This window comes from Streptomyces sp. NPDC042002, assembly GCF_055588305.1.
Genome location: NZ_JBVJCT010000005.1, coordinates 230933 through 286083, shown reverse-complemented (window position 1 = coordinate 286083; position 55151 = coordinate 230933). Strand labels below are relative to the sequence as shown.

Below are 55151 nucleotides of genomic sequence, written 5' to 3'. Positions count from 1 at the left end.
TGCCGCACGGGCTCGGCGTCTCGCTGCCGGCCGCCGAGGACCGCGCCAAGACGGAGGGCACGTTCCCCTACGCCGCCGACCTGTGGGCCGAGGGCCTGCTGTGGGCCGCCGTGCTCCGCTCGCCCCACCCGCACGCGCGCATCCTGTCAATCGACACCAGCCACGCGCGCGAGATGCCCGGCGTACGCGCCGTCATCACCCACGAGGACGTGCCCGGCACCCCGCTGCACGGCCGCGGAAGAGCCGACCGCCCGGTGTTCGCCTCCGAGGTCGTACGGCATCACGGGGAGCCCATCGCGGCCGTCGCCGCCGACCACCCGGACACCGCGCGGATGGCCGCCGCCGCCGTCATCGTCGAGTACGAGGTCCTCGAACCGGTCACCGACCCGGAGCAGGCCTTCGAGGCCGAACCCCTGCACCCCGACGGCAACCTGATCCGTCACATCCCGCTGCGCCACGGCGACCCGGACGCGGTCGGCGAGATCGTCGTCGAGGGCCTGTACCGCATCGGCCGCCAGGACCCCGCCCCCATCGGCGCCGAGGCCGGACTCGCCGTGCCCCGCCCCGACGGCGGCGTCGAGCTCTACATCGCCTCCACCGACCCGCACAGCGACCGCGACGCCGCCGCCGCCTGCTACGGCCTCGAACCCGCGCGCGTGAAGGTCGTCGTCACCGGCGTCCCCGGAGCGTCCGCCGACCGAGAGGACCAGGGCTTCCAGCTCGCGCTCGGCCTGCTCGCCCTGGCGACCGGCTGCCCGGTGAAACTCACCGCCACGCGCGAGGAGTCCTTCCTCGGCCACGCCCACCGGCACCCGACCCTGCTGCGCTACCGGCACCACGCCGACGCCGACGGCATGCTGGTCAAGGTCGAGGCACAGATCCTGCTCGACGCGGGCGCCTACGCCGACACCTCCGGCGAGTCCCTGGCCGCCGCTGTCTCCTTCGCCTGCGGCCCGTACGTCGTCCCGAACGCCTTCATCGAGGGCTGGGCCGTACGCACCAACAACCCGCCTTCCGGGCATGTACGTGGCGAAGGCGCCCTCCAGGTCTGCGCCGCCTACGAGGCCCAGATGGACAAGCTGGCCAAGAAACTCGGGACGGACCCCGCGGAACTGCGCCTGCGCAACGCCATGGCCACCGGGGACGTCCTGCCGACCGGCCAGACGGTGACCTGCCCGGCGCCCGTCGCCGAACTGCTCCAGGCCGTACGCGACTACCCGTTGCCCGCCCTCCCCAAGGACACGCCCGAGGACGAGTGGCTGCTGCCCGGCGGCCCCGAGGGCGCGGGCGAACCCGGCGCCGTACGCCGCGGTGTCGGCTACGCGCTCGGCATGGTCCACATGCTCGGCGCCGAGGGCGCCGACGAGGTCTCGACGGCCACCGTGAAGGTCCACGACGGCGTCGCCACGGTGCTCTGCGCGGCCGTGGAGACCGGCCAGGGCTTCACCACGCTGGCCCGGCAGATCGTCCAGGAGACGCTCGGCATCGACGAGGTCCACGTGGCCCCGGTCGACACCGACCAGCCCCCGGCCGGTCCGAGCTGCCGCGGCCGGCACACCTGGGTGTCCGGCGGAGCGGTGGAGCGCGCGGCCAAGATGGTCCGCACGCAACTGCTGCAACCGCTGGCGCACAAGTTCGGCATGTCCACCGAGCTGCTCCAGATCACCGACGGCAAGATCACGTCGTACGACGGTGTGCTCTCGACCACGGTCACCGAGGCGATGGACGGCAAGGAGCTGTGGGCGACCGCGCAGTGCCGCCCGCACCCGACCGAACCGCTCGACGAGACCGGCCAGGGCGACGCCTTCGTGGGCCTCGCCTTCTGCGCCATCCGCGCGGTGGTGGACGTCGACATCGAACTCGGCTCCGTACGGGTCGTGGAGCTGGCGCTCGCCCAGGACGTCGGCCGGATCCTCAACCCGGCACAGCTGACGGCCCGCATCGAGGCGGGCGTCACCCAGGGCGTCGGTGCCGCGCTGACCGAGAACCTCCGGACGGCCCGCGGCCTGGTCCGGCACCCCGACCTCACCGGCTACGCCCTGCCGACCGCCCTGGACGCGCCCGACATCCGCATCGTCAAGCTCGTCGAGGAGCGCGACGTCGTCGCCCCCTTCGGCGCCAAGGCGGTCAGCGCGGTGCCGGTCGTGACCTCGCCCGCGGCCATCGCGTCCGCCGTACGGGCGGCCACCGGCCGCCCGGTCAACCGTCTGCCGATCCGCCCGCAGGCGGCCGTGGTGACGGCCTCGTGAGCGCGCAGGAGCCGACGACCGGCGAACCCTCGCCGAACGGCGCCGAACCGTCGGCGCACGGAGCCGAGCCGTCGCTGCACGGGGTCGATCCGTCGGTCCCCGGCGCCGAGGCCGGGCAGCCGCGCTACGAACCCCCGCCCAGCGTGGGGAAGCTGCTGATCTGGGTGCTGCTGTTCGTGCTGGCGGCCGTCGTCGTCGTCCTGGGCGGCGTCTACTTCACCTGACGCGCGCCGCGTCACCACACGGGCCCGCCACACCGTCTCCGGACCGTGGAGGGCCCGTTTCCGCGCGTTTCCGGCGTTGTCAGTGGGGCGGCGTATGGTTCTGGCTCAATGGGGAACTGCCGTGGGACGACCGGCCGTTCCCCCAGGGGGAGCACGATGCGTTCACATGCGCGGGGGAGCCATGAGCACGACTGACACCGATGTCGGCGGCGCGATCACACTGACCGACGACGAGCTGTATCCGTACGTCACACACGCCGGCACCCGGAACCGGCTCACCGGCCCCGGACTGCCCGGCGACGGCACGCTGCTCGGGTTCGGCGCGCTGCGGGAGCACGGCCTGCGCACCGTCGCCGACCTGGCGGGCGACGCCGACAAGCTCGCCGCGGAACTGCGCGACCAGCTCGTCATCGGGGCACTGCGCAGCCTGGACCGGGACCTGGAGTCGATCGTGCTGGACGGGACGACCGGCGAGGTCTCCTCGACGTACGTCCAGCGGAACCCCGCCCACCTGGACCTCTCGCCCCTGGCGCCCTCCCTGGAGGCCCTGCTGCGCTTCGCGGCGGCCACCGAGGAACTGACCCTGTCCCGGGGCCGGCCGGGCCCGTTCGGCCCGAAGGCGGTCGCGGAGGTGTCCGGCCGGCTGAGCGCCGTCTTCGAGGACGCCGCGGGCGCGGACGTACCGGCGTACTGGCGGATGGCCGCGTTGATCCGCCCGCTCGCCCGGATCGCCGGACCCGGTGAAGGACTTGTCCTCGGCCTGCCGAAGCGGCTGCTGGACGAGGAGTTCGGCGCGGGCGAGATCATGCGCTTCGAGGACGTCGACTTCCCGCCCGCGCTGACGCACGAGCCGACCCGCCGCTTCCTGCGGGAGTCCGGCCTGCCCGAGGACGGCTTCCTCTTCCAGCTGGACACGGAGGTGCCGCTGCCGGCCCTCACCGAGTACTACGCGGACGAGCGTCCCGACGAGTTCTCCGCCGGTCTGCTCCCCGCCGCGGCCGACCGACTCATACGCCTCGGCTACCTCCTGGACGACACGAGCCTGGTCGTGGACGGCACCACGGGCGCGGTACTCGCGTGGAGCGAGCCCGACCTCACCCTCCGCCCGCTCAACGCGGACATCTCCACGCTGGCGTTCACCCTCTGGCTCCTCCACCGGGAGAAGACCGTCGACGCGGCCCACGGCCTCAGCGACTCCTACGAGCAACTCGCCGCCACCCTGACCGAAACCCTCGCCACCGTCGACCCCACCGCCTGCGACCCGACCCCCACCCTCCCGGGCGACGACGGCCGCCGCTACTGGCCGGAGATCTTCGAAGACCGGTCAGGCGGCACGCTGTACGCCTGACGTCCGGCCAGACCTCCGCTTCTCCGGGTGGGACGGACAGCCAGAAGGGCGGCACCTCATCAGAGGTACCGCCCTTCTGTTCTGCCTGGTCAGGCAGGCAGAGGCCGTGGCGGGAATTGAACCCGCGTAACTCGCTTTGCAGGCGAGTCCCTGAACCACTCGGGCACACGGCCGACCTCAGGTACGGCACGGCTCACTCGTTCCGAACCTGATGGGTCGACCGTAGGCGGGGTGCGGGAGCGGGCTCAAGGGTTCCGGAGCGGCCGCAACGCGACTGCCATACGCCGTTCACGAACCGTGGGCCGGCCGGATCGGGACGGGGCGTCCGGGGCCTTCAGGCGGGATCGTGCGGGGCCCGGGGGAGTGGTCCTAGGACCGAAGGACCGGTTGATCACCGTCTTCGGACAGGAGTCACAGCGGGGTGCGCACCTTACGCTGACGGGCATGACAGCAGTGGAAGCGCGCGAGGTCGCGACGACGGTTCCGTCCGGGGGGAACGGTGGCGTGCTGAGCAGGCCGTACCGGGCGCTCAGTATCGGGATCGTGTCCGTGGTGCTGGTGATCGCGTTCGAGGCGACGGCCGTCGGGACGGCGATGCCCGTCGCGGCACGGGAGCTCGGCGGGGTCGCCCTGTACGCGTTCGCGTTCTCCGGGTACTTCACGACGAGCCTGTTCGGGATGGTGCTCGCCGGTCAGTGGTCCGACCGCGACGGGCCGCTGGGCTCGCTGGCCTCGGGCATCGGCGCGTTCGCCGCGGGGCTGCTGCTGTCCGGGACGGCCGGCGGCATGTGGGTGTTCATCCTCGGGCGGGCCGTCCAGGGGCTCGGCGGCGGACTCGTCATCGTCGCGCTGTACGTCGTCGTCGGGCGGGCCTATCCGGAGCGGCTGCGGCCCTCGATCATGGCGGCGTTCGCGGCGGCCTGGGTGGTGCCGTCCGTGGTCGGACCCCTCGCCGCTGGCGCGGTCACCGAGCACCTCGGCTGGCGCTGGGTGTTCATCGGGATTCCGGCACTGGTCGGCGCCCCGCTCGCGCTCGCGCTGCCGCAGATACGGCGGCGGGCGTCCGGACAGGCGGGGGCGGGCGCCCGCGCGCCGCTGGACCGGCGGCGCATCCGGCTGGCGTTCGCGATCGCGCTGGGCGCGGGGCTGCTCCAGTACGCCGCCCAGGATCTGCGCCCGCTCTCCCTCGTCCCCGCCGCGGCCGGTGCCGCGCTGCTCGTCCCGGCCGTGCGCGGACTGCTGCCCCGGGGCACCTGCCGGGCGGCGCGCGGGCTGCCCTCCGTGGTGCTGCTGCGCGGGGTCTCCGCCGGCGCCTTCATCGCCGCCGAGTCCTTCGTGCCGCTGATGCTGGTCACCCAGCGGGGGCTGTCGCCGACGCTCGCCGGGCTCTCGCTCGCGGCCGGCGGCGGGACCTGGGCGCTGGGGTCCTGGGTGCAGGCGCGCCCGCGCGTGGAGCCGTACCGGGACCGCCTGATGTTCCTCGGCATGCTGCTGGTCGCGGCGGCCGTCGCCGCCGCGCCGAGCGTGCTGATCCCGGCCGTGCCGGTGTGGACCGTCGCCGTCGCCTGGGCGTTCGGCTGCTTCGGGATGGGCCTGGTGATCGCCTCGACCAGCGTGCTCCTGCTCCACCTCTCGGCCCCCGAGGAGGCCGGCACCAACTCGGCCGCCCTGCAGATCTCCGACGCCCTGTCGAACGTCCTGCTGCTCGCCGTCGGCGGAGCCGCCTTCGCGGCCCTGGGCGGCGGCGCGGTGGCCCACACGGCCACCACGACATCCGCCGCCCACAGCTCCCACCCGGCCGCCTTCGCCGTGGTGTTCCTGCCGATGGCGGGGGTGGCGCTGCTGGGAGCGTGGGTGACGACCCGGCTCCGGGAACGGTGAGCGGGGTGAGGACGGAGGGCGGGCGGGCCGGCCGCGCTGTTCCGGGTGTGGCGCGCCCGACACCGCTGTTCCGGGTGGCTGTGATCAGGACCGCGCGTACGGGCTGGTCACCGGTGGGGTGACGGGGACGAAGGGTGAGCCGGAGTGGTCGAGGGGCCACCGCGCGGTCTGTGACGTCAGTCCCATCCACGGGTGCCCCGGCCTTGTCCGCACGTCGTCGTGAGCCGGGCGCCGGTAGGGTGGCCCGGTTGTCATACGTAGCCGAGCCGCCCGCCCGCCTCCCGTCACGCCTCGGCTGACGCGCCGCCCGCGGACCCGGACGCTCCCAATCGACACCCAGACCGGAGACCGTGACTACCACCGCCGCCAGCGCCTCCACGCACACGCATCACCTCTCGCCCGCCTTCCCCGGCCGCGCCCCCTGGGGCACCGCCAACAAGCTGCGCGCCTGGCAGCAGGGGGCGATGGAGAGGTACCTCCAGGAGCAGCCGCGCGACTTCCTCGCCGTAGCCACCCCCGGCGCCGGCAAGACGACGTTCGCGCTGACTCTCGCGTCCTGGCTGCTGCACCACCATGTCGTGCAGCAGGTGACCGTCGTCGCGCCGACCGAGCACCTGAAGAAGCAGTGGGCCGAGGCGGCCGCGCGGATAGGGATCAAGCTCGATCCCGAGTACAGCGCCGGGCCGCTCAGCAAGGAGTACCACGGCGTCGCCGTCACCTACGCCGGTGTCGGCGTCCGGCCGATGCTCCACCGCAACCGCTCCGAGCAGCGCAAGACCCTCGTCATCCTCGACGAGATCCACCACGCCGGTGACAGCAAGTCGTGGGGAGAGGCCTGTCTGGAGGCGTTCGAGCCCGCCACCCGCCGGCTCGCGCTCACCGGTACACCGTTCCGCTCCGACACCAACCCCATCCCCTTCGTCACCTACGAGGAGGGGAGGGACGGCATCCGGCGGTCCTCCGCCGACTACACGTACGGGTACGGGAACGCGCTGGCCGACCACGTCGTGCGGCCCGTCATCTTCCTCTCCTACAGCGGCAACATGCGCTGGCGCACCAAGGCGGGCGACGAGATCGCCGCCCGGCTCGGCGAGCCGATGACCAAGGACGCCATCAGCCAGGCCTGGCGCACCGCGCTCGACCCGCGCGGCGACTGGATGCCGAGCGTGCTGCGCGCCGCCGACCAGCGGCTCACCGAGGTCCGCAAGGGCATCCCGGACGCCGGGGCGCTCGTCATCGCCTCCGACCAGGAATCGGCCCGCGCCTACGCCAAGCTGATCCGCGAGATCACCGGCACCAAGGCGACCCTCGTGCTGTCCGACGACACCGGCGCCTCGAACCGCATCGACGACTTCGCCGCGAGCGAGGACCGGTGGATGGTCGCCGTCCGCATGGTGTCCGAGGGCGTCGACGTGCCGCGCCTGGCCGTCGGCGTGTACGCGACCACCATCTCGACCCCCCTCTTCTTCGCCCAGGCCGTGGGCCGTTTCGTACGGTCCCGCAGGCGCGGCGAGACCGCGTCCGTGTTCCTGCCGACCGTCCCCGACCTCCTCACCTTCGCCAACGAGATGGAGGTCGAGCGCGACCACGCCCTCGACAAGCCCAAGAAGGAGGGCGAGGAGGACCCGTACGCCGACTCCGAGAAGGAGATGGAGGAGGCGAACAAGGAGCAGGACGAGGACACCGGCGAGCAGGAGCAGTTCTCCTTCGAGGCGCTGGAGTCCGAGGCCGTCTTCGACCGGGTCCTCTACGACGGTGCCGAGTTCGGCATGCAGGCCCACCCGGGAAGCGCGGAGGAGCAGGACTACCTCGGCATCCCCGGGCTCCTCGAACCCGACCAGGTCCAGTTGCTGCTCCAGAAGCGGCAGGCCCGGCAGATCGCGCACAGCCGCAGGAAGCCGGACGAGGAGGCGGATCTCCTCGAACTGCCCGCCGAGCGCCGCCCGGTGGTCTCCCACAAGGAGATGCTGGAACTGCGCAAGCAGCTCAACACCATGGTCGGCGCGTACGTCCACCAGAGCGGCAAGCCGCACGGCGTGATCCACACCGAGCTGCGCCGCGTCTGCGGCGGGCCGCCGAGCGCGGAGGCGACGGCCGGGCAACTCCGGCAGCGGATCGCCAAGGTCCAGGAGTGGGCCACCCGGATGCGATGACGTCCGCAAGGGGTGGCTTCCGGATGGGGTGATGTCCGGACGGAGTGGCTTCCGGGCGCGGTGGTGTCCGGACGGAGCGACATCCGGATGCGGTGGTTTCGGGAAGCCCGTGGTTTCGGGAAGCCGCTGGTCTCGGGAAGCCGGGCGTTTCTGGAAGCCGGTGAATTCTGGAACCGGAGCGTGCGCCCAGGCGTCCATCGGTCGGGGTGACATGGCGAACCGGTTACCTCCGGAACCGGGGGAATCCGGAACCACTGGCACGGGGTGCCGAGCCCGTACCTCGGGGGCGCGTTCCGTCCGGGGAGGCGTGCGCCGCGGCCCGTGCGCTGCGTACACGGGCGGTGTACGCCGAGTGGCGCGCGCCCCACGTTCCGGGACAAACGGAATCAGTCCGTACCAGCCGATGCCCGGATTCTGGACGGAGACTTCCGCTGAGCGGACCGGCTCGCTACTGTCCCGCTACGCACACGCCCCGTGGCAGCGCCGCCGCGGAGCGCAGCCGTGAAGCGACTGCACCCGGGAAGAGCCCGGGTTGCCTGCCGACCGGCGGCCTCTGAGCGCGTCGCCGACGGGACTCGGTGCCGCATCCGCCGAGCGGGGGCCGTCGACCTCACCACTAAGGAGTGGGCGTCGTGACCGCGGAGACCTCTCAGACGCTCGACCGGGGACTGCGTGTCCTCAAGTTGCTCGCCGACACGGATCACGGGCTGACCGTCACCGAGCTCTCGAACAAACTGGGCGTCAACCGGACCGTGGTGTACCGGTTGCTCGCCACGCTGGAGCAGCACGCTCTCGTACGACGTGATCTGGGCGGCCGTGCCCGGGTCGGGCTCGGTGTGCTGCGCCTGGGCAGCCAGGTGCATCCGCTGGTACGGGAGGCCGCGCTGCCCGCACTGCGCTCGCTGGCCGAGGACATAGGGGCGACCGCCCACCTGACGCTGGTCGACGGGACGGAGGCGCTCGCCGTCGCCGTCGTCGAGCCGACATGGACGGACTACCACGTGGCCTACCGCGCCGGTTTCCGGCACGCCCTGGACCGGGGGGCCGCGGGCCGCGCGATCCTCGCCGCCCGGCAGGCGCCGGTGGGGGAGCCCGGATACACGCTCACCCACGGGGAGTTGGAGGCGGGCGCGAGCGGGGCCGCGGCGCCGCTGATCGGGGTGACGGGGGTCGAGGGCAGCGTGGGTGTGGTCATGCTGGCGGACGCCGTGCCGGAGCGGGTGGGGCCGCGGGTGGTCGACGCGGCCCGCGAGGTCGCGGACGCCTTGCGCTGACCCCGCCCGTCGCCGCCGGTCCGGATCCCCTGGTCCCCGGCCGCGAAGCCCCTGTACCGGCCTCGGGACCGAGGCCCCAGCCTCGAGCCCGCACCCCGGGCCCGCACCCCGGGCCCGCACCCCGGGCCCGCACCCCGGGCCCGGACCTCCGTCCCGCAGTCCCGGTCCCCGGACCGGCGAAGTCCCTGTGCGAGCTTCGGGCCACGGGTCCGCACCCCGGACCTCCCGCCCGCCCTCCGGGGACCCGCAGCTCCCGCCCGTACCCCGGGCCCGCGCCTCCCGCCCGTACCCCGGACCCGCACCTCCCGCCCGCGGTCCCGGTCCCCCTGACCGTCCCGCGGGACCTGTACGGAGGTCTCGCCGGGCGGTGACGTTAGATTGAACCCGTGCTCTCTCGCCTCACGCGCCCCAAGGCCGTCGCCGTCTGCGCCCTCCCCGTCGTGGCCCTGCTCGCCACGGCGGCGTTCGCGCCGCTGCCGTTCTCCCTGGCGCAGCCCGGCCTCACGGCGAACGTCCTCGGCGAGAACAAGGGCGACCCGGTGATCACGATCAGCGGTGCGCCCACCCGGGACACCAGCGGTCAGCTCCGGATGACGACGATCGAGGCCACGGGCCCGGACGCCAGCGTCTCCCTCGGCGATGTGCTCAGCGGCTGGTTCGCCACGGACAAGGCCGTGATGCCCCGTGACTCGGTCTACCCGGGCGGCGGCAGCGTCAAGGAGATCGAGCAGCACAACGCGAACGAGATGAAGCAGTCCCAGGACACCGCCACCGAGGCGGCCCTCGGCTACCTGCACGAGAAGGGCGACGTGAAGGTCACGCTCAAGCTCGCCGACGTCGGCGGACCGAGCGCCGGACTGCTCTTCTCGCTCGGCATCATCGACAAACTGGACGGCGACGGGAGCGGCGGCGACCTCACGGGCGGCCGTGTCGTCGCGGGTACGGGGACGATCGACGCCGACGGCAAGGTCGGTGCGGTCGGCGGCGTCAGCCTCAAGACCCAGGCGGCCCGCCGCGACGGCGCGACCGTGTTCCTGGTTCCGAAGGCGGAGTGCTCGGACGCGAAGGCGGAGCTGCCGAAGGGGCTCCGCCTGATCCCGGTGACCACCCTTCAGGGCGCGGTGAACGCCCTGGTGGACCTGGAGAAGGACAAGGGCTCGGTTCCGAGCTGCTAGCAGGCGACGGCCGGCCGCGGCGTGGAGGCCAGCCGGAGGCCGACCTCCACGAGGGTCCAGCCGACGCGGGCGCGCAGCCGGCGGGGGCTCCTGGCCTCGGCCGTGAGCCGGTACGCCTCCGCCTCCGCACGCAGGTCGGCGGCGCGCACGTGCCGCAACTGGAGACAGGTGTCCGGATGCATCAGAGTGACCTCTCTTCGGTGTGAACGAGTCGATGTGGTCGTGCGAGTCGTGCGAGTCGTGCGAGTCGTGCGGGCCGAGCGAGTTGTCCGACTTGAGCGGGCCGAGCAGGCACCCGTCCGACCCTTGGTCGAGCCGATCAGCCGGAGGCCTGCGGGAAGACATGGGTGTGGAAGCGCACCCGTTCCGCCTCGGGGTCGTCCTCGGGTCGTTCGGCGGCACAGTAGCTGTCGAGCAGGTCGTGCATCTTCTGGATGAGCTCACGGGACTGGGCCGGCGTCAGACGGATCGTGAAGTCGCTCATGTCTGTGGAGCGGGCCCACTTGTCGGACCAGTCGTCCCGGGTGCCCAACCAAGTCGACAGTTCACGGGCGTGGGCGGTGGCGATCTCGTGCAGGAACATGTCGGCCGCCCCGCGCACCGCCGGGTCCGGGTCCTTGAGCAGGTCCTCGTCGAAACCCAGGCCCTGGTGGACCGCCTGCCACCAACGCTCGCGCCCCTTGCCCCGCTCCGGGGCGTCCTCGACGAAACCGTGCGCGGCGAGCTGCCGCAGGTGGTAGCTGGTCGATCCGCTGGACTCGCCCAGCCGCTCGGCGAGCATCGACGCGGTGGCCGGTCCCCGTCGGCGCAGGCTGCTCAACAGTTCCATACGCAGGGGATGGGCGACACCGCGCAGGGAGCGGGCGTCCAGGCGGCGGTGCTGTGAGGTTTCCGGCGGCAGAGGTGGCTGCGGCGGGTGAGGGGGTTCCGGGGGAAGCGGGGGCTGCTCCGTCATGCGTACAAAGACCGTTCAGTGCTCGGTCGCCGCCTGTTCCACGAGCGGGATGATCCGCAGCGGAACCGGGTTCTCCATGACGATCGCCGTGGCCGCCCGGACGATGCCATCAAAACCGACAACCCGGTCGATCACCCGCTGGAGATCGGCGTTCGAGCGGGCCACGAGACGGCACAGCATGTCCCCGCTGCCGGTGGTCGTGTGCAGCTCCAGCACCTCGGGCACGGTCGCCAAGTGGGCGCGTACGTCAGCGCCTTGCCCCTGCCGGATCTGAAGCGTCGCGAACGCCGTGACCGGATAGCCGAGCGCCGCCGGGTCGACCTGCGGACCGAAGCCCCGGATGACTCCGTTCGACTGAAGCCGGTCCAGCCGCGCCTGCACCGTTCCCCGCGCGACCCCGAGCCGCCGCGACATCTCCAGCACCCCGATGCGCGGCTCCTTCGCCAGCAGCACGAGCAGCCGCCCGTCCAGATGATCGATCGCCATGCGGGCCTCCGAGATGGTCATCATGTACAGAAAGCCCGCCGGTCCGGGTCTTTCACTGCACACATTGTTCAGCCGACAGGCGAACTATTGCGCACCTTGCGGAACGGAGGGAGCCTGCGGCCATGACGCAGACCACACACCACACTCCCGACACCGCCCGGCAGGCCGACCCCTTCCCGGTCAAGGGAATGGACGCGGTCGTCTTCGCCGTCGGCAACGCCAAGCAGGCCGCGCACTACTACTCCACGGCCTTCGGCATGCGGCTCGTCGCCTACTCCGGACCGGAGAACGGCAGCCGCGAGACGGCGTCGTACGTCCTCGAGAACGGCTCGGCGCGCTTCGTGTTCACCTCGGTGATCAAGCCCGCCACCCCCTGGGGCCATTTCCTGGCCGAGCACGTGGCGGAGCACGGCGACGGCGTCGTCGACCTCGCCATCGAGGTCCCCGACGCGCGCGCCGCGTACGCGTACGCCGTCGAGCACGGCGCCCGCTCGATCGCCGAGCCCCACGAGATGAAGGACGAGCACGGCACCGTCGTCCTCGCCGCCATCGCCACGTACGGCGAGACCCGCCACACGCTCGTCGAGCGGACCGGCTACGACGGCCCCTACCTGCCCGGGTACGCGGCCGCCGCCCCGATCGTCGAGCCCCCCGCCAAGCGCACCTTCCAGGCCATCGACCACTGCGTCGGCAACGTCGAGCTCGGCCGGATGAACGACTGGGTCGGCTTCTACAACAAGGTCATGGGCTTCACGAACATGAAGGAGTTCGTGGGCGACGACATCGCGACCGAGTACAGCGCGCTGATGTCGAAGGTCGTCGCCGACGGCACGCTCAAGGTCAAGTTCCCGATCAACGAGCCCGCCATCGCCAAGAAGAAGTCCCAGATCGACGAGTACCTGGAGTTCTACGGCGGTGCCGGTGTCCAGCACATCGCGCTGAACACGAACGACATCGTCCAGTCCGTCCGCACCATGCGCGCGGCCGGCGTCCAGTTCCTCGACACCCCCGACTCGTACTACGACACCCTCGGCGAGTGGGCCGGCGACACCCGCGTCCCCGTCGACACCCTGCGCGAACTGAAGATCCTCGTCGACCGCGACGAGGACGGCTATCTGCTCCAGATCTTCACCAAGCCGGTCCAGGACCGTCCGACCGTCTTCTTCGAGATGATCGAGCGGCACGGCTCGATGGGCTTCGGCAAGGGCAACTTCAAGGCCCTCTTCGAGGCGATCGAGCGCGAGCAGGAGAAGCGCGGCAACCTCTGAACCCGTAGAACGGGCAATCCCTGAGGGCTGGTTGGGCCTCACGTGTCATGTGTCCGGTGCGCGCCGAGCGGCGTACACCGGACACGCCTGTTCCCGCACACGTCTGCTCCCGCACACGCCCGTTCCCGTACGTTCCTGTCCCGCGTTCACCGTGCGGAGGGCTGCCCCGGCGCGGTCGGCGGGACCGCCGCGCCGGGGGAGCCGGTGCCGGCTGACGCCGTCGAACCCGCCGTCGAACCCGCCGCCGACGGGCCGCCCGCCGCCCCCGAAGGCCCGGCCGCGCCCGTCGCCGCGTCGTCGGATCCGTCCGGCTCCCCCGAGTCCTCCGGCGGGCCCCCGGCCGGTGGTTCGCCCAGCGCCGCCAGGGCCTGCTGGGCCTCGGGCACCAGCAGCGGCGAGAAGTACGGGTTGATCCGCAACGCCTCGGCGAGATGCCGGCGCGCCGGACCCGACAGCCCCAGATCACGCTCGATCCGCCCCCGGTGATACGCGTACAACGCGCTGCGCACACCGCCCCCGTGCTCCGGGTCCGTGGCCCGCACCGCGAAGTCGAGCGCCGCCCTGTCGTCCCCGGCGCGGTGCAGCGCCCAGCCCAGCGCGTCCGCCACCGCGATACCGGGCTGCCGCTGCCACTCGGCGCGCAACGCCCGTACCGCCGCCTGCGGATCGCCGTGGTCCGCCTCGAAGAGCCCGAGGACCAGTTCGTCGTCCACACCCTCGGCGCTCTCCCGCCGCACCAGCTCCCGCAGCAGGTCGTACTGCACGCGCGCGGCCCCGCCGAGCCCCAGCTTCTCGTACAGCTCCCCCAGCTCCAGCGCGTAACGCGGCGTGGGCCGCTTGGCGAGCGCCGCCCGGTACGCGCGCAGCGCCTCCGAAGTGCGCCCCAGCGCCGTCAGCGCGCGCCCCTGCCCGGCCAGCGCGTCGTACGCGTCGGCGTCGGTGTTCACCGCGGCCCGGTAGTGGTCCAGGGACTCCTGGCGGTCGCCGCGTTCCCACGCGAGATCACCGGCCTGCTGGAGGAACGCCGCCTGCTCGGAGGGGGTCGCCGCGCCCGCCGCCGCGTCCGAGATCACCGCCGCGGCGTCCTCGCGCCGGCCGCGGTCCCGGTACACGCGCGCCGCGACGGCCTGTGCCGCCGGCCCGGAACGCAGGGCGAGCATCCTGTCGAGGGCCTTGCCCACGGCCTTGTAGTCACCGAGCCCGGTGTACGCGTCGATGAGCGTCGGATACGTCGTCCACCGCTTCGGCGCCAGCTTCAGCGCCGCCTCGCCCCACTGCTTCGCGGTCCGGAAGTCGCCCCGCGCGCCGGCGAGAGCGGCGAGCCCGTCCAGCGCCGCCAGGTTGTCCTTCGGCCGCACGTTCAGCGAGGTCCGCAGCGCCTTCTCGGCCTTCGGGTAGTACACGGCCGCCGCCGTCCGCCGCGCCTGCTCCGTGTACGCGACGCCGAGCACCGCCCACGACACGTCGTCGCGCGGACGGGCCCGCACCCGCGCCTCGCGGTCGTCGATGAGGGCGGCGAGATCGGGCAGTGCCGCGGGCACCCCGGCGCCCACCGCGGTCACCGCCCGCGCCACCGGACCCGGGGCGGGCCGCGGTGCCCCGTCCCGTTCCAACGAGGGCAGCAGCACCAGCACACCGCCGAGCACGACACAGCCGGCGACCGCGCCGATCAGCGCGCGCCGGGCGAGCGGGGAGCGGCGCGGACCGGAGGGCTCCGGAGACCGCGCGCCGACGGGCTCCTCGGGCCGCTCACCGGCGGGCACCGCGCGCCCGGACCCGGCGGGCACCGGCTGTCGCTCTTCGATCTCCATGCGGCTCACTGTGCGTCAATACGAAGACCGCACCCCGGCACGCGAAGCCTCACGCGGATGGGGTTCACACCGATGGCCCCGGGTGCGACCCTGTGATCATGAGCCGTATCGAAGCCCCGCGCGATGAGGACACGGCAGCGACCGGCAACCTTCTCGACCGCCTGCTGAGCGGCCTGCCGGCCGAGGCCGTCCTCACCGACCCGGACGTCACGGCCTCCTACGCCAACGACATGGCGAGCTTCTGCGAGGCCGGCACACCCTCCGTGGTCGTCCTGCCGCGCACCGTCGAGCAGGTCCAGCACGTCATGCGCGTCGCGACCGAACTGCGCGTCCCGGTCGTCCCGCAGGGCGCCCGCACCGGCCTGTCCGGAGCGGCCAACGCCACCGACGGCTGTGTGGTGCTGTCCCTGGTGAGGATGGACCGCATCCTGGAGATCAACCCGGTCGACCGCATCGCCGTCGTCGAACCCGGTGTCGTCAACGCCACGCTCTCCCGCGCCGTAGGCGAACACGGCCTGTACTACCCGCCGGACCCCTCCAGCTGGGAGACGTGCACCATCGGCGGCAACATCGGCACGGCCTCCGGCGGGCTGTGCTGTGTGAAGTACGGGGTGACGGCCGAGTACGTCCTCGGTCTCGACGTCGTCCTCGCCGACGGGCGGCTGATGTCCACCGGGCGCAGAACCGCCAAGGGCGTCGCCGGCTACGACCTCACCCGCCTCTTCGTGGGCTCCGAGGGATCGCTCGGCATCGTCGTACGGGCGACTCTGGCGCTGAAGCCGCAGCCGCCCCAACAGCTCGTCCTGGCAGCCGAGTTCGGGTCGGCGCGGGCCGCCTGCGACGCCGTCTGCCGGATCATGGAGGGCGGTCATGTGCCCTCCCTCCTCGAACTGATGGACCGTACGACCGTCAAGGCCGTCAACGACCTCGCCCACATGGGCCTCCCGGAGACCACCGAGGCGCTGCTGCTCGCGGCCTTCGACACCCACGACCCGGCGGCCGACCTCGCCCTGGTGGGCGCCCTCTGCGAGGCCGCCGGCGCGACCCAGGTGGTCCCTGCCGAGGACGCGGCCGAGTCCGAACTCCTGCTCCAGGCAAGGCGGTTGGCGCTCACCGCGCTCGAAGCGGTCAAGGGCACCACGATGATCGACGACGTGTGCGTGCCGCGCTCGCGGCTCGGCGACATGCTCGACGGCATCGAGCGCGTCGCCGAGAAGTACGCCCTGACCATCGGGGTCTGCGCACACGCGGGCGACGGCAACACACATCCCACCGTCTGCTTCGACGCCACCGACCCCGACGAGTCCCGGCGCGCCCGCGAGTCCTTCGACGAGATCATGGCCCTCGGCCTGGAACTCGGCGGCACGATCACCGGTGAGCACGGCGTGGGCGTCCTGAAGAAGGAGTGGCTGGCCCGTGAGATCGGCCCGGTGGGCGTGGAGATGCAGCGGGCCATCAAGACGGCGTTCGACCCGCTGGGCCTCCTGAACCCGGGCAAACTGTTCTGAGCCCCCGGGCTGTTCACCGACCGCCGACGCGTCAGGGCGACTCGCCGTCCGGCGTCCCGGCAGGGGTGTCCACCTGCCGCGGACCCGTCAGGGCTACTCACCGTCCGTGGACTCGTCCGACGGCCACGGGTCGCGCAGCCACAGGTCGTCGGGCGACGGGGTACCCCCCTGGTCGAGCGAGGCCGAGAGCCTCGGGGACGGCGCGAGCAGCTCGGCCAGGCCGGCGTCGATACCGAGCTGCCCGGCCTCGGAGCCCGGGGGGACCACCTTGAGGGTGCGCTCCAGCCAGGCCGAGATCTGTGCGGCGGGCGCTTCGAGCAGCGCGTCGCCGTCCGGCGAGCTCAGCGCCATGAGGACGACACTCCGGCCGCCGACCTTCGTCGGCCACACCCGCACATCGCCGTGGCCGCACGGCCGGAACACCCCCTCGACGAGCAGTTCACGGGCGAACGTCCAGTTGATGGGATGGTCGGAGCCGATGTGGAAGGTGATGCGGACGGCGTACGGGTCGTCGGAGCGGTAGCCGAGGCGCGCGGGTACGGGGATGCTGTGCTCGGGCGACAGGACGAGATGAAGCTCCAGCTCGCGTTCCACCACGGTGTGCATGTCGATGCGCTTCCTTTCGTCGTACGGGCTCCTGTGGGCGGGCCCGTACGAGTGGAGAGCGCCTCGCGCCGTGAGCATTACGCGGGTTCGGAGAATTCTTTCGGGCCCGCTTCGGCTCTCGTACGACTCTCCTACGGCAGTCCTACGGCAGTCCTGGCGCTCTTCCACGGCTCTCCTTCGGCCCTTGTTCGGGCACAGCGCGGACAGCCTCGGACGTCCGCTCGCAAGAGGGGGCGGAACCTTGCCCGAAAGGAGTGGGTACGGCGGGACCGGCCGTGACGCGTGCGCGGGTCTGGTAGATGTGGACCCCCAACACGACCCCCGAGCAGATACGGGACGACGGACATGAGCGCCCCAACCCCGGCCCCCGGTGACGACAGGCCCCGCGAAGGGTATTACCCGGACCCCTCCATCCCTGGATACGTCCGGTACTGGAACGGCGCCGCCTGGGTGCCGGGCACGAGCCGCCCGGCGCCGTCGGGCGGCGAGGCGCTCGCCCCGCCGGCCGGCGTGCGCCCCGCGCGTGTGCCCGCTCCGGCGCCGTCCCCCGAGTTCTCGGACGCGCGCGGACGGGGAGGCACCCCCGCCGCGGAGGAGACGGGCCCGCACTTCTTCGACGAGGACCCGCAGCCCCGCCAGGCCACCCGCGCCGAGTCCCAGCACGGCAGCCGGCCCGAGCCCGCCGCCGCGTGGGGCGCCGACCGTTCCCAGCAGTCCGGCTTCGGCGGCGACCAGGACCGCCGGGTGTCCTGGGGCGCGCCGCAGGAACCCGACCCGCGCGTCCCGCGTGCGGCGGAGTCCGCCGAAGCGGTGATCCAGCCCGACGGGGCGGCGGCGCGCACGGACGGTACGACGACGATCCCGCCCGCCGACTCCGGCGGCACCCCCCGGCCCCCGGCGACCGGAGGCCCCGTGGTCTTCCGCCGCCCCACCGCACCGGTGCCGCCCACGGGACCGGAGGGCGCGGAAGACACCAGCGGTACGGCCGGTACGGGCCGTACGGGTGAGGCGGGTTCGGGCCGAGCCGACGGCTGGGGCGGGCCCGGGACCGGGGCTGCCGCGAGCACCGGGCCGTCCGGAGCCGGACACTCCACCGCCACTCCCGGCGCCCCGGATCCCGTACCCGCCGAGGACGACCGGGCTTTTCGCGCGCCCTCCCCGCGTACGGAGCAGCAGAGCGGGGCGCACGGCGGGAGCACGCGGCCGGCGGCGGCCACTCCGGGCGCGTCCGCCGCACCTGCCGCGTCCGGCACGCCCACGTCATCCGGGGCGCCATCCGGAGACGGCTACGGAGCCGGGCAGGCCGCCCGTAACGCCGCCGCCCAGAACGCCGCCGCGCAGGCCGCCGCCAAGGCGTCCGCCGCGCCGGCCGCTCCCGCCGTCCCCCAACAGCCCGGCGCCGCCGCCCCCATGGCCTCCGGGACCGGCGGCGGCCAGCCCTCCTGGGCCCAGCAGGTGCACCAGCTCGCGGGTGACCCCGCCGAGGAGGGACAGCGGGTCCCGCAGTGGAAGCCGCCGGTCGACGACGTGTTCCAGGCGGCCGCCCGCCGGCAGTCGGCGGCCCGTCCGGCCGGCCTCGGCAGACGGCTGGCCGCCCGGCTGGTGGACACCGTCGTCCTCGCCGCGGTCACCGCGGCGGCCGCCGTGCCGCTGGGCACCAGGGCGGCCGATCACATCAACGAGAAGATCGACGCGGCCAAACTGTCGGGCGAGAAGGTCACCGTCTGGCTCCTCGACGGCACGACAGCCTCCTGCCTCGGCGCCGTCCTCGCCGTACTGCTCCTCTTCGGCGTCCTCTACGAGGTCCTGCCCACCGTCAGGTGGGGCCGCACACTGGGCAAGAAGCTGTTCGGCATCGAGGTGCGCGACATAGAGGGTCATGAACCGCCGGCCTTCGGACGGGCGCTGGGCCGCTGGCTCGTCCTCAGCGTGCCGTGCCTGCTGCTCGTCGGGTTCGTCGGCGTCCTGTGGTGCCTGTTCGACAAGCCCTGGAGCCAGTGCTGGCACGACAAGGCGGCGCACACCTTCGTGGCGGGGCCCGCCCGGTAATCCCGTCCCCCGGACGGCCCTTCGCCGGATGCGGAGCCGGGGGGTTCGCGGTCGACTCGGGCCATGAGCAGCGAACCGCCGCCCCCGGGCCCCGGCCGGCCACCGGACGACGACCCGTTCAGGAAGCAGCCCCCGCCCGGCGAGGGCGCGGGGTCCCCGTACGACCCGCCGCCCCCGTCCGGCGGCCAGACCCCGCCCTACGGCAGTCAGCCGCCCCCGTTCGGAAGCCGGCCGCCTCCCCACGGAGGCGGCGGTCCCTACGGCGAAGGCGGCGGCCCTCACGAGGGGGGCGGCGACCCCTATGGCGGTGGCGGCCCGTACGGCGGTGATCCGCTCGCCGGGATGCCGCCGCTCGCGGACAGCGGGAAGCGGGTGCTGGCGAGGATCCTGGACATGATCCTCGTGGGCATCGTGGTGTGGCTGCTGTCCTGGGCGTTCGGGGTCACCGAGTACAACATGGACTCGAACAAGATCGAGTTCAGCAAGTCGCTCGGGCAGTCCGTGGTGGCCGCCGTGCTCTACGTCTCCTACGACACCGTGATGATCAGCAAGACGGGCCAGACCCTCGGCAAGCGGCTGTTCAACCACCGCGTCGCCAACCTCGACAACGGCTCGACACCCTCCGTGCAGACCTCCCTGGTCCGCGCCCTGGTCCTGTGGATTCCGTTCGCGTTCTGCTGCGCCTGTGTCTGGACGGCGATCGCGGGCGGCTGGAGCTTCTTCGACAAGCCCTACAAGCAGGGCCTGCACGACAAGGCGGCCAAGACGGTGGTGGTCGACGCCGGGTGACGGCGGCGGGACCGCACGGCCCTGTGACGTGGCTGGCCGGACGACGTGGGCCGGGGCGGAGTGGGGCCGGGACGACATGGGCCGCGGCGGCGACGGCGCACGCGGGCGGCGCACACACGAACGGCGGGTCCGTGGTTCACGGGCCCGCCGTTCGGGTACGAGGTCGGAGCGTCCGGGGTGCCGGCGGTCCGCCGGTCCGCTGGGAGACCGGGGTCCGCAGGCTCGCGTACGCCGCTTCAGGGCCCCGCGGGTTCGCGCACCGGCTCGGGCACGGAGGCGGCGGACACGGACGCGGTCTCGCGTCGCACCGGCACCCGCTCGTGGATGACGGCCGCGGCGGCGGACGGTGCGGGCTTCGGCAGCGGGACCGTCATGGCCACCAGCAGTCCGAGAGCGAGTGCCGAGAGGGTGATCAGCACGATCCCCAGGCTCGAACTCGTCTGTGACAGCAGCAGCATGGCGAGGGTGGAGAAGATCACGGTGCAGGAACCGTAGGCGAGCTGTGCGGCGGTCGGACGAGGCATGGCAATCGTGTCCTCGGATGGGGGTTCTCCCCCCGGTGCCTCTCGCGATGGGGGAGGGTGCGGATAGGAATCGGGGGTGGGACAACGGTGTCGACGTGGCTTCCCGCCGGCTTCCGACGCTTCGCCAATCGACTCTATTCGCCTGCATGCCCGAGTGGAACGTCCGGTAAGCGTGACCTTACCCACGGTGCCGGTGCACAGGGGGCGCACGGAGTCATCACGTCCATCAAGTGGGCGTAAGGGCGCGCCTGTTGGGGGGTTTCGGGGCGTCCGGATACCGAACGTAGGCTTCGCATAATGCACTTGCCAGGTTCAAGTCAAGATCTGTCTTTTCTTTGGTAACTCCGGTCAACTGTCGTCACTTGAATCGCGTTGCGCGCGCGGACCTCCATGACCCGGAACCCCCTCCGCGCGAACGGGCGCGGGGGAGGACATCAAGTGACCAACAGACCATGGACGTTCAGAGCAGCCGCGGTGGGCGTCGCCCTCGCGGCGGCCACCGCCACGTTCTCGACGTACGCGGTGGCGCAGGCCGACTCGGCCGCCGCGTCACCCGTCGTGAACCGTCACGACCCGCAGCCGGTCCGGAACACGGTCGACCACGACCTCGACGGACCGCTGAGCAAGACGCAGAACGCCCAGCACCAAGAGGCGTTGAACCAGGTGATATCCGGCGACGCCAAGGTGCAGAACCGCAACGGCTCGCAGGTCGTCCAGCTGAAGAGCAAGAAGGGCAGCAGCAAGTACGTCGAGCTGGGCCGCGAGAAGACCGACAAGATCTTCACGATCCTCGTCCAGTTCGGCGACAAGGCGGACCCGAAGTTCGGTGGCACCGCCGGCCCGCTGCACAACCAGATAGCCAAGCCGGACCGCAAGAAGGACAACAGCACGGCCTGGCAGGCGGATTACAACCAGAAGCACTTCCAGGACCTCTACTTCGGCACCGGCAAGAACGTCGAGTCGATGAAGAAGTTCTACGAGACGCAGTCCTCGGGCCGCTACTCGGTGGACGGCGAGGTCGCCGACTGGGTCAAGGTCCCCTACAACGAGGCCCGTTACGGCAACGACGCCTGCGGCTCCACGAACTGCCCGAGCGTGTGGAACGTCGTCAGCGACGGCGTCACCGCCTGGGTCGCCCAGCAGAAGGCGGCCGGCAAGTCCGACGCCGCCATCAAGACGGACCTGGCGCAGTTCGACCAGTGGGACCGCTACGACTACGACGGCGACGGCAACTTCAACGAGCCCGACGGCTACATCGACCACTTCCAGATCGTGCACGCCGGTGAGGACGAGTCCGCGGGCGGCGGCGCCCAGGGCACCGACGCGATCTGGGCCCACCGCTGGTACGCGTTCGGCACCGACGCGGGCGCCACGGGCCCGGCCGACAACAAGCTCGGCGGCGCCCAGATCGGCGACACCGGCATCTGGGTCGGCGACTACACCATCCAGCCGGAGAACGGCGGACTCGGCGTCTTCGCCCACGAGTACGGTCACGACCTCGGTCTGCCGGACCACTACGACACGGCCGGCGGCGACAACTCCACCGGCTTCTGGACCCTGATGTCCTCGGGCTCCTGGCTCGGCAGGGGCAAGGACTCCATCGGAGACCTCCCCGGCGACTTCAACGCCTGGGACAAGCTCCAGCTCGGCTGGCTGAACTACGACACCGCCAAGGCCGGCAAGCAGTCCACGCACAAGCTGGGCGTCGCCGAGTACAACACCTGGAACAAGCAGGCGCTCGTCGTCAGCCTGCCGGACAAGGCGGTCACGACCACGGTCGTCAACCCCGCGCAGGGCTCGTCCCAGTGGTGGAGCGGCAGCGGCGACAACCTGAAGAACACGCTGACCCGGTCCGTGGACCTCACGGGCAAGTCGTCGGCGACGCTGACCCTCGACGGCTGGTACGACATCGAGGCGGGCTACGACTACCTCTACACCGAGGTGTCGACCGACGGCGGCGCCAACTGGACCGCTCTCGACGGCACGGTGGACGGCGCCGCCATCCCGCGTGACGGCAGCGACAAGCCCGCCCTCACCGGCACGGTCGACGCGTACAAGAAGCTGGCGTACCCGCTCGACGCCTACGCGGGCAAGAAGATCGACATCCGCTTCCGCTACCAGAGCGACGGCGGTGTGGCGCTGAAGGGCTTCGCGGCCGACGAGATCGGTGTCACCGCGGACGGAGCCGCGCTCTTCTCGGACAACGCCGAGACGGCCGACGCCGCCTGGACCGCGAGCGGCTTCTCCCGCATCGGCGCCTCGTTCACCAAGGACTACGCGCAGTACTACCTCGCGGAGAACCGCCAGTACGTCTCGTACGACAAGACCCTCAAGGTCGGCCCGTACAACTTCGGCTTCTCGACGACCCGTCCGGACTGGGTGGAGCACTACGCCTACCAGAACGGCCTGTTGATCTGGAAGTGGGACACCTCGCAGGCGGACAACAACACCAGCCAGCACCCGGGTGTCGGCCTCGCGCTTCCGGTCGACTCGCACCCGAAGGCCCTGTGGTGGGACAACGGCACGCTGATGCGCAACCGCATCCAGGCCTACGACTCCCCGTTCAGCCTGTACCGCACGGACGGCCTCACGCTGCACAGCGCGGACGTCGCCACGAGGATCCCGTCGTCGAAGGGGGTGTCGGTCTTCAACGACCACACCAGCGACTACTACGACAACCGGAACCCGACCGGCGGCGTCAAGATCACTGACACCAACACCAAGATCCAGATCGTCAAGGAGGCCAAGGACGGCTCGACGATCTCGCTCAAGGTCGGTCCCGCAGTGAAGTAGTCGGCATTTCCGCAGGTCAAACGCGTATCGGCGGCAACCCCCTGGCGGGTTGCCGCCGATCGTGTTTAGGTGCGTCCTGTGCCCGGCTTATTGACACCGAATCGTACGGGGGTGTGACCGCATGGCCGCAGGAGGTTTCTGCAGACTGCCGAACGGCAGCGTCGTAGTGGCGCTGAACCTGCCCAGTCCGGCAGGTTACGGCTACGGCTGCCTGCGGTTCCTGGTCGTCGCCCAGAACCGGGCCCGCGCCCTGACCCGGCTGCGGAACCTGGGCCTGCGCGCCGTCTACCTCCGGGGCAACGCGGCCCCGCCCACCCCGGACGAGATCACCGCGGTCCTGCACCACCCCGACGGGCTCATTTGGCGTACGGCCCCCGACGGCGCGGTCCCCGTCAGCGGTGCCCCCGAGCTCACCCAGGAGCTGTGGCACCCGGTCAGGACGCTGCTCAGGCGCCCGGCACCGCAGCCGTGAGGCCGCGGGAGCGCGTGCGGGGCGGGTGTGACCCGGCATACGACTCGGTGCGGCTCATCGGGTGTGACCTGGTGTGACCCCGTGCGGCTCCGTGTGACCCGGTGCCGTGGCCCCGCTACACCACGGGCTTGCCCGTGAGCTCGACTCCGGCGGCGCGCAGCTCCTCCAGCGCGCGTTCCGTCGTCTCCTCCGCCACCTTGGCCGTCAGGTCGAGCAGGACGGTCGTGCGGAAGCCCTGCCGGGCGGCGTCCAGGGCGGTCGCCCGGACGCAGTGGTCGGTCGCGATGCCGACCACGTCCACCTCGCCGATCCCGCGGTCGCGCAGCCAGTCGCCCAGCGCCACCCCGTTCTCGTCGGCGCCCTCGAAGCCGCTGTAGGCCGCCGCGTAGGCGCCCTTGTCGAAGACGGCGTCGATCGCGCCGGAGGCGACGGCCGGAGCGAAGTTCGGGTGGAAGCCCACGCCCTCCGTACCGGCCACGCAGTGCGCGGGCCAGGAGTGCACGTAGTCGGGGTTGTCGGCGAAGTGCCCCCCGGGCGCGATGTGGAGGTCGCGGGTGGCGACGACATGCCGGTAGCCGGCGGGGGCCTGCCCGATCAGTTCCGTGACCGCTGCGGCCACGTCGGCGCCCCCGGCCACCGCGAGGCTGCCTCCCTCGCAGAAGTCGTTCTGCACGTCTACGACGATCAAGGCGCGGCGCATGGGCGGTGTCCTTCGGCTATGGGTGCGGCAGACAAGGGTGCGGGCCCGGCCGTTGAACTTCCGAGCCTAGAGACTTCGAGGGCTGTACGGGAGGGGGTATTCGGCTTCACGGCCCGCGCGGGCACGCTGCCGTTGCATTCCCGCTCACCGGAGGTTCATGCGCGGCGTCACTCCCGCACCGGCCGTCCCGCCCGCCCCGCGCGCCTCAGACGTATTGGGTGGGAATCACCGGCTCGCCGCGCGACAGCTGGGTCGCCGACAGCGGCAGCCGGGCGCGTGCGGCCGCGTGCCGGTCACGTACGGCATCGAGCGGCTCACGGGACAGGACCTGCCCGCCCTTGACCAGCTGGACCAGGATCTGCTGGTCCGCCAGTTCGCCGGGCACCGGTCCGACGCCGATCACCTCGGCCTCGGCGACCCCCTGCTCGTCCAGGCGCCGCGCGGCCCACTTGCGGCCGCCGATGGACGTCTTGCCGCCCGTGGACTTCTTCGCCACAGGCTCCAGCGGCGCCTTCGGGTCGGCCGACTCGGCACGGGCGACCAGTTTGTAGACCATCGAGCACGTCGGATGGCCGGAACCCGTCACCAGCTGGGTGCCGACGCCGTACGCGTCCACGGGCGCCGCCGCGAGTGAGGCGATGGCGTACTCGTCGAGGTCGGAGGTCACGACGATCTTCGTCCCGGTCGCGCCCAGCTCGTCCAGCTGCTGGCGCACCCGGTGGGCGACGAGCAGCAGGTCGCCGGAGTCGATGCGCACCGCGCCGAGCCCGGTCCCGGCGACCTCGACGGCCGTGCGGACCGCCTCGGTGACGTCGTAGGTGTCCACGAGCAGCGTGGTGCCGCGGCCCAGCGAGTCCACCTGGGCCTGGAAGGCGTCCCGCTCGTTGTCGTGCAGGAGGGTGAAGGCGTGCGCGGAGGTGCCCACCGTCGGGATGCCGTAGCGGAAACCCGCGGCCAGGTCGGAGGTGGTGGTGAACCCGCCGACGTACGCGGCCCGCGAGGCGGCCACCGCGGCCAGCTCGTGGGTGCGCCGGGCGCCCATCTCGATCAGCGGCCGGTCGCCCGCGGCGGAGGCCATCCGGGAGGCCGCCGCCGCGATGGCGGAGTCGTGGTTGAGGATCGAGAGGATCACCGTCTCCAGGAGCACGCACTCCGCGAAGCTGCCCTCGACCCGCAGGAGCGGAGAACCCGGGAAGTACACCTCGCCCTCGGGATAGCCCCAGATGTCCCCATCGAAGCGGTAGGAGGCGAGCCACTCCAGGGTCGGCTCGTCCACGATCCCGCGCTCGCGCAGGAAGCCGAGGACGTCCGCGTCGAACCGGAAGTTCTCGACGGCGTCGAGGACACGGCCGGTGCCCGCGACCACTCCGTAGCGCCGCCCCTCGGGCAGCCGCCGGGTGAAGACCTCGAAGACCGAGCGCCGCTCGGCGGTCCCGGCCGCGAGCGCGGCCTGCAGCATCGTCAGCTCGTACTGGTCCGTGAAGAGCGCCGTGGACGGAACGCCCACCCGTCTCCCGCCGCCACCGTTCCGGGGAAGCGCGTCGCGCCCCTCTTCTTCCGGCAGCCCAAGGTCCGCTGTGTTCATGGCAGGGATCGTACCCCCATCTCGTCACTTTGACGATTTCTGGGAGGTCCCGCGATTCCCGGGGTGTCGGCCCCCGTTCCGGCCCCCGTCTCAGGGGAGCGTTTATGCGGGAGACCCCCTCTGGTGGCAGCATGGGCGTGTGACGGCTCCCGCACCTCTAGAGATCGAGAAGACCGAGTCGGCGGAGGAGGTCTTCGCCGTACCCGAGCCGGACGTCCCCTGGGTCACGATCGTCCACAACGACCCGGTCAACCTCATGAGCTATGTGACGTATGTCTTCCAGACGTACTTCGGCTACCCCAAGGACAAGGCCACCAAGCTGATGATGGACGTCCACCACAAGGGCCGGGCCGTCGTCTCCAGCGGCACGCGCGAGGAGATGGAGCGCGACGTGCAGGCCATGCACGGCTACGGTCTGTGGGCCACCCTTCAGCAGGACCGGAAGTAGCCGGCCCCCTGTCAACCGACCGCCCGCAGGACCGGAAGTAGCGAACTCACTCCATGCCAGGACACTTCGAACCGCTCCCCGGCGGCGGCGCGGCCGTCGCGCTCGACGAGGTCGAGATCTCCATCATCCGCTCCCTCGCCGTCCAGCTCCTGGAGCTCATCGGTCCCGGCCCCGCGGAGGACGCCTCCGCCGACCCGCTCGCCGAGCTGTTCGCGGAGGGCCCCAGCGAGCCGCCGAGCGACCCGGTGCTCAAGCGTCTGTTCCCCGACGCCTACAGCGGCCCCGGCGTCGAGGCCGGCTCGCCCGAGCAGGCCGAGGAACAGCACGCCCACTCCGCCGAGTTCCGCCGCTTCACCGAGAACGACCTGCGCGCCGGCAAGCGCGAGAACGCCCTCACGGTGATCCGCTCGCTGGACGGACTGACGCCCGGCGGCGACGGCGGAGCGGTCCTCAAGCTGACCACCGCGCAGTCCGAGCAGTGGCTGCGCGCCCTGAACGACCTGCGCCTCGCCATCGGTTCGCGGCTCGACGTCGTCGACGAGGAGGACACCGACCTCCTCTACCGCCTCCCCGACGAGGACCCGCGCAAGCCGATGGTGATGGCGTACCTCTGGCTCGGCGGCCTCCAGGAGACCCTGGTCGAAACCCTTATGCCCTGAACCGTCAGGACATGACACCTCTCGCGGTCGCTCAGCGGACGCTCAAATCCGGATAACGATCACGTCACCGTAACCGCGCCCTATGGGGCGCGGTTCGACGTTTGTCCGGTTTTCCCTGTGGTCTGCGCGACATCTCCCTCAGCCGATCAACGCCGCCGCCGTGATAGATCTTCACGACCGCCCGGCAGGACACCACCCATGTCCCGCCGGGTGCGCCACCGAGCCGGCGGACCGCCGGCCAGGCACAGCTCCACCTATCCGGGGGGATCGGAAACCGATCCGAAGCCAAGGGACTGGCTCGGACCGGTATGGAGAAAGGCGCACCAACGTGACCTCATCGCAGGTCGGCAAGAGTTACGACGGCAGTGAGGCCGTGGGCGGCGACGCCCCCGAAGAGGGGTACGAGCGCGGGCTCGGCAGCCGTCAGGTCCAGATGATCGCGATCGGCGGCGCCATCGGCGTCGGCCTCTTCCTGGGAGCCGGGGCGAACATCGCCAAGGCCGGCCCCAGCCTCATCGTGATGTACGCCCTCGCGGGGGTGATCATCTTCTTCATCATGCGGGCGCTCGGCGAGCTCCTGCTCTACCGCCCGGTCTCGGGCTCCTTCGCGGAGTACTCCCGCGAGTTCCTCGGCCCGTTCTTCGGCTACTTCACCGGCTGGACGTACTGGCTGATGTGGGTGGTCACCGGCATGGCCGAGCTCACGGCCGCCGCGATCTACGTTCACTACTGGTTCCCCGCGATCCACCAATGGGTGACGGCACTGGTGTTCCTGGTCGTCCTGTTCGTGGCGAACCTGATCTCGGTGAAGCTCTTCGGCGAGATCGAGTTCTGGTTCTCGATGGTCAAGGTCACCGCGCTGATCGGCATGATCGTCATCGGCATCGGCGTCCTCACCTTCGGCTTCAGCTCCGCCGGTGACACGGCCTCCGTCAGCAACCTCTGGCAGTTCGACGGCTTCTTCCCCAACGGCATCGGCTCGTCCCTGATGACCCTCCAGGGCGTCATGTTCGCCTACCTCGCCGTCGAGCTCGTCGGCGTCACGGCGGGCGAGTCCGAGAACCCGGAGAAGACGCTCCCGAAGGCCATCAACACCCTCCCGTGGCGCATCGCCCTCTTCTACGTCGGCGCGCTCACCGTCATCCTCTGCGTCGTGAAGTGGACGGAGTTCGCGCCAGGCGTGAGCCCCTTCGTCGAGGCCTTCGCGAAGATCGGCATCCCGGCCGGCGCGGGCATCGTCAACTTCGTGGTCCTCACCGCCGCCCTGTCCTCCTGCAACTCGGGCATGTACTCCACGGGCCGCATGCTGCGCAACCTCGCCGACAGCGGCGAGGCCCCGCGGGTCTTCAGCAAGCTGTCGTCCACCAAGACGCCCGCGCTCGGCATCACCGTCTCCGTGCTCTTCATGGGCATCGGCGTGATCCTCAACTACGTCGTCCCCGAGAAGGCCTTCGGGTACGTCACCTCGGTGGCCACCGCGGCCGGCATCTGGACCTGGCTGATGATCCTGGTCAGCCACATCCGCTACCGCCGCGCGGTCGACGCCGGCCGGCTGCCGGCCTCGTCCTTCCCCGCCCCGGGCGGCGCGAAGTGCAGCTGGGTCGCGGTCGCGTTCCTCCTCTTCGTCACCGGCCTGATCGCGTACGACTCCGAGTCCCGTATCTGCCTCTACGTGATGGCCGTCTGGGCCGCCGCCCTGGCCATCGGCTGGGCGGTCCTCAAGGCACGCAACCCCCAGGTCACCGAACGCCGCGAGCCGGAACTCGAGACGATCGGCTGACCGCCCCACGGACGTCCGGCCGCCCCGGCCACCGCTCAGGACGTCCGGCATACGGGCCGTCCCGTACCACACCTCGGTACGGGGCGGCCCTTCTGTCTATCCTGACCAGCATGCTGAGAATCACCGACGCCCTGTTCGACCAGATCGTCGCGCACGCGCGCCAGGACCACCCCGACGAGGCGTGCGGCGTCGTCGCGGGTCCCGCCGGCACCGACCGCCCCGAGCGCTTCATCCCCATGCTCAACGCGGCCCGCTCGCCCACGTTCTACGAGTTCGACTCCGGCGACCTGCTCAAGCTCTACCGCGAGATGGACGACCGCGACGAGGAGCCCGTCGTCATCTACCACTCGCACACCGCGACCGAGGCCTACCCCTCCCGCACCGACCTCGCGTACGCGAACGAGCCCGGCGCGCACTACGTCCTGGTCTCCACCGCGGACACCGACGACGCCGGCCCCTTCCAGTTCCGCTCGTACCGGATCGTGGAAGGCGAGGTCACGGAGGAGGAGGTCAAGGTCGTCGAGAGCTACTGATCTCACCCATCGGTCAAAAAGCGTCCGGAATGCGAGATCACACTCCGGGGCCCGTACCGGGAATCGATACGATGAGCCCATGGTTTTCCACGACGTGAGCGACAAGACGCCGGGCACGCTGCTCGTGGCGCGGCTGCACGTCGACCTGTGCAGGCTGCAGAGCGCCATCTGTACGCGCTGACCTGCCGCCGCCGTACGGCCGAGAGCCGCGGCACCGCAACCGGCGTACCCCCTGCCCTGCCCGCGCCGCCGCGCGTCTTCCGACCTGACTTTCCTTCCGACAGGAGCCCAGAGCCATGGCCATCGAGGTCCGCATCCCCACCATCCTCCGCACCTACACCGACGGCGAGAAGGCCGTAGAGGGCGGCGGGGCGACCCTTGCCGAGCTGTTCACCGACCTCGACACCCGTCACGCGGGCATCCGGGCCCGGATCGTGGACGGCGGCGAGCTGCGCCGCTTCGTCAACGTCTACCTCAACGACGAGGACGTCCGCTTCCTCGACGGCATCAACACCAAGCTGACCGACGGCGACAACGTCACGATCCTGCCGGCCGTCGCCGGTGGCATGGCCTGATCGGCCGCTGGTCTCCGATGCGCTACGACTCCCCGCTCGCCGCGGTGGGCAACACCCCCCTGGTGCGCCTGCCGCGGCTCTCGCCGTCCGCGGACGTCCGTATCTGGGCGAAGCTGGAGGACCGCAACCCGACGGGTTCGGTCAAGGACCGGCCGGCCCTCCACATGATCGAGCAGGCGGAGAAGGACGGCCGTCTGACGCCGGGCTGCACGATCCTGGAGCCGACCAGCGGCAACACCGGCATCTCGCTGGCCATGGCGGCGAAGCTCAAGGGCTACCGCATGGTCTGCGTGATGCCCGAGAACACCTCGCGGGAACGCCGTGAGCTGCTCGGCATGTGGGGCGCCGAGATCATCCCCAGCCCGGCCGCGGGCGGCTCCAACACCGCCGTCCGCGTCGCCAAGGAACTCTCGGCGCAGCACCCGGACTGGGTGATGCTCTACCAGTACGGCAACCCGGACAACGCCGGCGCCCACTACGCCACGACGGGCCCGGAGATCCTCGCCGACCTCCCGTCCATCACCCACTTCGTGGCGGGCCTCGGCACCACCGGCACCCTCATGGGCGTCGGGCGCTTCCTGCGCGAGCACAAGCCGGACGTCAGGATCGTCGCCGCGGAACCGCGCTACGACGACGTGGTCTACGGGCTCAGGAACCTGGACGAGGGCTTCGTACCGGAGCTGTACGACGCCTCCGTCCTCACCACCCGCTTCTCCGTCGGCTCGGCGGACGCGGTCACCCGCACCCGGGAACTCCTCCAGCAGGAGGGCATCTTCGCGGGCGTCTCCACCGGAGCCGCGCTGCACGCGGCGATCGGCGTCGGCAACAAGGCCGTCAAGGCCGGAGAGTCGGCCGACATCGTCTTCGTGGTCGCGGACGGCGGCTGGAAGTACCTGTCGACGGGCGTCTACACGGCGGCCACGACGGAAGAGGCCATCAAGACACTGCGGGGCCAGCTCTGGGCGTAGCCCAGGCGGCTGGGCGGGGACAGGCTGGACCGGAGGGCGCGGGGACCGATCGACGGCCCCGGCGCCCTCCGGCATTTCCGCGCTGACGAGGAGCAGGCGCAGGGCGCACCGCCGACCCCTCCGGGGAAGGGGAGCCCGCCTCCGGCGGGAGGGGGCCAGGTGTCCTCGCCCCTGCGGGGGCAAGCCCGGTCGGCGTGAAGCCGAACTGGGTGTCCCCGCTCTTGGCGGGAAAGCCCGCGCTCGGCGGGAAGGGGAAGCACGCCCGCGCGAAGCGGGCGCTCGGCCTCAGCGGGCCAGGTAGCGGACCTGGTCCCACAGGACCGGATCCACCACGCCGACCCGCCGCCGGAAGTCACCGACCGGCACTTCGCGCAGCTCGTCCGTCTCCAGGAAGCTCGGCCGCCCGTGGGCGTCCCCCACGGCCCCCGGGGGCAGCGGGATCACCCCGGGCCGCTCGTCGTGGTACTTGCTGGTGATCTTCGCGACGGTCACCCGTTTCCCGCGTACCACCAGCACCAGACACGGCCGGTCCTTGGCCCCCGGCCCGTCCTCGTAGGGGACGTTCGCCCACCAGATCTCCGCCGCCTTGGGCAGCGGCCCGCCGCGGAGCGTTCCGCCCCGGCGGGGACCCGTGGGCCGCCCCGGGGGACGCTTCCGCCCGGCCGGCCGGCGCCCGCGGCGCCCCCAGCCGTCCACCAGTGCCGCGACCAGCGCGAGCAGGACCACCGCCGCCAACGCGAGCCACCAGGACGTGTCCATACCGAAGAAGGTACCGGCGCGCATGTGCCCGCGCCCGCCCGGTACGGACCCCGGTTGCCCCAAGGTCCATCCGAACCGGTGACACCACAGGTGAGTTCGCCCACAACAGCCCCTGGCGGAGGAGCGACCGGCCCTTTCGCGCCTTACGCTCGATGGACCGCACACCCCCCGTTCCCGTATCCGCAACCGAGTACCTGCACACCGCATCCACTCTCTGCACTTCCCGCCAGCGCGGAGGTTCCAGCTCTTATGAAGCTCACCGTCGTCGGCTGCTCGGGGTCGTTCCCGTCCGCGGAATCGGCCTGCTCGAGCTACCTCGTAGAGGCCGACGGCTTCCGGCTGCTTCTCGACATGGGCAACGGTGCCCTGGGCGAGCTGCAGCGCCACTGCGGTCTCTACGACCTCGACGCGATCTTCCTCAGCCATCTGCACGCCGACCACTGCATCGACATGTGCGCGTACTTCGTGGCGCGCTACTACCGCCACGACGGCGGCCGCTGCGACCCGATCCCCGTCTACGGACCCGAGGGAACGGAGCACCGCCTCACCACGGCCTACGCCGACACGCCGTCCGCGTCCTCGATGAGCGAGGTCTTCGACTTCCACACGGTCAAGCCGGGCACGTTCGAGGTCGGCCCGTTCACCGTGCACACGGAGCGGGTGAGCCACCCCGTCGAGGCGTACGGCATCCGGGTGGAGCACGACGGAAGGTCACTGACGTACTCCGGGGACACCGGGGTGACCGAGACCCTGGACGAACTCGCCCGCGACACGGACCTGTTCCTGTGCGAGGCCGCGTTCACCCACGGCAAGGAGAACATCCCCGGCCTCCACCTCAACGGCTTCGAGGCCGGCGAGGCCGCCGCCCGCGCCGGCGCCCGCCGCCTCGTCCTCACCCACATCCCCCCGTGGACGAACGCCCGCACCAACCTGACGGACGCCCGCTCGGCATACCCCGGCCCGGTGGAACTGGCGACGCCGGGGGCTACGTACGAGATCTGATCTCTTCCGCGTACACGAAGGCCCCCGGAACCAGGCGGTTCCGGGGGCCTTCGGGCGTTGGGAGGGACGGCTCACGCCTTCGTGAGGTCCTCGATCTCCTCCTCGGGCTCACGGCCCGGGGTGGCGAGGTTGAACTTGACGATCGCGAAGCGGAAGACGAAGTAGTAGACCGCCGCGAAGACCAGGCCGATGGGGATGATCAGCCAGGGCTTGGTGGCCAGGTTCCAGTTGAGCGCGTAGTCGATGGCTCCCGCGGAGAAGGTGAAGCCCGCGTGGACCCCGAGCGCCCAGGTGATCGCCATGGACAGCGCGGTCAGGACCGCGTGGATCGCGTAGAGCACCGGCGCGATGAACATGAACGAGAACTCGATCGGCTCGGTCACACCGGTCACGAAGGAGGTCAGGGCGAGCGAGACCATCATGCCCAGCACGGCCTTGCGGCGCTCGGGACGGGCGCAGTGCGCGATGGCGAGCGCGGCGGCCGGGAGGCCGAACATCATGATCGGGAAGAAGCCCGACATGAACTGACCGGCGGTCGGGTCGCCCGCGAAGAAGCGGTTGAGGTCACCGTGGACGATCTCACCGGCCGAGTTCTTGTAGTCGCCGATCTGGAACCAGGAGACCGTGTTCACGAACTGGTGCATGCCGACCGGGATCAGCGCACGGTTGATGAGACCGAACAGGCCCGCGCCGACGGCGCCCAGACCCGTGATCCACTCGCCGAAGTTCGAGATGCCCTCGCCGATGGGCTTCCAGATCAGACCGAAGAAGACGCCCATCGCGGTGCCGACGAAGGCCATGACGATCGGCACCAGTCGGCGGCCGTTGAAGAAGCCGAGCCAGTCCACCAGTTGCTTGCGGTGGTAGCGCTTCCACAGCACGGCGGCCAGCAGGCCCATCACGATGCCGCCGAGGACGCCGGGGTTGTTGTAGGTCGCGGCTATGTCCGCGCCCTTCTGGACCTTCGCCTCGGTGACGGGGAACGCCTTCAGCACGTTGCTGTAGACCAGGAAGCCGACCAGCGCGGCGAGGGCCGTGGAGCCGTCCGCCTTCTTGGCGAAGCCGATCGCGACACCGATGCAGAACAGCATCGGGAGGTTGTCGAAGATCGCGCCACCGGCCGTGGCGAACACTGCCGTGACCTTGTCGGGCAGGTTCAGCTTGTCGTGCACGTCCTGCTGGCCGAGCCGGAGCAGGATGCCCGCCGCCGGCAGCACGGCGATCGGCAGCTGCAGGCTGCGGCCGACCTTCTGCAGGCCCTGGAACAGGCCGGATCCCCGCTTCTTTGCGGGTGCCGCCGATGCGGTGGCGGTGCTCATAGTTCCTCCATGTGCTGGCGCTGCCGGGGGACGGGAAGGGCGAAACCGGGCTTGGCAGCGGCCACGTGGTCTACACCACTCAGTGGTGTAGACCTGTTTTTAGCACGGTGAAGGCCGGATAAGGAACCCACCAATTTTGTGGTCTCGGCCATAACGGGAACAACTGGTTCTGGTCATGACGAAGGGCCCCCGGACCAGCTGGTCCGGGGGCCCTTCGTGCGGAGGTCTGTGTCTTGGCCGTGCAGAGGTCTACACCTTGACGGCGGGAGGCCGCTGTCTCGGCGGCCGAGGCCTACGCCTTCGTGGTGTCCTCGACGTCCTCGTCGGGCTCCCGCCCCGGAGTCTTCAGGTCGAACTTCGTGATCGCGAACCGGAAGATCGCGTAGTACACGGCGGCGAAGCACAGCCCGATCGGCACGATCGCCCACGGCTTGGTCGCCAGGTTCCAGTTGATGACGTAGTCGATCAGACCCGCGGAGAAACTGAAGCCGTCGTGCACCCCGAGCCCCCATGTCACCGCCATGGAGACGCCGGTGAGCACCGCGTGCACCACGTAGAGCAGCGGCGCGATGAACATGAACGAGTACTCGATCGGCTCGGTGATGCCCGTGACGAACGACGTCAGCGCCACCGACAGCATCAGACCGCCGATCTCCTTGCGGCGATGCGGCTTCGCGCAGTGCGTCATCGCCAGCGCCGCCGCCGGCAACGCGAACATCATGATCGGGAAGAAGCCCGACAGGAACTGCCCCGCGTTCGGGTCGCCCGCCAGGAACATGTTGATGTCGCCGTGCACGACCTGGCCGTCGGGCTTGGTGTAACTGCCGAACTGGAACCAGATGGGCACGTTCAGGAACTGGTGCAGCCCGATCACCAGCAGCGCCCGGTTGGCCAGCCCGAACACACCCGAACCCCATGCCCCCAGCCCCACCAGCCAGTTACTGAAGTTCTCCAGTGACGTACCGATCGGCGGCCAGGCCCACACGCACAGCGACGCGAACGCGGCGGCCACGAACGCCATGATGATCGGCACCAGGCGGCGCCCGTTGAAGAAGCCGAGCCAGTCCACCAGCTTCGTACGGTGGTAACGCTGCCAGAAGAACGCCGACATCAGCCCGATGACGATCCCGCCGAAGACCCCGGGGTTCTGGTAGGTGAACTCCACGACGGAGTTGTCCTCCAGCCGACAGCCCAGCTTGATGGCGACACTCCCCGACGGACAGTCCACCGGGAACGCGCGCAGCACGCTGTAGTAGACGAGGAAACCCACGACCGCCGCGAGCGCCGTGGAACCGTCCGACTTCTTCGCCATACCGATCGCCACGCCGACACAGAACAGCATCGGCAGCCCGAGCTGACCGTCCAGCAGCGCGCCGCCCGCCGCCCCCATCACCCTGGAGAGGTTGTCCCAGCCCAGCCCGTCCGCGCCGAAGACATCCGGCTGCCCCAGCCGGTTGAGGATGCCCGCGGCCGGCAGCACGGCGATCGGCAACTGGAGGCTGCGGCCCATCTTCTGAAGCCCCTGGAAAGCCTTGTTCCAGCGGGCACGCGATGGCGAGACGGCGCTGACGGCACTCATGGGCGTCCTCCGGGCCGGGCCGGTTTGGCGACAGCCCGCCCACTGGTGTAGACCAGTTGCGACGCGTCGCTCTGTCGTGATCGCCATCCTTCGGCACCTACGACATGACCGCTCGCGAAGATGGGCCAACTGTGGGTTACTGCGACAAAGCGGTTCGGATCAGGGAGTAGGACATGGCCACCAAGGCTGAGAAGATCGTCGCCGGGCTCGGCGGCATCGACAACATCGAAGAGGTCGAAGGCTGCATCACCCGCCTCCGTACCGAGGTCGCCAACCCGGACCTCGTGGACGAGGCCGCCCTGAAGGCCGCCGGCGCCCACGGAGTCGTCAAAATGGGTACCGCCATCCAGGTCGTCATCGGCACGGACGCCGACCCCATCGCGGGCGAGATCGAAGACATGATGTGAGCGACGGGACCCACTGAAGCCGGCCCGGCTCCCCACGAGCCACCCACCGCTTCAGGAGTTCCGGCTCACCCTTGAGGGGCTGTTTCCGCCACCGGCGGGCAGCCCCTCACGCCTGTGCCGATAGGCTCGACGCCATGTCTCGAATCGACGGCCGCACCCCCGAACAGCTGCGCCCCATCACCATCCAGCGTGGCTGGAGCAAGCATGCCGAGGGCTCCGTCCTCGTCTCCTTCGGCGACACCAAGGTCTTCTGCACGGCCTCCGTCACCGAAGGCGTCCCCCGCTGGCGCAAGGGCAGCGGCGAGGGCTGGGTCACCGCCGAATACTCCATGCTGCCCCGCGCCACCAACACCCGCGGCGACCGCGAATCGGTCCGCGGCAAGATCGGCGGCCGCACCCACGAGATCAGCCGCCTCATCGGCCGCTCGCTGCGCGCCGTCATCGACTACAAGGCACTCGGCGAGAACACCATCGTCCTCGACTGCGACGTCCTCCAGGCCGACGGCGGCACCCGCACCGCGGCCATCACCGGCGCGTACGTCGCCCTGGCCGACGCCGTCACCTGGGCCCAGGGCAAGAAGCTGATCAGGGCCGGCCGCAAGCCGCTCACCGGCACCGTCTCGGCCGTCTCCGTCGGCATCGTCGGCGGAGTCCCCCTCCTCGACCTCTGCTACGAGGAGGACGTCAGGGCCGACACCGACATGAACGTCGTGTGCACCGGCGACGGCCGCTTCGTCGAGGTCCAGGGCACCGCCGAGGCCGAGCCCTTCGACCGCAAGGAGCTCAACGCCCTGCTGGACCTGGCCGTCGGAGGCTGCGACGAACTCGCCGCCGTCCAGCGAGCGGTACTCGAAGCGACCGGTGAGGCAACCGCGCGTTAACCCCTCGCGTTCTTATGGGTACGGGCGTACGGTCCAGCCGTGCGCCCGCCGGCCCCTTCGGGTGGATCGGGCCGACCGCACAGCGGGCCGGTGCGGTCCGCTGACGTGGCCGCGCCACATCATGCCCACGGGGAGGGACCGTTCCATGGCCGCGCGCCACCGCAATCGCCGCCGTACCGCCATATTCGCCGTCGTCGCCGCACTCGTCGTCCTGCCGGCGGCCGTCGGCTGCGACGCGGTCAACAAGGCGCTCGACTGCGTGCAGACCGCCGACTCGATCGCCGACAGCGTCACCGCGCTCCAGCAGGCCGTCGAGAACGCGGCGAACGACCCGACCCAGACCGACTCGTCCCTCAGCGCCATCGAGAACAACCTCTCCAAGATCGGCGACAAGACCGACAACGCCGACGTCAACAAGGCGGTCGACGACCTCGACAAGGCCGTCGCCAACGTCCGTACGGCCGTCAAGAACGGCGACAACACCCCCGACATCAGCCCCGTCACGGCCGCGGCGGGCGAACTGACGAAGGTGTGCACGCCGTAGCGGGGGCGGGGTGGACCGGGCGGGGCCCGGCTCGGCACTGGGCCCGAGACGGGACCGAGTCCGCCATGGACCGGGCGGGGGCCGGACCTGGAACAGGCGAGGGCCGGACCTGGAACAGGCGGGGGGCGGACCTGGGACCGGGAAGGGCCGGGCAGGGGGCCTGACTCGGGATCACACGGGCCGGACCCGGGACCGGACTCGGAGATACTGGCGACCATGACCCGCCTGATCCTCGCCACCCGCAACGCCGGAAAGCTCACCGAGTTGACGGCGATCCTCGCCGACGCAGGGCTCACCCATGACCTCGTCGGCGCGGACGCCTATCCGGACATCCCCGACGTCAAGGAAACCGGCGTCACCTTCGCCGAGAACGCCCTGCTGAAGGCCCACGCCCTCGCCCGGGCAACCGGCCTGCCCGCCGTCGCCGACGACTCGGGCCTGTGCGTCGACGTCCTGAACGGCGCCCCCGGCATCTTCTCCGCCCGCTGGGCAGGCCGCCACGGCGACGACCGGGCCAACCTGGACCTGCTCCTCGCCCAGCTCTCCGACATCGACGCCCCGCACCGGGGCGCCCACTTCGCCTGCGCGGCGGCACTCGCCCTGCCGGACGGCACGGAACGCGTCGTCGAGGGCCAACTGCTCGGCACCCTCCGCCACACCCCGTCCGGCACGAACGGCTTCGGCTACGACCCGATCCTCCAGCCGGACGGCGACACCCGAACCTGCGCGGAACTGACCCCCGCGGAGAAGAACGCGATCAGCCACCGGGGGAAGGCGTTCCGGGCGCTGGCGCCGGTGGTGCGGGAGTTGCTGGGCTGAGGGGTGCGCACCACGTACCGACAAGGTCCGGCTTGCGGAAGTCGCAAGCCGGACCTTGCACGTGAAGGTGAGTGCGGCCTGAGGGATTCGAACCCTCACGGGATTTCTCCCATCGCGCCCTAAACGCGAGGCGTCTGCCGTTCCGCCAAGGCCGCTGGCCTGCCCGTCGTCGAGCATGGCGGGCGGGTGCAAGTGTACGGCGAGCGGCGGCTGTCCGGCGAGCGGCGGCCTTTCCTTCTGTCGGCACCACGTATCTGCCAGACGCTTCATGTCGGACGGACCAGGCCGTACCCGGCAGTCGATGTCCCGCCCATCAGCAGTCAGGCCTTCCGAGCTCGGACGTGACGTCCGCCCGGGAGTCTCCTTTCATGTCCGAAACCTCTGAGCGGACCCGGCTGCTGAGGGTGCCTCAGTGCCCCGACGTCGCCTTCAAGCCCACCACCGACACCAGGAGCAGGCAGACGAAGAAGATGCGGGCGGCGGTGGCCGGTTCGCCGAGGGCTGTCATGCCGAGGATCGCCGCGCCCGCCGCGCCGATGCCGACCCAGACGCCGTAGGCGGTGCCGATCGGGAGGGACTTGGCGGCCTGTGACAGCAGGACCATGCTTGCGACGATGCCGGCGGCGGTGAGCACGCTCGGGACCGGGCGGGTGAAGCCGTCGGTGTACTTCATTCCGATCGACCAGCCCACTTCGAGCAGACCGGCGATGATCAGCAGGACCCAGGCCATGGGGGGCACCTCCGGGAGACGACGCTTGGTGGCGGTGCGTCGTCTTTGCGGGCCCGGTACGGCGCGTCTCGTCGGGGTCCCTCCACCGTAGCAAAAGAATGGCAAAGGGGCCGGTGACCATGGTCACCGGCCCCTTCGGGTGGCGTATGCCCTACAAATACAGGCCGGTGGAGTCCTCGGACCCCTCGAAGCGGTCCGCGGCCACGGCGTGCAGATCCCGTTCGCGCATCAGCACGTAGGCGGTCCCGCGCACCTCGACCTCGGCGCGGTCCTCGGGGTCGTACAGGACCCGGTCGCCCGGCTCCACCGTACGGACGTTCTGTCCGACCGCGACGACGTCGGCCCAGGCGAGGCGACGGCCGACGGCCGCCGTCGCGGGGATCAGGATGCCGCCGCCGGAGCGCCGCTCGCCCTCGGCGGCGTCCTGCCGTACCAGCACGCGGTCGTGCAGCATCCGGATGGGCAGCTTGTCGTCATGGGTGCTGTGCGTTTCACGATTGGCGCTCACGCCCCGAACCTACCTGTCCCGGCCTGTTTCGTACGCGGGCGGGTCAGCGCTTGCGGCGCCGCGTGCCCACCACGAGCAGTCCGACGAGTCCCACCGCGACCAGAGCCGCCGGCACGATGCGCTCCAGCCGGGGCGCGCCGTCCTCGGTGACGAACTGCCCCTTCACGTCGCCGACGACGCGGTTGACGCCGACGTAGGCACGTCCGAGCGTGTGATCGATGTTGGAGGCGACCTTGGCCTTGGCGTCTCCGACGATGGTCTTCGGGTGCACCCGTACGCCGATCTCGTCGAGCGTGTCGGCGAGTGTTGTGCGGCGGTGCTTGATGTCCGCCTCGATCTGCGCCGGAGTCCTGGTATCCGGCGTTCTCGACGTATCCGACACCGCGCTGCCTCCGTGGTCGTGTAGTGACTCCCTGATCCGGACAGTCTGTCAGTTCGGACCGGACCGCACCCCTCGGCACCCCCCATTACGCTCGTTCCGTATCCATTCCATCCACCCCCGGCCACGTGAGGTTCCGATGAGCGAGCGACTCCAGCCCGGCGACACCGCCCCCGCCTTCACCCTGCCCGACGCCGACGGCAACGAGGTCTCCCTCGCCGACCACAAGGGCCGCAAGGTCATCGTCTACTTCTACCCGGCCGCCCTCACCCCGGGCTGCACGAAGCAGGCCTGCGACTTCACGGACAACCTCGACCTGCTGGCGGGCGCCGGTTACGACGTCATCGGCGTCTCCCCGGACAAGCCCGAGAAGCTCGCCAAGTTCCGCGAGAAGGAGTCCCTGAAGGTCACCCTGGTCGGCGACCCCGACAAGGCGGTCCTGGAGGCGTACGGGGCCTTCGGTGAGAAGAAGCTGTACGGCAAGACGGTCGTCGGTGTCATCCGTTCCACGGTGGTCGTGGACGAGGAGGGCAAGGTCGAGCGGGCGCTGTACAACGTGAAGGCGACCGGGCACGTGGCGAAGATCATCAAGGATCTGGGGATCTGACTCCCGGATCGACGGTCGAACCGACCGGCCAACGGGCCGGCGGTCCGACGGTAGGTCTGGCAGTCGGTCCGACCGTCGGTCCCGCCTCCGCCGTTTCGGGCCTGAGGCCGCTCAGTGCTTCAGTTTCTGTCTCTGATTCTTGGGTGTGAGGCCGCTCAGGGGTCCCTGGCCCGCTGTCGTGCCGATGATGCCGCCGTCCGTGGTGCCCCCGTCGGTCGTGGTGGATCCGGTGGCGCCGCCGTCCGTGGTGGTGCCACCGGTGGTACCGGTCGTTGTTCCGCCGGAGGCGTTGGTGCCGCCGTTGGTCCGGCCCTGGGGCCGGCCGTTCGTCCGGCCGTTCGTCCCGCCCTGGGACTGGCCCTGGCCCTGTGTCCGGCCGGTCGTGGACGCCGGTGTGCTGCCGTTGGCCCCGCCTTGTGTCCCGCCCTCGTCCTGGCCGCCGTCCGTGCTGCCACCGGTGTCCTGGCCGTCGACGGTGGCCGGATCACTGGGGTCGAGGCCGGTGTCGTCCGGTTCCTCGGCGCCCGGCTGGAGCTGGAGGTCGAAGTCCGACGCCTCGGTTCCGTCCAGGGCGTCCTGGGTGAACTGGGCCCAGATCTGCGCGGGGAAGCCGCCGCCGTTGACACGGGCCATTCCGAGGGCGCCGTACAGGGACTTGTGGGCGCCGGTCTCGGGGTCCTGGCCCATCACGGAGACGACGGTGGCGAGGTCGGGGGTGTAGCCCGCGAACCAGGCGGCGGTGTCCTCCTCCGCCGTGCCGGTCTTGCCCGCGGCGGGCCGTCCTGCGCCCTGCGCGGCCTGCCCGGTGCCGCCGTCGACGACGCTCTGGAGCATGGAGGTCGTGGTGTCGGCGGCCTCGCGGCTCACCACCTGCCGGCTGCCCGGCCGCACGTCCCGGGCCGGCAGCTTCACGTCCTCCGAGCCGTCCTTGGTGATCTTCCCGACGAGCGTGTACGTGCCGTGGCTGCCGTGGTTGGCGAGGGTGGCGTACGCCTCCGCCATGTCGAGGACGCTGGCGGTGGCCGGTCCGAGCGCGATGGACGGGGAGGCGGTCAGGTCGGGGGTGCCGGCGGGGAGGCCGAGGGCCACGGCGGTCTTCTCCACCTTGGCGGGGCCGACGTCGACGGCCATCTGCGCGTACACCGAGTTGACCGACTTGTCGGTGGCGGTGCGGACCGAGATGTCCCCGTACGAGACGCCGTCCTCGTTCTCCGGCGCGTAGGAGCCGCCGTTCCAGCCCTCTACGGGGCGCTGGTCGGTGCCGTCGTAGACGGTGTTCGGGGTGATCGTGCGGCCGTCCTGGGTCCCTGAGCCGTTCTGGACGGCGGAGGTGAAGACGAACGGCTTGAAGGTGGAGCCGACCTGGTAGTCGCGGCGGGTGGCGTTGTTGACGTACTGCTTGGTGTAGTCGATGCCGCCGTACATCGCGAGGACCTTGCCGCTGGACGGGTCGATGGCGACGCCGCCGGCGCGGACGTAGGTGTCGACCTTGCGGTTCTTCTTGTCGAGCTGGTCCATCACCTGGTCGTTCACGGCCCGCACGAAGGCGTCCTGCTTGGCCTTCTGGAGGGTGGTGGTGATGCGGTAGCCGCCGCGGGTGAGGGTGTCCTCGTCGAGGATCTGGTTCGAGGCCAGATAGTCGTTGACGGCCTGCACGAGGTAGCCGCGCTGGCCCGACAGACCCGCTGATCCCTTGGCCTGTTTGGGCGCCGGGAAGGCGACGCGGTCGCGCGCGGCCCGGGTCAGCCACTTCTGTTTGACCATGCCGTCGAGGACGTAGTTCCAGCGGGCGAGGGCCGCGGCCTTGTTCTCGGGGTGCGCGATCACGTCGTACTCGCTGGGCGCGTTGAGCAGGGCGGCGAGGTAGGCGCCCTGGCCGACCGTCAGGTCCCTGGCGTTCACGCCGTAATAGGCCTGGGCCGCGGCCTGGATGCCGTAGGCGTTGCGACCGTAGTAGCTGGTGTTGAGGTAGCCCTCCAGGATGTCGTCCTTGCTCTTCTCCCGGTCGAGCTTGATGGAGATGAAGAACTCCTTCACCTTCCGGGTGACCGTCTGTTCCTGGCCCAGGTAGTAGTTCTTGACGTACTGCTGGGTGATCGTCGAGCCGGACTGCCTGCCCTTGCCGGTGACCGTGTTCCAGCCGGCGCGGAGCATCGCCTTGGGGTCGATGGCGGACTCGCTGTAGAAGTCCCGGTCCTCGGCGGCGAGGGTGGCGTGCTGGGCGTCCTTGGAGATCTGCGCGAGCGAGACGTTCTCGCGGTTGATGTCACCGTCGCGGGCGAGCTGGCTGCCGTCGGCGTACAGGTAGACGTTGCTCTGCTTGATCGCGGCGGCGTTCGCGGACGGGATCCTGACCAGGAAGTAGCCGAGCGCGAAGAGGCCGGCCAGGAGCAGCACCGCGCCGAGGATCGTGCCGAGCAGCATGCGCCAGGTCGGGACGAGCCTGCGCAGGCCGGTCCGCTTCGGCCGCTGTTTCCGCTTCGGCTTCCCGCCGGGCTTGCCCGGGGCGGTTCGCGGTCCTGTCTGCGGTCCCGCCGCGGTGGCCGGGGCCGGGCGGGGGCCCGTTTCCGGTTCCCTGGGTGCCCAGCCCTGGCTGTGCTGTTGCGGCTCGTCGCTCATCTGTTCGCCGGACTCCTGTTTCGCGTCGTACGTTCCCATACGCCCTCGTATGCCTGTTACATCACCTCTTGAAGACTCTCGCACCATGCGTTCCGTTCCCCGATCCCGGCACGCGTCGCGCGGGAAAATGCGTGGCGGGTCACGACGGGCCGGGGCTAGGCTCCTGCGCTTTGGCTCAACGCTGAGGACGGGGACGGGTTGTGGGCACGGCGCGGCTGTACGCGGCTGTCGCGGGAAGCGGGTTCCGGCGGTACGCCACCTATCGGACGGCGACCGCGGCGGGTGTCTTCACCAACACCGTCTTCGGGCTGATCCTGGCGTACCTGTTCATCGCGTTGTGGGACGTCAAGCCGCATCTGGGCGGCTACGACCAGGCGCAGGCGCTCAGTTACGTGTGGCTCAGCCAGGCGCTGCTGATGGTGGTCGCGATGATGGGCGGCGGCTTCGAGGACGAACTGATCGAGCGCATCCGAACGGGTGACATCGCGATCGACCTGTACCGGCCGGTCGACCTCCAGATGTGGTGGCTCGCGCAGGACATGGGCCGGGCGCTGTTCCATCTGATGGGCCGCGGGGTGGTTCCGCTGGTCTTCGGCGCGCTCTTCTTCGACCTGGCGCTGCCCTCGGATCCGCTGACCTGGCTCGCCTTCCTGGTCGCGGTGGTGCTCGGGGTGGCCGTCAGTTTCGCGATCCGCTTCCTGGTGGCGCTGTCCGCGTTCTGGCTGCTCGACGGCGCGGGCGTGGCGCAGTTGACCTCCATCGCGGGGATCTTCTGCTCGGGGATGCTGCTGCCCCTGAACGTCTTCCCCGGCGCCCTCGGTGAGTTCGTACGGGCGCTGCCCTGGGCGTCGCTGATCCAGGCGCCGGTGGACGTCCTGCTCGGCACGGCGGACCCGCTGGGCACGTACGCGGTGCAGGCCGCCTGGGCGGTCGGGCTGCTCGGGGCAGGGCGGCTGGTCCAGTCGGTGGCGACGCGGAGGGTGGTGGTCCAGGGTGGCTGACCCGGTGGCGGAAGGGGCGCCGGCTGTGGCGGGTCCGGTGGAGGAAGGGGCCGGGGTCGTGGTGGGTCCGGCGGGGGAGGCGCGCGGGGTGGCCGGTCCGGTGCGGGAGGGGGTGCGGGTCGTGGCCCGGTCGGCGCGGGAGACGGTCCGGGCGGCGGACTCTCATCCCTTCGAGCGGCAGGGGGCGTACGAGCGGCTGCGGGACGGGCTGCGCGCCTACCGGCTGATCAGCGCGATGTGGATCCGTTCCACGATGGCCTACCGGGCCTCCTTCGCGATGACCGCGTTCGGGAACTTCGCGGCGACCGCCCTCGACTTCGTGGCGATCCTGCTGATGTTCTCGCAGGTCGACCGGCTCGGCGGCTACAGCCTGCCCGAGGTCGCCCTGCTCTACGGGCTGTCCGGTACCGCCTTCGGGCTGGCGGACCTGGGTCTCGGCTCGATGGACCGGCTCGGGCGCCGGGTGCGCGACGGCACCCTCGACACGCTCCTGGTGCGTCCCGTGCCCGTGCTCGCGCAGGTCGCCGCGGACCGCTTCGCGCTGCGCCGCCTCGGCCGGGTCACCCAGGGCCTGCTCGTCCTCGGATACGCCCTCGCCGTCCTCGACATCCACTGGACGCCGCTCAAGGTGCTGATGATCCCGATGACGGTGCTCAGCGGCGGAGCGATCTTCTCGGCGGTGTTCGTGGCGGGCGCTGCCTTCCAGTTCGTCGCGCAGGACGCCTCCGAGGTGCAGAACTCCTTCACGTACGGCGGCAATACGCTCCTGCAGTACCCGCCGACCGTCTTCACCAAGGACCTGCTGCGCGGGGTGACCTTCGTCCTCCCGCTCGCCTTCGTCAACTGGCTGCCCGCGCTGTATGTGCTGGGGCGGCCCTATCCGCTCGACCTGCCGACGTGGGTCGCGTTCGCACCACCACTCGTGGCGGCGGGCTTCTGCGCGCCGGCCGGGATCGCCTGGCGCGCGGGGCTGCGCGCGTACCGGAGTACGGGAAGTTAGGGGAATGGGCGTGGCCATCGCCGGAAACAGCGAACACACCGGTCCGGAGCGGGACTTCACCCGGCAGGACGGCGACATCACCTCTCCTGAAAGTGAATCGACCGGTCCGGCCGGGGAGTCGGTCCCGGAGGCCGGTTTCATCGAACTCGACGGCGTCGAGAAGGTCTTCGACGTGCGCAAGAAGACGGGGTTCCTGCGCGGCGAGCGGCGGCAGGTGCGGGCCGTCGACTCGATCTCCTTCACCGTGGCGCGCGGTGAGATGGTCGGCTACATCGGTCCGAACGGCGCCGGCAAGTCGACCACGATCAAGATGCTCACCGGCATCCTCACCCCGTCCGGCGGACGGCTGCGGGTCGCCGGTCTCGACCCGTCCCGTGAGCGCACCCGGCTCGCGCGCCGGATCGGGGTCGTGTTCGGGCAGCGTACGACGCTGTGGTGGGACCTCCCGCTGATCGACTCGTACCGGCTGATGCACCGCATGTACCGGATCCCCGACGCGCGCTTCCGGGAGAACCTCGACCGTTGTGTCGAACTCCTTGAGCTCGACGCCCTGTTGGACGTGCCCGTACGGCAGTTGTCGCTGGGGCAGCGGATGCGCGGGGACATCGCGGCGGCCCTGCTGCACGACCCCGAGGTGCTCTACCTCGACGAGCCGACGATCGGGCTCGACGTGGTCAGCAAGGTGCGGGTCCGGGAGTTCCTGCGGGATCTGAACGCCGAGCGCGGCACGACCGTCCTGCTCACCACGCACGACCTCACCGACATCGAGCAGCTGTGCCGGCGGGTGATGGTCATCGACCACGGGCGGCTGATGTACGACGGCGCGCTGAGCGGGCTGCACGAGGTGGGGGAGAGCGAGCGGACCCTGGTCGTGGACCTGGAGCGGGAACTGCCGCCGATCGAGGTGGAGTCGGCGCGGGTGGTGAAGGTGGAGGGGCCGCGGCAGTGGCTGGCCTTCCCCGCCGCCCGGTCGGCGGCTCCGCTGGTGGCGCGGATCGCTGCGGAGTACCCGCTGGTGGACCTCTCGGTGCGGGAGCCGGACATCGAGGCGGTCATCAGCCGTATGTACGCGGGGAAGACGGGCTCGTAGCCGGGAAGACGGTCTCGTGGTGCAGGCTTCCGGAAGGGTGGGCCGGATGGCCCACGGGCGGGGGAACTCGTAGGCTGCTGTCCATGACCGACGACGAAATCCCGGAGCTGCGCGCCTCCGACGCCGATCGCGAACATGTCGCCGAACAGCTGAGGGACGCCGTCGCGGAGGGCCGTCTCGACATGGAGGAGTTCGAGGAGCGGCTGGAGGCGACGTACGCGGCCCGTACCTACGGGGAGTTGGCGCCGATCACCCGCGATCTGCCGGGCGCGGCCCCGGCCGCTCGCGTCTCCATGGTCAAGCAGCCCGTGGACGACGGGAGTTGGGGCGCTCGTATCGTCGGCGGCGAGGGCTCGTCCTCGTGGGCCGTGGCGATCCTGTCCGGCTTCGAGCGCAAGGGCCGCTGGACGGTGCCGAAGCGCTTCAACACCTTCGCGTTCATGGGCGGCGGTGAGATCGACCTGCGTGAGGCGAACTTCGCGGACCGCGAGGTCGTCGTCAACTGCGTCGCGGTCATGGGCGGGATGAACGTGATCGTGCCGCCCGGCGTCGAGGTCGTCGTCCGCGGCATCGGCATCATGGGCGGTTTCGACCACCGCGAGTCGGACCGGGCCGGCGACCCCGGGGCGCCCCGGGTGATCATCACGGGCTTCGCCTTCTGGGGCGGTGTCGGCGTCGAGCGCAAACTCACCCGTGCCGAGCGCCAGCGCCTGAAGGAGGAGCGCCGCCAGGAGAAGCTGGAACGCCGCGAGGCCCGCAAGGAGTTGCAGGGTTCGCAGGACGGGGGCCTCGGTGACATGTACGACGCGCTCGATGACGCCCGTGACCTGATCCGCGACCGCCACGAGAACCGCCGTGAACGCCATGAGGAGCGCAGGGAGCGGCAGCGGGAGCGCCGGGACGACCGTCACCGGCGGCGGGACGGCGACTACTGAACTCCGGCGGCGGCCACGGTCGTTGATGTCCCAGGTCGCTTGCCTTCTGTGCGGTCGTGAGCCGCGGGCACCCGGCGGATCACAGTTCCGCCGGAGCCGACCCCTTCAGGTCCTCCAGGTCGAACACGTCGGCCATCCGCTGGAACCCCGTGTCGCTGGGGTGCAGGTGATCGCCCGAGTCGTAGTCGGGGCGCAGCCGGCGCGGGTTGTACGGGTCCCGCAGCGCGATGTCGAAGTCGACGACGGCGTCGTACACCTTCCCGGCCCGGATCTCCGCGTTCACGGCCTGGCGTACGGCCTCCCGCGCGTCCGTGTATCCGCGGTGCCCCTGGAAGGGCATCAACGTGGCGCCGACGACCCGCAGTCCACGGGCGTGCGCCTGCCGAACGAGGGTCCGCAGGCCGTCCGTGACGGTGCGCGGATCGACCTGGTCCGGGTTGCGCAGGATGTCGTTGACGCCGAGGTCGATGACGACGGCCTTGACGTTCGTACGGTCGAGCACGTCGCGTCCGAACCGGCTCAGCCCGCTGGGGTTGTCGGCCGGCCGGCCGAAGCCCGCGGCGAGGATCTGGTTCCCGCTGATGCCCTGGTTGACGACGCTGTAGCGGGGCGTGTCGCCGGATCCGGCCGACGCGCGCAGCCGCTCCGAAAGGACGTCCGTCCAGCGGCGGTTGGCCCCCACGGTGGAGGTGATGCCGTCGGTGAGCGAGTCGCCGAGGACGACGACGGTGCCCGTGGCCGCGTCGCTGAGCACGTCGAGCGCGGTCAGGTAGCGCCAGTACGGGCTCTGTTCGGTGTACGGGGCGGCGCTCAGGTCCTCGGCGCGGTCGCCGTCGGCCACGTACGAGATCTGCTGGGCCCGCGGGTGGTAGGTGACCGGACCGGACGGCGTCGGCGAGAACGTCGTCACGAGGACGTCCACGCCGCGCGGGACACGGACGCGCACGGCGTCACTCATCACCTGTCCACCGGAGGGGATCACGACCGCCGTGGCGCCGCCGAACGTGAGGCGGCGCATGGTGTCGGCCGTGGCGGCGGCGTTGTTCGCGGTCGCGGCGACGGCGATCGTGGCGTGCGTGATGACCAGCGGCTGCTGCCCGTAGAGATTGGACAGCGTGATGCGGGCACTCGTACCCCCGGCGGCCGTGTGCACGACGTTGCGCACGGAGCGGCCCGCCAGACCGCTCGGCTCCGTGCCGGGCTCGGCTCCGGCCGGGGAGGCCGACCAGGCGCCGACCCAGGTGCCGGTGGAGGCGGGGGCGGCGGCGTTGTGCGACGTGCGGCCACTGGCGACGTCGGTCCTGGTGCTGCTGCTGCCGTCGCCGGCCGCGACGCCGAGGTATATGGCTGCGGAAAGGACCACGACCACGGCAAGGATCGCGGCGAGCAGGGCATAACCGTGACGCTTGGTCATGCGGTGCGTTTCTCCTCGAACGAGGGAGCCCGGGGCTCCGATGTGATCACCCCATGATGCGTCATGGAGTGGAAGAGCTCCGACGCGCCCCCTAGGGGACACCCTGGTCGATTCCCCATCCGAACAGACGCAGGGAACTCCTGTGTCGTTCCAGGAGTCGGTCAGGAGGAGATGGAGAAATGGAGAAAGGGACAATGAGCACGGGGCGCGACGGGGCCTGCGAACGGGTGGAGTGAATGGAACGCACGAATTCGGGTGAAGCGGACGACATGGAGCGGCATGCCCGTACCGGCACCGCCGCGAACGCCACGACCGTCGCGCCGGCCGCCGGACCGCCGGGCCGGGCGATGAACACCTTCAGCCCCGCCGACGAGGAGAAGCGCCGCGGCGTGCGCCGGATGAAGACGACCGCCACCGGCCTGCTGCTCATCGTCGCCCTCGTCTACGTACTGGCCAGATGGGCCTCGCACGCGGGCGCGGGCGCCTGGGCCGACTATGTCGCGGCGGCCGCCGAGGCGGGCATGGTCGGCGCGCTGGCCGACTGGTTCGCGGTCACGGCCCTGTTCCGGCACCCGCTCGGGCTGCCCATCCCGCACACCGCGATCATCCCCACCAAGAAGGACCAGCTCGGCGTCTCGCTGGGCGAGTTCGTCGGCGAGAACTTCCTCTCCGAGGAGGTCGTCCGGCAGCGGCTGCGCGCGGTGGGTATCGGCAGCAGACTGGGCGCCTGGCTCGCCGATCCGGACCACGCGGACCGGGTCACGGCCGAACTGGCCGCCGCCCTCAGAGGCGCGCTGACCGTCCTCAGGGACTCCGACGTCCAGGCCGTCGTCGGGGAGGCGATCACCCGCCGCGCCGACGCCCAGGAGATCGCGCCCGGCATAGGGAAGATGCTGGAGAAGATCGTCGCGGACGGCGGCCACAGACGGTTCGTCGACCTGGTGGTCACCCGCGCCCACGACTGGCTGGTGTTCCACGACGAGCAGGTGATGGGCGCCGTCCAGGGCGGCGCGCCCGGCTGGACACCGCGTTTCGTCGACAAGAAGGTCGGCGAGCGCGTCTACAAGGAACTGCTCCGCTTCGTCACCGAGATGCGCGACTCCCCGTCCCACCCGGCCCGTGGCGCCCTGGACAGGTTCCTCACCGACTTCGCCTCCGATCTCCAGTCCGACACCGACACCCGCGCGCGCGTGGAGCGCCTCAAGGGCGAGGTGCTGGGCCGCGGTGAGGTCCAGGACCTGATCGCGTCCGCGTGGACGGCCGTACGGTCGATGATCGTGTCCGCCGCCGAGGACGAGCACAGTGAACTGCGGTTGCGGGTGCGGGCCTCACTGCTGTCCCTCGGGGCCCGGATGGCCACCGAACCCAAGCTCCAGGCCAAGGTCGACAGCTGGGTGGAGGGTGCGGCGGTGTACGTCGTGACGACGTACCGCAAGGAGATCACCTCGCTCATCACGGACACGGTCGCGGGCTGGGACGCGGAGCACACGACCAAGAAGATCGAGGCGAACATCGGCCGTGACCTGCAGTTCATCCGGATCAACGGCACGGTGGTCGGCTCACTGGCCGGACTGCTGATCTACGTGGTGTCGCGGGCGCTGGGGGCGTAATCGGGGGGAGACCGGGAACCCGGGCGGCCTTCACCCGAAGGAGAGGGAGCCCATGACCTCACCGGCCTCACCGGCCTCCACCCCCGCATCCACGGGCACGGTCACCACGAACGTGCCCGCCCGTCTGGACCGGCTGCCGTGGTCCCGCTGGCACTGGATGATCGTGATCGGTCTCGGAACCGTCTGGATCCTGGACGGCCTGGAGGTCACCACCGTCGGCAACATCGCGGGCCGGCTCTCCGAGGAGGGCAGCGGCCTGGCGATCTCCTCGGCGCAGGTCACCGGTATCGCGGCGGCGCTCTATGTGGCGGGTGCCTGCGCGGGCGCCCTGTTCTTCGGCTGGCTGACCGACCGGTACGGCCGCAAGAAGCTCTTCATGGTCACCCTCGTCGTCTACCTCACGGCGACCGCGCTGACCGGACTGTCCTTCGACGCCTGGTGGTTCTTCACCTTCCGCTTCCTCACCGGCTTCGGCATCGGCGGCGAGTACGCGGCCATCAACTCGGCGATCGACGAGCTCATCCCGGCCAGGTTCCGCGGCCGTGTCGACCTGATCATCAACGGCAGTTACTGGCTCGGCGCGATCGGCGGCGCGCTGCTGTCGATCGTCATGCTGAACACGGGCATCTTCCCCAAGAACCTCGGCTGGCGGCTCACCTTCGGCCTCGGCGTGGTCCTCGGCCTGGTGGTCCTGCTGGTCAGGCGGCATGTGCCGGAGAGCCCGCGGTGGCAGTTCATCCACGGCCGCGGTGAGGCCGCGGAGGAACTGGTCACCTCCGTCGAACGGGAGATCGCAGAGGAGAAGGGTGAGCCGCTGACGCCGCCCGAGGGCGAGATCACCATCAGGCAGCGCAGGAGCATCGGCTTCGGCGTCATCGCCAGGACCGTCTTCGGGCACTACCCGAAACGGGCCGTGCTCGGCCTCGCCCTCTTCGTCGGCCAGGCCTTCCTCTACAACGCGATCACCTTCGGCTTCGGCTCGATCCTCACCACGTTCTTCGACGTGCCGACGGGCGGCACGGGCTACTACTTCGCCGTCATCGCGGCCGGCAACTTCCTCGGCCCGCTGCTGCTCGGCAAGCTCTTCGACACCGTCGGCCGCCGGGTGATGATCTCCTCGACCTATCTGCTCTCCGGCCTGCTGCTCTTCGTCACGGCGTGGCTCTTCGACCAGGGCTCACTGAACGCGGTGACGATGACGGCCTGTTGGTGCGTGGTCCTCTTCTTCGCCTCGGCGGGCGCCTCCAGCGCCTATCTGACCGTCTCCGAGATCTTCCCGATGGAGACCCGGGCGATGGCCATCGCCTTCTTCTACGCCATCGGCACCGCCGCCGGCGGTATCAGCGGTCCGCTGGTCTTCGCCGACCTCACGAAGTCCGGCGTCGTCGGCGACACGGTGCTCGCCTTCCAGATCGGGGCGACCCTGATGTGCGCCGCGGGCCTGGTCGCCGTGTTCCTCGCGGTCAACGCCGAGCGCCGCTCCCTGGAGGACATCGCCGCGCCGCTGTCGACGGCGTCCGTCGAGCCCGAGGCGTCGCCTTCGGCGCCGTCCGCACGGACGAGGTGAGGAGTGTTCCGGCACCGGGGCCCTATCCGCGCGGTGCAGGGCCCTTTCCGCCCGGCGCCGGGGCGCTTCCGCCCGGCGCCGGGCGCTTTCCGCGGCCCGTTCTGAGTACGCGTACTCTGTCGCGCCCCCGCCGGGCGCGGAACCCTCGTACGCATGACCGAGAAGCTGCTCCGCCCTTTGCGAACGCGCCCCTGGCCGGAACGCTGGCTGACGCGTGTGCTCGGCGCCGCCCTGTCCTGCGCGGCGTACCTCCTCTGCCTTCCCTGGGACCTGCGCAACCGCCCCGGGACGCCCGGCTCGACCGTGGAGACCACCCCGGTGACCGCGACGGGCGTCGTCGCCCTCGCCGCGCTCCTGCTGCTCCTGGCCGTCCACTTCGGCCTGCGGGACGCGCTCGCCTGGCCGTTGCTGCTGGTCGCGGTGCCTCCGGCGACCCTGCTCTACGTGTCCCTGCGCACCCATCCCGGCCCCCCGGACGGCTTCGCCGACGTATGGCCGCTGACGTGGGCGGCCGTCACTCTGCTGGGGGCAGCCGCCGTGCTTGTCGCGGCCTCGGTGGCACGGCAGTTCAGGTCAGACTTGCCGGACGCCATGGAAGAGGAGCCGGCCCTGGCCGGCCGGCGCCGAGACGCCGGCTCACCGTTCGCGACGAGCGGGGGGCCCATGGTCCGTGACGAGAACAGCACCGGTCCGTGACGAGAACCGGCTCACCGTCCGTGGGCCGTGAGGAGGCAGGCCATGACCGTCCGAAGGATCGTCCCCGACGTCCGGGTCGGGTCCGAGAAGGACATGGCGGCGAACCGGGACTTCTACGGCCTGATCGGCTTCGAGGAGGTCATGAACCAGGGCTGGGTCATGACTCTCGCGTCCCCGTCCAACCCCACCGCACAGATCACCTTCCTCACCGAGGAACGCACCGCCCCCGTCGTCCCCGACCTGAGCGTGGAGGTCGAGGACGTCGACGCCGTGTACACGCGGGTGATCGCGTCGGGTGCGGAGGTCCTGCGGGAGCTGCGGGACGAGGAGTGGGGCGTACGACGGTTCTTCGTACGGGATCCGAACGGGCGGGTGGTGAATGTGCTGGGACATCGGGGTGAGGGCGTACTGGGGTGAGGCGCGCCGGAACGTCCTGGCGGCGTTCGTCGTGGGAGCCGCCTCCTGGTCGGCGCCTTCCGCGTGTGGTCAGGCGACGCGGAGGACGCTCTTGCCATGGGTCGTGCCCTCGGCGAGGCGCTGCACGGCCATGGCCAGGTCCCCGAGGGCGTACTCGGCGGTGATGTCGATGCGGACCTTGCCGTCGGCGACGAGGCCGAGTGCGCGGCGGGCGCTGTCGGCGAGCCGCTCGGGGTGGGTCCGGCTGAGCAGGTCGCTGTTGTAGGTCAGCAGCGACCTGCCGTGCATGAGGAGGTCGTTGGTGTCGGCGCGGACGGGTTCGTACGTGGCGAGGTTGCCGTATGCCACCAGCCGGCCGTGTGCCGCGAGCTGTTCGAGGCCGGCGGCGCGCGTCGAGCCGCCGACCGGGTCGAGGATGATGTCGGGCTTCTCGTCGCCGAGCCCGGCCGGGAACTCCTCGCGCAGCAGAAGCCGGTCGTACCCGAACTGCGCGGCGTAGTCGGCCCTTTCGGCAGTGCCGACCACACCGGTGATCCGGCCCGCTCCGGCCAGGCGGGCGAACTGGGCCGCGAGGGTGCCCACCGAGCCCGCGGCGGCGTGGATCAGCACGTTCTCGCCGGGCCGCACGTGCGCGGCGGTGTTGATCAGGTCGTAGGCGGTCGGTGCGCCCCATCCGAGACCTGCGGCTGTCCTCAGCGGCATGCCGCCGATGTCGAACGTGAGCGGGGCGGGTGCCAGCACCACCTCGGCGTAGGCGCCTGAGGCGGTCAGCGCGGCGACGGGCGCTCCGACACGGCGCGAGTCGACACCCGCGCCGACCGCGACGATGTGCCCGGCCGCCTCGAACCCGGGGACGAAGGGACGCGGTACGGCGAAGTGGCCGTCCCTGACCATCGTGTCGCCCCACTGGATCCCGGCGTAGGCCACACGGATCGCCACTTGGCCGGGGCCGGGGGTGGGCTCATCGAGTTCGGCGACGCGGTAGCGGTCATCGGTGTCGAGAACGACAGCCTTCACGGTTACAGCCTCCTGCGTTGACTCAGTATCCTTACAGTCGAGAACGCTATGTATATAAGGTTCCTGAGTCAACCCATGAACCTGTCAATGGAGTGAGGGCGCACGGTGGAAATCCCGATCGAGAACGACCTCTGCGCCCGGATCAGGCGGTCGGAGCAGGCGTTGATGGCGCACCACGAGGCGGTACTGCGCGCCTACGGGCTGACCATGACGCAGTACACCGTGCTGTTGGTCATCTCGCGCGAAGGTGGCATGTCCGGCGCCCAACTGGCCCGCTCCTGCGGGGTGACGCAGCAGAGCATGAGCAGCGTGCTGACCAATATGGAGAACAAGGAACTCATCCGTCGCGAGACGTCCCCCGTGCACGCCAAGGTGCAGATCGCCACCCTCACGACTGAGGGCCAGGCGCTGCTGGACCGCGCCTACCAGGAGGTGATCATCCTTGAGCGCGCGCTCACCGACGCGTTCACGCCCTCCGAACACACCGCACTCTGCGAACTCCTGGAACGCGCCACCACGGTCCTGATCCACCAGACGCGCCACGCGACAGCCCCGCCCACCTCCTGAGCCCGCCGCGCGCCCCGTACGGCCTGGAGGCGTCGGCCGAGGCGGACACGATCGTCGCCGCCCAGGCCGGGTTCGATCTCACCGACGGCATTCCGGGAGCGCTTCAAGCGAGTGGCGGGGACGAGCCCGTACGCGTACCGGCGGGCGTTTCGGGGGGCCTCCTGAGGCGGAGGCGCGGGCGCACCGGTCCGTGAAACCGCTCGGGCCCGCCCGTCGGCGAGCCGCTCAGGTCTGCGTGTCGTCAAGCCGCTCAGGCACGCCGGTCGGCGACGGCCCAGGAGGCGAGGGCCACGGCACCGGCGACCCCGAAGACGGCGGGCCAGGCGCCCACCTTCTTGGCCAGCGGATGCGACCCGGCGAAGGCGGCGACGTAGGCGGCGGTCAGCACCCCGGCGGCCGTCCCGCCGGCCTGCCGCTTCCACTGCCGCGCGGCCACGGTTCCGGCGGCGGCCAGCACGACCCCGCCCAACTGCCGCTTCCTGGTCCAACGGGCGACGCCGTACCCACCGACAAGCCCACTCGCGGCGATCACCGCGGCCGGTACCTTCGCCATTGCTGCCTCCTGCTGCCGCCGTGCACCCGTTCAGGGATGCTCCCTGTTCAGGGATGCTCTCCGAGGCTAGCCCCCCAGCTCAGCCCGGCGGGCCTGCCCCCTGGTCCGCAACTCGGCCGCATAGCCCGCGGAGACGGCGCAACCGGCACTGGCGAGGGCCACGTTTTGTGCCTCAGAGCTTGGGTTCGACGGGAAAGGGAAGCTTGTCGGCCCAGCCGGCGAGAGCTGCGACCGCGATCTCACGGGCCTCGCCGTCGGCAGCAGTTTCCGCGAGCAGGGTCCGCTCTGCGTTGGGAGCGGCGAGCTGGCGATAGAACT

The 55151-nt window shown here is 70.9% G+C and carries 54 protein-coding genes, 2 tRNA genes, 1 pseudogene and 1 riboswitch (2 of these 58 running past the window's edge); of the genes and pseudogenes, 36 read left to right on the top strand and 21 right to left on the bottom strand.

Annotation, left to right across the window (positions count from 1 at the left end; all coding sequences use genetic code 11):
- The 3 genes from ACZ6KY_RS11215 to ACZ6KY_RS11205 form a co-directional block, all read left to right on the top strand.
- Nucleotides 1–2249 carry the 3' portion of a xanthine dehydrogenase family protein molybdopterin-binding subunit gene (locus tag ACZ6KY_RS11215; protein WP_469310049.1) on the top strand. 58 nt of this gene lie to the left of the window's left edge, so only the last 2249 of its 2307 coding nucleotides appear in the window; its start codon lies beyond the left edge, outside the window; it ends in the stop codon at nt 2247–2249.
- Nucleotides 2246–2473, top strand: coding sequence for a hypothetical protein (locus ACZ6KY_RS11210; protein WP_469310048.1), 228 nt, complete (start codon nt 2246–2248; stop codon nt 2471–2473). Before ACZ6KY_RS11215 ends, ACZ6KY_RS11210 begins: the two co-directional genes overlap by 4 nt.
- Nucleotides 2474–2654: 181 nt before the next feature.
- On the top strand, nt 2655–3821 hold the full coding sequence (locus ACZ6KY_RS11205) for an SUKH-4 family immunity protein (protein ID WP_469310047.1): 1167 nt from the start codon (nt 2655–2657) through the stop codon (nt 3819–3821).
- 101 nt (nt 3822–3922) lie between these two features.
- On the opposite strand, the gene ACZ6KY_RS11200 is transcribed toward ACZ6KY_RS11205, so the two are convergent.
- Nucleotides 3923–3994, bottom strand: a tRNA-Cys gene (locus ACZ6KY_RS11200).
- A 271-nt stretch (nt 3995–4265) separates the two neighbouring features.
- Here ACZ6KY_RS11200 and ACZ6KY_RS11195 point away from each other — a divergent pair.
- The 4 genes from ACZ6KY_RS11195 to ACZ6KY_RS11180 all read left to right on the top strand — a co-directional run bounded on the left by ACZ6KY_RS11195 (nt 4266) and on the right by ACZ6KY_RS11180 (nt 10304).
- Complete coding sequence (locus tag ACZ6KY_RS11195) at nt 4266–5702, top strand: MFS transporter (protein ID WP_469310046.1); 1437 nt, start codon at nt 4266–4268, stop codon at nt 5700–5702.
- A 350-nt stretch (nt 5703–6052) separates the two neighbouring features.
- Complete coding sequence (locus tag ACZ6KY_RS11190) at nt 6053–7855, top strand: DEAD/DEAH box helicase (RefSeq protein ID WP_469310045.1); 1803 nt, start codon at nt 6053–6055, stop codon at nt 7853–7855.
- A gap of 632 nt (nt 7856–8487) precedes the next feature.
- Complete coding sequence (locus ACZ6KY_RS11185; RefSeq protein ID WP_469310044.1) at nt 8488–9129, top strand: IclR family transcriptional regulator; 642 nt, start codon at nt 8488–8490, stop codon at nt 9127–9129.
- Between the two features lie 386 nt (nt 9130–9515).
- Nucleotides 9516–10304, top strand: a complete 789-nt coding sequence (locus ACZ6KY_RS11180; protein WP_469310043.1) for a YlbL family protein — start codon at nt 9516–9518, stop codon at nt 10302–10304.
- Here ACZ6KY_RS11180 and ACZ6KY_RS11175 read toward each other — a convergent pair.
- The 3 genes from ACZ6KY_RS11175 to ACZ6KY_RS11165 all read right to left on the bottom strand — a co-directional run bounded on the left by ACZ6KY_RS11175 (nt 10301) and on the right by ACZ6KY_RS11165 (nt 11745).
- Complete coding sequence (locus tag ACZ6KY_RS11175) at nt 10301–10486, bottom strand: hypothetical protein (RefSeq protein ID WP_469310042.1); 186 nt, start codon at nt 10484–10486, stop codon at nt 10301–10303. The genes ACZ6KY_RS11180 and ACZ6KY_RS11175 overlap by 4 nt on opposite strands.
- A 137-nt stretch (nt 10487–10623) precedes the next feature.
- On the bottom strand, nt 10624–11259 hold the full coding sequence (locus ACZ6KY_RS11170; RefSeq protein ID WP_469310041.1) for an ArsR/SmtB family transcription factor: 636 nt from the start codon (nt 11257–11259) through the stop codon (nt 10624–10626).
- A gap of 15 nt (nt 11260–11274) precedes the next feature.
- A complete protein-coding gene (locus ACZ6KY_RS11165; protein WP_469310040.1) occupies nt 11275–11745 on the bottom strand; it encodes an Lrp/AsnC family transcriptional regulator in 471 nt (156 codons plus the stop codon).
- Between the two features lie 122 nt (nt 11746–11867).
- On the opposite strand from ACZ6KY_RS11165, the gene hppD reads away from it, so the two are divergent.
- Nucleotides 11868–13013, top strand: coding sequence for a 4-hydroxyphenylpyruvate dioxygenase (hppD, locus tag ACZ6KY_RS11160; RefSeq protein ID WP_469310039.1), 1146 nt, complete (start codon nt 11868–11870; stop codon nt 13011–13013).
- Nucleotides 13014–13159: 146 nt separating this feature from the next.
- Here the strand turns inward: hppD and ACZ6KY_RS11155 are convergent, their stop codons facing one another.
- Complete coding sequence (locus tag ACZ6KY_RS11155; RefSeq protein ID WP_469310038.1) at nt 13160–14824, bottom strand: tetratricopeptide repeat protein; 1665 nt, start codon at nt 14822–14824, stop codon at nt 13160–13162.
- A gap of 92 nt (nt 14825–14916) precedes the next feature.
- Here ACZ6KY_RS11155 and ACZ6KY_RS11150 point away from each other — a divergent pair, with 92 nt between their 5' ends.
- A complete protein-coding gene (locus ACZ6KY_RS11150; RefSeq protein ID WP_469310037.1) occupies nt 14917–16332 on the top strand; it encodes an FAD-binding oxidoreductase in 1416 nt (471 codons plus the stop codon).
- Nucleotides 16333–16425: 93 nt separating this feature from the next.
- On the opposite strand, the gene ACZ6KY_RS11145 is transcribed toward ACZ6KY_RS11150, so the two are convergent.
- A complete protein-coding gene (locus tag ACZ6KY_RS11145; RefSeq protein WP_469310036.1) occupies nt 16426–16938 on the bottom strand; it encodes an SsgA family sporulation/cell division regulator in 513 nt (170 codons plus the stop codon).
- A 345-nt stretch (nt 16939–17283) separates the two neighbouring features.
- Here ACZ6KY_RS11145 and ACZ6KY_RS11140 point away from each other — a divergent pair, with 345 nt between their 5' ends.
- Entirely contained in the window at nt 17284–18987 is a 1704-nt protein-coding gene (locus ACZ6KY_RS11140; RefSeq protein ID WP_469310035.1) for an RDD family protein, read from the top strand.
- A gap of 63 nt (nt 18988–19050) precedes the next feature.
- Nucleotides 19051–19776 (top strand): RDD family protein, encoded by a 726-nt coding sequence (locus ACZ6KY_RS11135; protein ID WP_469310034.1) that lies wholly within the window; start codon nt 19051–19053, stop codon nt 19774–19776.
- Nucleotides 19777–20012: 236 nt separating this feature from the next.
- On the opposite strand, the gene ACZ6KY_RS11130 is transcribed toward ACZ6KY_RS11135, so the two are convergent.
- Nucleotides 20013–20300, bottom strand: a complete 288-nt coding sequence (locus ACZ6KY_RS11130) for a hypothetical protein (protein WP_469310033.1) — start codon at nt 20298–20300, stop codon at nt 20013–20015.
- Between the two features lie 438 nt (nt 20301–20738).
- Here ACZ6KY_RS11130 and ACZ6KY_RS11125 point away from each other — a divergent pair, with 438 nt between their 5' ends.
- Nucleotides 20739–23093 (top strand): immune inhibitor A domain-containing protein, encoded by a 2355-nt coding sequence (locus ACZ6KY_RS11125; RefSeq protein WP_469310032.1) that lies wholly within the window; start codon nt 20739–20741, stop codon nt 23091–23093.
- A 121-nt stretch (nt 23094–23214) separates the two neighbouring features.
- Nucleotides 23215–23565, top strand: coding sequence for a hypothetical protein (locus ACZ6KY_RS11120; protein ID WP_469310031.1), 351 nt, complete (start codon nt 23215–23217; stop codon nt 23563–23565).
- A gap of 115 nt (nt 23566–23680) precedes the next feature.
- On the opposite strand, the gene ACZ6KY_RS11115 is transcribed toward ACZ6KY_RS11120, so the two are convergent.
- Entirely contained in the window at nt 23681–24265 is a 585-nt protein-coding gene (locus tag ACZ6KY_RS11115; protein WP_469310030.1) for an isochorismatase family protein, read from the bottom strand.
- A gap of 205 nt (nt 24266–24470) precedes the next feature.
- On the bottom strand, nt 24471–25850 hold the full coding sequence (locus ACZ6KY_RS11110; protein WP_469310029.1) for a nicotinate phosphoribosyltransferase: 1380 nt from the start codon (nt 25848–25850) through the stop codon (nt 24471–24473).
- A gap of 139 nt (nt 25851–25989) precedes the next feature.
- Between ACZ6KY_RS11110 and clpS the strand changes: the two genes are divergently transcribed.
- The 7 genes from clpS to ACZ6KY_RS11075 all read left to right on the top strand — a co-directional run bounded on the left by clpS (nt 25990) and on the right by ACZ6KY_RS11075 (nt 30813).
- Entirely contained in the window at nt 25990–26298 is a 309-nt protein-coding gene (gene clpS, locus ACZ6KY_RS11105; protein ID WP_328555296.1) for an ATP-dependent Clp protease adapter ClpS, read from the top strand.
- Nucleotides 26299–26351: 53 nt separating this feature from the next.
- Nucleotides 26352–26957, top strand: a complete 606-nt coding sequence (locus tag ACZ6KY_RS11100) for a DUF2017 domain-containing protein (RefSeq protein WP_469310028.1) — start codon at nt 26352–26354, stop codon at nt 26955–26957.
- A gap of 328 nt (nt 26958–27285) precedes the next feature.
- On the top strand, nt 27286–28737 hold the full coding sequence (locus tag ACZ6KY_RS11095) for an amino acid permease (protein ID WP_469310027.1): 1452 nt from the start codon (nt 27286–27288) through the stop codon (nt 28735–28737).
- Between the two features lie 110 nt (nt 28738–28847).
- Complete coding sequence (locus ACZ6KY_RS11090; protein WP_355848865.1) at nt 28848–29270, top strand: M67 family metallopeptidase; 423 nt, start codon at nt 28848–28850, stop codon at nt 29268–29270.
- 79 nt (nt 29271–29349) lie between these two features.
- Nucleotides 29350–29451: a putative leader peptide gene (locus ACZ6KY_RS11085; RefSeq protein WP_390699779.1), complete on the top strand. Its 102-nt coding sequence runs from the start codon at nt 29350–29352 to the stop codon at nt 29449–29451.
- 115 nt (nt 29452–29566) lie between these two features.
- Nucleotides 29567–29845 carry a MoaD/ThiS family protein gene (locus ACZ6KY_RS11080; protein WP_355848868.1) on the top strand — a complete coding sequence of 93 codons (279 nt, stop codon included), beginning with the start codon at nt 29567–29569 and terminating at the stop codon, nt 29843–29845.
- A 17-nt stretch (nt 29846–29862) separates the two neighbouring features.
- Nucleotides 29863–30813: a PLP-dependent cysteine synthase family protein gene (locus tag ACZ6KY_RS11075; RefSeq protein ID WP_469310026.1), complete on the top strand. Its 951-nt coding sequence runs from the start codon at nt 29863–29865 to the stop codon at nt 30811–30813.
- A gap of 285 nt (nt 30814–31098) precedes the next feature.
- On the opposite strand, the gene ACZ6KY_RS11070 is transcribed toward ACZ6KY_RS11075, so the two are convergent.
- The gene (locus ACZ6KY_RS11070; protein ID WP_469310025.1) at nt 31099–31572 is read right to left on the bottom strand and encodes a type II toxin-antitoxin system PemK/MazF family toxin; all 474 of its coding nucleotides are present in this window, start codon (nt 31570–31572) and stop codon (nt 31099–31101) included.
- A 249-nt stretch (nt 31573–31821) separates the two neighbouring features.
- Here ACZ6KY_RS11070 and ACZ6KY_RS11065 point away from each other — a divergent pair, with 249 nt between their 5' ends.
- On the top strand, nt 31822–32574 hold the full coding sequence (locus ACZ6KY_RS11065) for an MBL fold metallo-hydrolase (RefSeq protein WP_469310024.1): 753 nt from the start codon (nt 31822–31824) through the stop codon (nt 32572–32574).
- Nucleotides 32575–32645: 71 nt separating this feature from the next.
- Here the strand turns inward: ACZ6KY_RS11065 and ACZ6KY_RS11060 are convergent, their stop codons facing one another.
- A complete protein-coding gene (locus tag ACZ6KY_RS11060) occupies nt 32646–33893 on the bottom strand; it encodes a PTS transporter subunit EIIC (RefSeq protein WP_469310023.1) in 1248 nt (415 codons plus the stop codon).
- 292 nt (nt 33894–34185) lie between these two features.
- A complete protein-coding gene (locus ACZ6KY_RS11055; protein ID WP_469310022.1) occupies nt 34186–35472 on the bottom strand; it encodes a PTS transporter subunit EIIC in 1287 nt (428 codons plus the stop codon).
- Nucleotides 35473–35645: 173 nt separating this feature from the next.
- Here ACZ6KY_RS11055 and ACZ6KY_RS11050 point away from each other — a divergent pair, with 173 nt between their 5' ends.
- The 4 genes from ACZ6KY_RS11050 (at nt 35646) to rdgB (ending at nt 38123) form a co-directional block, all read left to right on the top strand.
- Nucleotides 35646–35879, top strand: a complete 234-nt coding sequence (locus tag ACZ6KY_RS11050; protein ID WP_393711782.1) for a PTS sugar transporter subunit IIB — start codon at nt 35646–35648, stop codon at nt 35877–35879.
- 134 nt (nt 35880–36013) lie between these two features.
- Nucleotides 36014–36760 (top strand): ribonuclease PH, encoded by a 747-nt coding sequence (gene rph, locus ACZ6KY_RS11045; protein ID WP_469310021.1) that lies wholly within the window; start codon nt 36014–36016, stop codon nt 36758–36760.
- Nucleotides 36761–36905: 145 nt separating this feature from the next.
- A complete protein-coding gene (locus tag ACZ6KY_RS11040) occupies nt 36906–37304 on the top strand; it encodes a hypothetical protein (RefSeq protein WP_469310020.1) in 399 nt (132 codons plus the stop codon).
- A gap of 216 nt (nt 37305–37520) precedes the next feature.
- Nucleotides 37521–38123, top strand: a complete 603-nt coding sequence (gene rdgB / locus ACZ6KY_RS11035) for an RdgB/HAM1 family non-canonical purine NTP pyrophosphatase (protein ID WP_469310019.1) — start codon at nt 37521–37523, stop codon at nt 38121–38123.
- Nucleotides 38124–38195: 72 nt separating this feature from the next.
- Here rdgB and ACZ6KY_RS11030 read toward each other — a convergent pair.
- From ACZ6KY_RS11030 to ACZ6KY_RS11015, 4 genes are all read right to left on the bottom strand, one after another.
- Nucleotides 38196–38278 (bottom strand) — tRNA-Leu (locus tag ACZ6KY_RS11030).
- 254 nt (nt 38279–38532) lie between these two features.
- Complete coding sequence (locus ACZ6KY_RS11025) at nt 38533–38853, bottom strand: DMT family transporter (protein ID WP_469310018.1); 321 nt, start codon at nt 38851–38853, stop codon at nt 38533–38535.
- A gap of 33 nt (nt 38854–38886) precedes the next feature.
- Nucleotides 38887–38956, bottom strand: a riboswitch (guanidine-III (ykkC-III) riboswitch).
- Nucleotides 38957–39004: 48 nt separating this feature from the next.
- Complete coding sequence (locus ACZ6KY_RS11020) at nt 39005–39307, bottom strand: GroES family chaperonin (RefSeq protein ID WP_326790934.1); 303 nt, start codon at nt 39305–39307, stop codon at nt 39005–39007.
- Between the two features lie 97 nt (nt 39308–39404).
- Nucleotides 39405–39743 carry a DUF3618 domain-containing protein gene (locus tag ACZ6KY_RS11015; RefSeq protein WP_365870181.1) on the bottom strand — a complete coding sequence of 113 codons (339 nt, stop codon included), beginning with the start codon at nt 39741–39743 and terminating at the stop codon, nt 39405–39407.
- Between the two features lie 136 nt (nt 39744–39879).
- Between ACZ6KY_RS11015 and bcp the strand changes: the two genes are divergently transcribed.
- Nucleotides 39880–40347 carry a thioredoxin-dependent thiol peroxidase gene (bcp, locus tag ACZ6KY_RS11010; RefSeq protein WP_387192983.1) on the top strand — a complete coding sequence of 156 codons (468 nt, stop codon included), beginning with the start codon at nt 39880–39882 and terminating at the stop codon, nt 40345–40347.
- 111 nt (nt 40348–40458) lie between these two features.
- Here bcp and ACZ6KY_RS11005 read toward each other — a convergent pair whose 3' ends face one another.
- Nucleotides 40459–42966, bottom strand: a complete 2508-nt coding sequence (locus tag ACZ6KY_RS11005; protein WP_469310133.1) for a transglycosylase domain-containing protein — start codon at nt 42964–42966, stop codon at nt 40459–40461.
- 200 nt (nt 42967–43166) lie between these two features.
- On the opposite strand from ACZ6KY_RS11005, the gene ACZ6KY_RS11000 reads away from it, so the two are divergent.
- The 4 genes from ACZ6KY_RS11000 (at nt 43167) to ACZ6KY_RS10985 (ending at nt 46992) form a co-directional block, all read left to right on the top strand.
- Nucleotides 43167–43967, top strand: coding sequence for an ABC transporter permease (locus ACZ6KY_RS11000; RefSeq protein ID WP_469310017.1), 801 nt, complete (start codon nt 43167–43169; stop codon nt 43965–43967).
- Between the two features lie 121 nt (nt 43968–44088).
- Entirely contained in the window at nt 44089–44967 is an 879-nt protein-coding gene (locus ACZ6KY_RS10995; RefSeq protein WP_469310132.1) for an ABC transporter permease, read from the top strand.
- Between the two features lie 4 nt (nt 44968–44971).
- Complete coding sequence (locus tag ACZ6KY_RS10990) at nt 44972–46057, top strand: ABC transporter ATP-binding protein (protein ID WP_469310016.1); 1086 nt, start codon at nt 44972–44974, stop codon at nt 46055–46057.
- Between the two features lie 83 nt (nt 46058–46140).
- Nucleotides 46141–46992 carry a DUF1707 SHOCT-like domain-containing protein gene (locus ACZ6KY_RS10985; RefSeq protein ID WP_469310015.1) on the top strand — a complete coding sequence of 284 codons (852 nt, stop codon included), beginning with the start codon at nt 46141–46143 and terminating at the stop codon, nt 46990–46992.
- Nucleotides 46993–47071: 79 nt separating this feature from the next.
- Here ACZ6KY_RS10985 and ACZ6KY_RS10980 read toward each other — a convergent pair whose 3' ends face one another.
- Nucleotides 47072–48406, bottom strand: coding sequence for an SGNH/GDSL hydrolase family protein (locus ACZ6KY_RS10980; protein WP_469310014.1), 1335 nt, complete (start codon nt 48404–48406; stop codon nt 47072–47074).
- 236 nt (nt 48407–48642) lie between these two features.
- Between ACZ6KY_RS10980 and ACZ6KY_RS10975 the strand changes: the two genes are divergently transcribed.
- The 4 genes from ACZ6KY_RS10975 to ACZ6KY_RS10960 all read left to right on the top strand — a co-directional run bounded on the left by ACZ6KY_RS10975 (nt 48643) and on the right by ACZ6KY_RS10960 (nt 52696).
- Nucleotides 48643–50016 carry a DUF445 domain-containing protein gene (locus ACZ6KY_RS10975; protein ID WP_469310013.1) on the top strand — a complete coding sequence of 458 codons (1374 nt, stop codon included), beginning with the start codon at nt 48643–48645 and terminating at the stop codon, nt 50014–50016.
- Between the two features lie 52 nt (nt 50017–50068).
- The gene (locus tag ACZ6KY_RS10970; RefSeq protein ID WP_469310012.1) at nt 50069–51583 is read left to right on the top strand and encodes an MFS transporter; all 1515 of its coding nucleotides are present in this window, start codon (nt 50069–50071) and stop codon (nt 51581–51583) included.
- 153 nt (nt 51584–51736) lie between these two features.
- Nucleotides 51737–52279, top strand: coding sequence for a hypothetical protein (locus ACZ6KY_RS10965; RefSeq protein ID WP_469310011.1), 543 nt, complete (start codon nt 51737–51739; stop codon nt 52277–52279).
- 42 nt (nt 52280–52321) lie between these two features.
- Nucleotides 52322–52696 carry a VOC family protein gene (locus ACZ6KY_RS10960; RefSeq protein ID WP_469310010.1) on the top strand — a complete coding sequence of 125 codons (375 nt, stop codon included), beginning with the start codon at nt 52322–52324 and terminating at the stop codon, nt 52694–52696.
- 69 nt (nt 52697–52765) lie between these two features.
- Here the strand turns inward: ACZ6KY_RS10960 and ACZ6KY_RS10955 are convergent, their stop codons facing one another.
- On the bottom strand, nt 52766–53713 hold the full coding sequence (locus tag ACZ6KY_RS10955; protein ID WP_469310009.1) for a quinone oxidoreductase family protein: 948 nt from the start codon (nt 53711–53713) through the stop codon (nt 52766–52768).
- A gap of 105 nt (nt 53714–53818) precedes the next feature.
- Here ACZ6KY_RS10955 and ACZ6KY_RS10950 point away from each other — a divergent pair, with 105 nt between their 5' ends.
- Both ACZ6KY_RS10950 and ACZ6KY_RS10945 read left to right on the top strand, forming a co-directional pair.
- Nucleotides 53819–54280 (top strand): MarR family winged helix-turn-helix transcriptional regulator, encoded by a 462-nt coding sequence (locus ACZ6KY_RS10950; RefSeq protein WP_469310008.1) that lies wholly within the window; start codon nt 53819–53821, stop codon nt 54278–54280.
- 8 nt (nt 54281–54288) lie between these two features.
- Nucleotides 54289–54445, top strand: a pseudogene (locus ACZ6KY_RS10945) (AraC family transcriptional regulator); the annotation flags it as partial.
- Nucleotides 54446–54530: 85 nt separating this feature from the next.
- Here the strand turns inward: ACZ6KY_RS10945 and ACZ6KY_RS10940 are convergent.
- Together ACZ6KY_RS10940 and ACZ6KY_RS10935 are read right to left on the bottom strand one after the other, a co-directional pair.
- Nucleotides 54531–54833: a hypothetical protein gene (locus tag ACZ6KY_RS10940; protein WP_469310007.1), complete on the bottom strand. Its 303-nt coding sequence runs from the start codon at nt 54831–54833 to the stop codon at nt 54531–54533.
- Nucleotides 54834–55005: 172 nt separating this feature from the next.
- Nucleotides 55006–55151: the end of a nucleoside deaminase gene (locus ACZ6KY_RS10935; RefSeq protein WP_469310006.1), read on the bottom strand. Its footprint extends 367 nt past the window's final position; only the last 146 of its 513 coding nucleotides appear in the window; the start codon falls outside the window, past its right edge; the stop codon is at nt 55006–55008.

What these genes read in the sequence shown, in the direction of transcription:
- ACZ6KY_RS11205 (WP_469310047.1), top strand. Translation starts at nt 2,655, where the DNA reads ATGAGCACGACTGACACCGATGTCGGCGGCGCGATCACACTGACCGAC.
- ACZ6KY_RS11195 (WP_469310046.1), top strand. Translation starts at nt 4,266, where the DNA reads ATGACAGCAGTGGAAGCGCGCGAGGTCGCGACGACGGTTCCGTCCGGG.
- ACZ6KY_RS11175 (WP_469310042.1), bottom strand. Translation starts at nt 10,486, where the DNA reads ATGCATCCGGACACCTGTCTCCAGTTGCGGCACGTGCGCGCCGCCGAC.
- ACZ6KY_RS11170 (WP_469310041.1), bottom strand. Translation starts at nt 11,259, where the DNA reads ATGACGGAGCAGCCCCCGCTTCCCCCGGAACCCCCTCACCCGCCGCAG.
- ACZ6KY_RS11165 (WP_469310040.1), bottom strand. Translation starts at nt 11,745, where the DNA reads ATGGCGATCGATCATCTGGACGGGCGGCTGCTCGTGCTGCTGGCGAAG.
- hppD (WP_469310039.1), top strand. Translation starts at nt 11,868, where the DNA reads ATGACGCAGACCACACACCACACTCCCGACACCGCCCGGCAGGCCGAC.
- ACZ6KY_RS11155 (WP_469310038.1), bottom strand. Translation starts at nt 14,824, where the DNA reads ATGGAGATCGAAGAGCGACAGCCGGTGCCCGCCGGGTCCGGGCGCGCG.
- ACZ6KY_RS11145 (WP_469310036.1), bottom strand. Translation starts at nt 16,938, where the DNA reads ATGCACACCGTGGTGGAACGCGAGCTGGAGCTTCATCTCGTCCTGTCG.
- ACZ6KY_RS11140 (WP_469310035.1), top strand. Translation starts at nt 17,284, where the DNA reads ATGAGCGCCCCAACCCCGGCCCCCGGTGACGACAGGCCCCGCGAAGGG.
- ACZ6KY_RS11135 (WP_469310034.1), top strand. Translation starts at nt 19,051, where the DNA reads ATGAGCAGCGAACCGCCGCCCCCGGGCCCCGGCCGGCCACCGGACGAC.
- ACZ6KY_RS11130 (WP_469310033.1), bottom strand. Translation starts at nt 20,300, where the DNA reads ATGCCTCGTCCGACCGCCGCACAGCTCGCCTACGGTTCCTGCACCGTG.
- ACZ6KY_RS11120 (WP_469310031.1), top strand. Translation starts at nt 23,215, where the DNA reads ATGGCCGCAGGAGGTTTCTGCAGACTGCCGAACGGCAGCGTCGTAGTG.
- ACZ6KY_RS11115 (WP_469310030.1), bottom strand. Translation starts at nt 24,265, where the DNA reads ATGCGCCGCGCCTTGATCGTCGTAGACGTGCAGAACGACTTCTGCGAG.
- ACZ6KY_RS11110 (WP_469310029.1), bottom strand. Translation starts at nt 25,850, where the DNA reads ATGAACACAGCGGACCTTGGGCTGCCGGAAGAAGAGGGGCGCGACGCG.
- ACZ6KY_RS11100 (WP_469310028.1), top strand. Translation starts at nt 26,352, where the DNA reads ATGCCAGGACACTTCGAACCGCTCCCCGGCGGCGGCGCGGCCGTCGCG.
- ACZ6KY_RS11090 (WP_355848865.1), top strand. Translation starts at nt 28,848, where the DNA reads ATGCTGAGAATCACCGACGCCCTGTTCGACCAGATCGTCGCGCACGCG.
- ACZ6KY_RS11085 (WP_390699779.1), top strand. Translation starts at nt 29,350, where the DNA reads ATGGTTTTCCACGACGTGAGCGACAAGACGCCGGGCACGCTGCTCGTG.
- ACZ6KY_RS11080 (WP_355848868.1), top strand. Translation starts at nt 29,567, where the DNA reads ATGGCCATCGAGGTCCGCATCCCCACCATCCTCCGCACCTACACCGAC.
- ACZ6KY_RS11075 (WP_469310026.1), top strand. Translation starts at nt 29,863, where the DNA reads ATGCGCTACGACTCCCCGCTCGCCGCGGTGGGCAACACCCCCCTGGTG.
- ACZ6KY_RS11070 (WP_469310025.1), bottom strand. Translation starts at nt 31,572, where the DNA reads ATGGACACGTCCTGGTGGCTCGCGTTGGCGGCGGTGGTCCTGCTCGCG.
- ACZ6KY_RS11065 (WP_469310024.1), top strand. Translation starts at nt 31,822, where the DNA reads ATGAAGCTCACCGTCGTCGGCTGCTCGGGGTCGTTCCCGTCCGCGGAA.
- ACZ6KY_RS11060 (WP_469310023.1), bottom strand. Translation starts at nt 33,893, where the DNA reads ATGAGCACCGCCACCGCATCGGCGGCACCCGCAAAGAAGCGGGGATCC.
- ACZ6KY_RS11055 (WP_469310022.1), bottom strand. Translation starts at nt 35,472, where the DNA reads ATGAGTGCCGTCAGCGCCGTCTCGCCATCGCGTGCCCGCTGGAACAAG.
- ACZ6KY_RS11050 (WP_393711782.1), top strand. Translation starts at nt 35,646, where the DNA reads ATGGCCACCAAGGCTGAGAAGATCGTCGCCGGGCTCGGCGGCATCGAC.
- rph (WP_469310021.1), top strand. Translation starts at nt 36,014, where the DNA reads ATGTCTCGAATCGACGGCCGCACCCCCGAACAGCTGCGCCCCATCACC.
- ACZ6KY_RS11040 (WP_469310020.1), top strand. Translation starts at nt 36,906, where the DNA reads ATGGCCGCGCGCCACCGCAATCGCCGCCGTACCGCCATATTCGCCGTC.
- rdgB (WP_469310019.1), top strand. Translation starts at nt 37,521, where the DNA reads ATGACCCGCCTGATCCTCGCCACCCGCAACGCCGGAAAGCTCACCGAG.
- ACZ6KY_RS11025 (WP_469310018.1), bottom strand. Translation starts at nt 38,853, where the DNA reads ATGGCCTGGGTCCTGCTGATCATCGCCGGTCTGCTCGAAGTGGGCTGG.
- ACZ6KY_RS11020 (WP_326790934.1), bottom strand. Translation starts at nt 39,307, where the DNA reads ATGCTGCACGACCGCGTGCTGGTACGGCAGGACGCCGCCGAGGGCGAG.
- bcp (WP_387192983.1), top strand. Translation starts at nt 39,880, where the DNA reads ATGAGCGAGCGACTCCAGCCCGGCGACACCGCCCCCGCCTTCACCCTG.
- ACZ6KY_RS11005 (WP_469310133.1), bottom strand. Translation starts at nt 42,966, where the DNA reads ATGAGCGACGAGCCGCAACAGCACAGCCAGGGCTGGGCACCCAGGGAA.
- ACZ6KY_RS10990 (WP_469310016.1), top strand. Translation starts at nt 44,972, where the DNA reads ATGGGCGTGGCCATCGCCGGAAACAGCGAACACACCGGTCCGGAGCGG.
- ACZ6KY_RS10985 (WP_469310015.1), top strand. Translation starts at nt 46,141, where the DNA reads ATGACCGACGACGAAATCCCGGAGCTGCGCGCCTCCGACGCCGATCGC.
- ACZ6KY_RS10980 (WP_469310014.1), bottom strand. Translation starts at nt 48,406, where the DNA reads ATGACCAAGCGTCACGGTTATGCCCTGCTCGCCGCGATCCTTGCCGTG.
- ACZ6KY_RS10975 (WP_469310013.1), top strand. Translation starts at nt 48,643, where the DNA reads ATGGAACGCACGAATTCGGGTGAAGCGGACGACATGGAGCGGCATGCC.
- ACZ6KY_RS10970 (WP_469310012.1), top strand. Translation starts at nt 50,069, where the DNA reads ATGACCTCACCGGCCTCACCGGCCTCCACCCCCGCATCCACGGGCACG.
- ACZ6KY_RS10965 (WP_469310011.1), top strand. Translation starts at nt 51,737, where the DNA reads ATGACCGAGAAGCTGCTCCGCCCTTTGCGAACGCGCCCCTGGCCGGAA.
- ACZ6KY_RS10960 (WP_469310010.1), top strand. Translation starts at nt 52,322, where the DNA reads ATGACCGTCCGAAGGATCGTCCCCGACGTCCGGGTCGGGTCCGAGAAG.
- ACZ6KY_RS10940 (WP_469310007.1), bottom strand. Translation starts at nt 54,833, where the DNA reads ATGGCGAAGGTACCGGCCGCGGTGATCGCCGCGAGTGGGCTTGTCGGT.